The sequence below is a fragment of the Bordetella hinzii LMG 13501 genome, from assembly GCF_001548475.1.
GTDB classification, from domain to species: domain Bacteria; phylum Pseudomonadota; class Gammaproteobacteria; order Burkholderiales; family Burkholderiaceae_B; genus Bordetella; species Bordetella hinzii.
In genome coordinates this window covers 1-55877 of record NZ_LRUJ01000011.1, presented here as the reverse complement: position 1 = coordinate 55877, position 55877 = coordinate 1, and the positions used below count along the sequence as shown (strand labels likewise).

53 protein-coding genes are annotated in these 55877 nt (G+C 66.3%); 29 read left to right on the top strand and 24 right to left on the bottom strand.

The window, feature by feature from the left end:
• Positions 1-197: 197 nt before the first annotated feature.
• From AXA74_RS09725 to AXA74_RS09715, 3 genes are read left to right on the top strand one after another with little or no spacing between them, the layout of a single operon-like run.
• Positions 198-791, top strand: coding sequence for a Maf-like protein (locus tag AXA74_RS09725; protein ID WP_029578710.1), 594 nt, complete (start codon positions 198-200; stop codon positions 789-791).
• Positions 788-1498 (top strand): SAM-dependent methyltransferase, encoded by a 711-nt coding sequence (locus AXA74_RS09720; protein ID WP_032978302.1) that lies wholly within the window; start codon positions 788-790, stop codon positions 1496-1498. The genes AXA74_RS09725 and AXA74_RS09720 overlap by 4 nt, the downstream gene beginning before the upstream one ends.
• Positions 1499-1501: 3 nt before the next feature.
• Entirely contained in the window at positions 1502-2281 is a 780-nt protein-coding gene (locus tag AXA74_RS09715) for an N-acetylmuramoyl-L-alanine amidase (protein ID WP_029578712.1), read from the top strand.
• Here AXA74_RS09715 and msrQ read toward each other — a convergent pair.
• The 4 genes from msrQ to AXA74_RS09695 form a co-directional block, all read right to left on the bottom strand.
• Positions 2253-2888, bottom strand: a complete 636-nt coding sequence (gene msrQ, locus AXA74_RS09710) for a protein-methionine-sulfoxide reductase heme-binding subunit MsrQ (RefSeq protein ID WP_032978305.1) — start codon at positions 2886-2888, stop codon at positions 2253-2255. The two genes, AXA74_RS09715 and msrQ, sit on opposite strands and share 29 nt — an antisense overlap.
• 10 nt (positions 2889-2898) lie before the next feature.
• Positions 2899-3858 (bottom strand): protein-methionine-sulfoxide reductase catalytic subunit MsrP, encoded by a 960-nt coding sequence (msrP, locus tag AXA74_RS09705; protein ID WP_029578714.1) that lies wholly within the window; start codon positions 3856-3858, stop codon positions 2899-2901.
• Positions 3859-3976: 118 nt separating this feature from the next.
• Positions 3977-4633 (bottom strand): HAD family hydrolase, encoded by a 657-nt coding sequence (locus AXA74_RS09700; RefSeq protein ID WP_029578715.1) that lies wholly within the window; start codon positions 4631-4633, stop codon positions 3977-3979.
• 1 nt (position 4634) lies between these two features.
• Positions 4635-5594 (bottom strand): RluA family pseudouridine synthase, encoded by a 960-nt coding sequence (locus AXA74_RS09695; protein ID WP_126623595.1) that lies wholly within the window; start codon positions 5592-5594, stop codon positions 4635-4637.
• 524 nt (positions 5595-6118) lie between these two features.
• Between AXA74_RS09695 and AXA74_RS09690 the strand changes: the two genes are divergently transcribed.
• Positions 6119-9178 carry an Rne/Rng family ribonuclease gene (locus AXA74_RS09690; protein ID WP_032978308.1) on the top strand — a complete coding sequence of 1020 codons (3060 nt, stop codon included), beginning with the start codon at positions 6119-6121 and terminating at the stop codon, positions 9176-9178.
• A gap of 92 nt (positions 9179-9270) precedes the next feature.
• Here the strand turns inward: AXA74_RS09690 and AXA74_RS09685 are convergent, their stop codons facing one another.
• The 5 genes from AXA74_RS09685 to argE form a co-directional block, all read right to left on the bottom strand.
• Positions 9271-9816, bottom strand: a complete 546-nt coding sequence (locus AXA74_RS09685) for an acyloxyacyl hydrolase (RefSeq protein WP_029578718.1) — start codon at positions 9814-9816, stop codon at positions 9271-9273.
• A 213-nt stretch (positions 9817-10029) separates the two neighbouring features.
• Complete coding sequence (gene accD / locus AXA74_RS09680) at positions 10030-10908, bottom strand: acetyl-CoA carboxylase, carboxyltransferase subunit beta (protein ID WP_032957272.1); 879 nt, start codon at positions 10906-10908, stop codon at positions 10030-10032.
• A gap of 29 nt (positions 10909-10937) precedes the next feature.
• Positions 10938-11792 (bottom strand): tryptophan synthase subunit alpha, encoded by an 855-nt coding sequence (gene trpA, locus AXA74_RS09675; RefSeq protein WP_029578720.1) that lies wholly within the window; start codon positions 11790-11792, stop codon positions 10938-10940.
• 5 nt (positions 11793-11797) lie between these two features.
• The gene (gene trpB / locus AXA74_RS09670; RefSeq protein WP_029578721.1) at positions 11798-12997 is read right to left on the bottom strand and encodes a tryptophan synthase subunit beta; all 1200 of its coding nucleotides are present in this window, start codon (positions 12995-12997) and stop codon (positions 11798-11800) included.
• Positions 12998-13134: 137 nt separating this feature from the next.
• Positions 13135-14286: an acetylornithine deacetylase gene (argE, locus tag AXA74_RS09665; protein WP_032963969.1), complete on the bottom strand. Its 1152-nt coding sequence runs from the start codon at positions 14284-14286 to the stop codon at positions 13135-13137.
• Between the two features lie 150 nt (positions 14287-14436).
• On the opposite strand from argE, the gene AXA74_RS09660 reads away from it, so the two are divergent.
• Positions 14437-15750, top strand: a complete 1314-nt coding sequence (locus tag AXA74_RS09660) for an MFS transporter (protein ID WP_029578723.1) — start codon at positions 14437-14439, stop codon at positions 15748-15750.
• A gap of 16 nt (positions 15751-15766) precedes the next feature.
• On the opposite strand, the gene AXA74_RS09655 is transcribed toward AXA74_RS09660, so the two are convergent.
• On the bottom strand, positions 15767-18004 hold the full coding sequence (locus AXA74_RS09655; protein WP_029578724.1) for a RelA/SpoT family protein: 2238 nt from the start codon (positions 18002-18004) through the stop codon (positions 15767-15769).
• 203 nt (positions 18005-18207) lie between these two features.
• Here AXA74_RS09655 and AXA74_RS09650 point away from each other — a divergent pair, with 203 nt between their 5' ends.
• Both AXA74_RS09650 and AXA74_RS09645 read left to right on the top strand, forming a co-directional pair.
• Positions 18208-19041, top strand: coding sequence for a M90 family metallopeptidase (locus AXA74_RS09650; RefSeq protein WP_029578725.1), 834 nt, complete (start codon positions 18208-18210; stop codon positions 19039-19041).
• Positions 19038-19553 (top strand): flavodoxin family protein, encoded by a 516-nt coding sequence (locus tag AXA74_RS09645; protein ID WP_029578726.1) that lies wholly within the window; start codon positions 19038-19040, stop codon positions 19551-19553. The genes AXA74_RS09650 and AXA74_RS09645 overlap by 4 nt, the downstream gene beginning before the upstream one ends.
• Positions 19554-19584: 31 nt before the next feature.
• On the opposite strand, the gene AXA74_RS09640 is transcribed toward AXA74_RS09645, so the two are convergent.
• The gene (locus tag AXA74_RS09640) at positions 19585-19938 is read right to left on the bottom strand and encodes a RidA family protein (RefSeq protein ID WP_029578727.1); all 354 of its coding nucleotides are present in this window, start codon (positions 19936-19938) and stop codon (positions 19585-19587) included.
• A gap of 36 nt (positions 19939-19974) precedes the next feature.
• Complete coding sequence (gene pncB, locus AXA74_RS09635; protein ID WP_032957276.1) at positions 19975-21150, bottom strand: nicotinate phosphoribosyltransferase; 1176 nt, start codon at positions 21148-21150, stop codon at positions 19975-19977.
• 158 nt (positions 21151-21308) lie between these two features.
• Between pncB and fdxA the strand changes: the two genes are divergently transcribed.
• The 13 genes from fdxA (at position 21309) to AXA74_RS09570 (ending at position 33544) form a co-directional block, all read left to right on the top strand.
• Entirely contained in the window at positions 21309-21632 is a 324-nt protein-coding gene (gene fdxA / locus AXA74_RS09630; RefSeq protein WP_029578729.1) for a ferredoxin FdxA, read from the top strand.
• 35 nt (positions 21633-21667) lie between these two features.
• Positions 21668-22465 (top strand): ferredoxin--NADP reductase, encoded by a 798-nt coding sequence (locus AXA74_RS09625; RefSeq protein ID WP_029578730.1) that lies wholly within the window; start codon positions 21668-21670, stop codon positions 22463-22465.
• 136 nt (positions 22466-22601) lie between these two features.
• Complete coding sequence (locus tag AXA74_RS09620) at positions 22602-23828, top strand: polyhydroxyalkanoate depolymerase (protein ID WP_029578731.1); 1227 nt, start codon at positions 22602-22604, stop codon at positions 23826-23828.
• A gap of 51 nt (positions 23829-23879) precedes the next feature.
• Positions 23880-24509: an electron transport complex subunit RsxB gene (gene rsxB, locus AXA74_RS09615; protein WP_029578732.1), complete on the top strand. Its 630-nt coding sequence runs from the start codon at positions 23880-23882 to the stop codon at positions 24507-24509.
• A gap of 30 nt (positions 24510-24539) precedes the next feature.
• Positions 24540-25175, top strand: a complete 636-nt coding sequence (gene nth, locus AXA74_RS09610; protein WP_029578733.1) for an endonuclease III — start codon at positions 24540-24542, stop codon at positions 25173-25175.
• A 211-nt stretch (positions 25176-25386) separates the two neighbouring features.
• Complete coding sequence (locus AXA74_RS09605; protein ID WP_029578734.1) at positions 25387-26160, top strand: ABC transporter ATP-binding protein; 774 nt, start codon at positions 25387-25389, stop codon at positions 26158-26160.
• Positions 26157-26867, top strand: a complete 711-nt coding sequence (locus AXA74_RS09600; protein WP_029578735.1) for an ABC transporter ATP-binding protein — start codon at positions 26157-26159, stop codon at positions 26865-26867. Before AXA74_RS09605 ends, AXA74_RS09600 begins: the two co-directional genes overlap by 4 nt.
• 56 nt (positions 26868-26923) lie before the next feature.
• Positions 26924-28138: an ABC transporter substrate-binding protein gene (locus AXA74_RS09595; protein ID WP_029578736.1), complete on the top strand. Its 1215-nt coding sequence runs from the start codon at positions 26924-26926 to the stop codon at positions 28136-28138.
• Positions 28139-28228: 90 nt separating this feature from the next.
• Positions 28229-29116, top strand: a complete 888-nt coding sequence (locus AXA74_RS09590; RefSeq protein WP_029578737.1) for a branched-chain amino acid ABC transporter permease — start codon at positions 28229-28231, stop codon at positions 29114-29116.
• Positions 29113-30096, top strand: coding sequence for a branched-chain amino acid ABC transporter permease (locus AXA74_RS09585; RefSeq protein WP_029578738.1), 984 nt, complete (start codon positions 29113-29115; stop codon positions 30094-30096). The genes AXA74_RS09590 and AXA74_RS09585 overlap by 4 nt, the downstream gene beginning before the upstream one ends.
• A gap of 105 nt (positions 30097-30201) precedes the next feature.
• Positions 30202-30474, top strand: a complete 273-nt coding sequence (locus tag AXA74_RS09580; RefSeq protein ID WP_370736556.1) for a helix-turn-helix domain-containing transcriptional regulator — start codon at positions 30202-30204, stop codon at positions 30472-30474.
• A gap of 47 nt (positions 30475-30521) precedes the next feature.
• A complete protein-coding gene (locus AXA74_RS09575) occupies positions 30522-31361 on the top strand; it encodes a branched-chain amino acid aminotransferase (protein ID WP_029578739.1) in 840 nt (279 codons plus the stop codon).
• An 83-nt stretch (positions 31362-31444) separates the two neighbouring features.
• Complete coding sequence (locus AXA74_RS09570) at positions 31445-33544, top strand: phosphocholine-specific phospholipase C (RefSeq protein WP_032978311.1); 2100 nt, start codon at positions 31445-31447, stop codon at positions 33542-33544.
• A gap of 6 nt (positions 33545-33550) precedes the next feature.
• On the opposite strand, the gene AXA74_RS09565 is transcribed toward AXA74_RS09570, so the two are convergent.
• The 7 genes from AXA74_RS09565 to AXA74_RS09535 all read right to left on the bottom strand — a co-directional run bounded on the left by AXA74_RS09565 (position 33551) and on the right by AXA74_RS09535 (position 40574).
• Positions 33551-34291 (bottom strand): ABC transporter ATP-binding protein, encoded by a 741-nt coding sequence (locus AXA74_RS09565; protein ID WP_029578741.1) that lies wholly within the window; start codon positions 34289-34291, stop codon positions 33551-33553.
• Positions 34288-36123: a branched-chain amino acid ABC transporter ATP-binding protein/permease gene (locus AXA74_RS09560; RefSeq protein ID WP_048940247.1), complete on the bottom strand. Its 1836-nt coding sequence runs from the start codon at positions 36121-36123 to the stop codon at positions 34288-34290. The genes AXA74_RS09565 and AXA74_RS09560 overlap by 4 nt, the downstream gene beginning before the upstream one ends.
• Before the next feature lie 3 nt (positions 36124-36126).
• Positions 36127-37164: a branched-chain amino acid ABC transporter permease gene (locus AXA74_RS09555; protein ID WP_029578743.1), complete on the bottom strand. Its 1038-nt coding sequence runs from the start codon at positions 37162-37164 to the stop codon at positions 36127-36129.
• Between the two features lie 163 nt (positions 37165-37327).
• Positions 37328-38491, bottom strand: a complete 1164-nt coding sequence (locus AXA74_RS09550) for an ABC transporter substrate-binding protein (RefSeq protein ID WP_029578744.1) — start codon at positions 38489-38491, stop codon at positions 37328-37330.
• A gap of 226 nt (positions 38492-38717) precedes the next feature.
• Positions 38718-39269 carry a biotin transporter BioY gene (locus AXA74_RS09545; RefSeq protein ID WP_029578745.1) on the bottom strand — a complete coding sequence of 184 codons (552 nt, stop codon included), beginning with the start codon at positions 39267-39269 and terminating at the stop codon, positions 38718-38720.
• Positions 39270-39312: 43 nt separating this feature from the next.
• Positions 39313-39900 (bottom strand): energy-coupling factor transporter transmembrane component T family protein, encoded by a 588-nt coding sequence (locus tag AXA74_RS09540; RefSeq protein WP_029578746.1) that lies wholly within the window; start codon positions 39898-39900, stop codon positions 39313-39315.
• The gene (locus AXA74_RS09535) at positions 39897-40574 is read right to left on the bottom strand and encodes an energy-coupling factor ABC transporter ATP-binding protein (protein ID WP_029578747.1); all 678 of its coding nucleotides are present in this window, start codon (positions 40572-40574) and stop codon (positions 39897-39899) included. The genes AXA74_RS09540 and AXA74_RS09535 overlap by 4 nt, the downstream gene beginning before the upstream one ends.
• A gap of 50 nt (positions 40575-40624) precedes the next feature.
• On the opposite strand from AXA74_RS09535, the gene msrB reads away from it, so the two are divergent.
• From msrB to AXA74_RS09520, 4 genes are read left to right on the top strand one after another with little or no spacing between them, the layout of a single operon-like run.
• Positions 40625-41026 (top strand): peptide-methionine (R)-S-oxide reductase MsrB, encoded by a 402-nt coding sequence (gene msrB, locus AXA74_RS09530; RefSeq protein ID WP_029578748.1) that lies wholly within the window; start codon positions 40625-40627, stop codon positions 41024-41026.
• Entirely contained in the window at positions 41023-41589 is a 567-nt protein-coding gene (locus tag AXA74_RS09525; protein ID WP_032978316.1) for a septation protein A, read from the top strand. The genes msrB and AXA74_RS09525 overlap by 4 nt, the downstream gene beginning before the upstream one ends.
• A 1-nt stretch (position 41590) precedes the next feature.
• A complete protein-coding gene (locus AXA74_RS23890) occupies positions 41591-41863 on the top strand; it encodes a BolA family protein (RefSeq protein ID WP_080666537.1) in 273 nt (90 codons plus the stop codon).
• A gap of 46 nt (positions 41864-41909) precedes the next feature.
• The gene (locus tag AXA74_RS09520) at positions 41910-42686 is read left to right on the top strand and encodes a peptidylprolyl isomerase (protein WP_029578750.1); all 777 of its coding nucleotides are present in this window, start codon (positions 41910-41912) and stop codon (positions 42684-42686) included.
• Between the two features lie 65 nt (positions 42687-42751).
• Here the strand turns inward: AXA74_RS09520 and AXA74_RS24370 are convergent, their stop codons facing one another.
• Positions 42752-43438 carry a glutathione binding-like protein gene (locus AXA74_RS24370; protein ID WP_162266984.1) on the bottom strand — a complete coding sequence of 229 codons (687 nt, stop codon included), beginning with the start codon at positions 43436-43438 and terminating at the stop codon, positions 42752-42754.
• A gap of 123 nt (positions 43439-43561) precedes the next feature.
• On the opposite strand from AXA74_RS24370, the gene AXA74_RS09510 reads away from it, so the two are divergent.
• The 4 genes from AXA74_RS09510 to AXA74_RS09495 all read left to right on the top strand — a co-directional run bounded on the left by AXA74_RS09510 (position 43562) and on the right by AXA74_RS09495 (position 46823).
• Positions 43562-44398: an AraC family transcriptional regulator gene (locus AXA74_RS09510; protein WP_080700929.1), complete on the top strand. Its 837-nt coding sequence runs from the start codon at positions 43562-43564 to the stop codon at positions 44396-44398.
• A gap of 183 nt (positions 44399-44581) precedes the next feature.
• Positions 44582-45343, top strand: a complete 762-nt coding sequence (locus AXA74_RS09505; RefSeq protein WP_370736557.1) for an amino acid ABC transporter substrate-binding protein — start codon at positions 44582-44584, stop codon at positions 45341-45343.
• A 29-nt stretch (positions 45344-45372) separates the two neighbouring features.
• Entirely contained in the window at positions 45373-46056 is a 684-nt protein-coding gene (locus AXA74_RS09500) for an amino acid ABC transporter permease (protein WP_029578754.1), read from the top strand.
• Complete coding sequence (locus AXA74_RS09495; protein ID WP_029578755.1) at positions 46053-46823, top strand: amino acid ABC transporter ATP-binding protein; 771 nt, start codon at positions 46053-46055, stop codon at positions 46821-46823. Before AXA74_RS09500 ends, AXA74_RS09495 begins: the two co-directional genes overlap by 4 nt.
• A gap of 9 nt (positions 46824-46832) precedes the next feature.
• Here the strand turns inward: AXA74_RS09495 and ligA are convergent, their stop codons facing one another.
• From ligA to smc, 3 genes are read right to left on the bottom strand one after another with little or no spacing between them, the layout of a single operon-like run.
• Positions 46833-48917 carry an NAD-dependent DNA ligase LigA gene (ligA, locus tag AXA74_RS09490; protein WP_032978319.1) on the bottom strand — a complete coding sequence of 695 codons (2085 nt, stop codon included), beginning with the start codon at positions 48915-48917 and terminating at the stop codon, positions 46833-46835.
• Positions 48917-49999, bottom strand: coding sequence for a cell division protein ZipA C-terminal FtsZ-binding domain-containing protein (locus tag AXA74_RS09485; RefSeq protein WP_032963981.1), 1083 nt, complete (start codon positions 49997-49999; stop codon positions 48917-48919). The genes ligA and AXA74_RS09485 overlap by 1 nt, the downstream gene beginning before the upstream one ends.
• 45 nt (positions 50000-50044) lie before the next feature.
• On the bottom strand, positions 50045-53575 hold the full coding sequence (smc, locus tag AXA74_RS09480; RefSeq protein WP_032978322.1) for a chromosome segregation protein SMC: 3531 nt from the start codon (positions 53573-53575) through the stop codon (positions 50045-50047).
• A 264-nt stretch (positions 53576-53839) separates the two neighbouring features.
• Here smc and lplT point away from each other — a divergent pair, with 264 nt between their 5' ends.
• Entirely contained in the window at positions 53840-55153 is a 1314-nt protein-coding gene (lplT, locus tag AXA74_RS09475; RefSeq protein WP_029578759.1) for a lysophospholipid transporter LplT, read from the top strand.
• 16 nt (positions 55154-55169) lie between these two features.
• Here lplT and AXA74_RS09470 read toward each other — a convergent pair.
• On the bottom strand, positions 55170-55877 hold a 708-nt coding region (locus AXA74_RS09470), incomplete at its 5' end, for a uracil-DNA glycosylase (RefSeq protein WP_060833156.1).

Sequence of the window (55877 nt, the reverse complement as noted above, 5' to 3'; positions counted from 1 at the left end):
GCCGCAAAATCCTTCAATACCCCCCCGGAAACGACCGGTGAAACTCCCTGAACCCTCAAGGTGTTCCCGACCGCCCCAGGGCATCCCCGGCACAAGATCCGGCAGGGTAATGCAGCTAGGCAATTCATCAATACGCAGCAAAATCGCCGCAAAACGTTAGATAATACCGTGGCTTAGAGATCACCGTCAAATATCGCATGCCCCAATCCCCACGTCTCATTCTTGCTTCCAGCTCGCGCTATCGGCGCGCCATGCTCGAACGCCTTCGCCTGCCCTTCGAGAGCATTTCGCCCGATGTGGACGAAACACCACACCCGGGCGAGGCGCCGGCCGCGCTGGCGCTGCGCCTGTCCGTCGCCAAGGCCATGGCCGTGGCCGCTCAACACCCCGGCTGCGTGGTCATCGGCTCCGACCAGGTTGCCACGGTCGATGGCCAGCCCATAGGCAAGCCGGGTGACTTCGCCCGGGCCCAGGCCCAGCTGCGGCAATTATCGGGACGGATGGTTGAGTTCCACAGCGCGCTCGCCGTCACGGACGGGCAGCGCACCGAACAGACTGACATCGTCACGTACTGCAAGTTCCGCAAACTGACGGACGCGGCCATCGATGCCTACCTGCGCGCCGAAGAACCCTACGATACCGCAGGCAGCGCCAAAGCCGAAAGCCTGGGCATCGCGCTCATGGAAAGCATGCAAAGCGATGACCCCACGGCCATCATCGGCTTGCCGCTGATCGCCCTGACGGGGCTGCTGACCCGCTTCGGCCTGCCTCCGCTGGGAGAGGCCGCATGAGCGGCGCACTGCACCTGATCCCCGTGAGCCTGGGCGAATCGCCGCTTGAGCGCTGGCTGCCGGCCGACGTCCGCGCGCTGGCCGGGCGGCTGGATTGCTACATCGCCGAAAACGCCAAGACGGCGCGCGCCTTCCTGAAGCAGGTCGGCACCGAGCGCCCGCTGCAGGAAATCACCATCCACACGCTCAACGAGCAGGCCGACGACCACCAGATCGAAGCCTGGTTGGCCCCCATCAAGACGGGCGGGGAGATCGGCCTCGTTTCCGAGGCGGGCTGCCCGGCCGTCGCCGATCCCGGCGCCAAGGTGGCCGCCGCGGCCCATCGGCTGGGGTATGCCGTCAAGCCCTGGGTGGGCCCCTCTTCCCTCCTGCTGGGCCTGATGGCCAGCGGCCTGGACGGCCAGCGCTTCGCCTTTCATGGCTACGCGCCCGTGGAGCCGGCCGAGCGCGCCAAGCAATTGCGCGCCTGGGAGCAGCATTCCGCCCGCCACGACCAGACCCAGATGCTGATCGAGACCCCCTATCGCAATATGGCGATGTTCGGCACGCTGCTGGCCGCGTTGCGCGGCGATACCCGTCTATGCGTGGCCCGGTCGCTGTCCACCGACCGCGAGTGGATCAAGACCCGCACGGTGGCCCAATGGAAGCAGGAGGCGCCGCCCGACCTGGACAAACAGCCCACCCTGTTTCTTTTCCTGGCGCGCTGAGCCATGCGCCGGGCCTGGCTCTTGCTCGCTTGTGCCGCGCTGGCCGGATGCGCGGCCGGGGTGGACCGCTCCATCACCGCCGCCAGCCAGGGCAGCCGGGTGCGCTACATCGTGGTCCACTACACCTCGGCCGATGACGCGGAATCGCTGCGCCTGCTCTCGCGCGGCGAGGTCAGCGCGCACTATCTCATCAGCGCCCGCGCCGACACCCGGGTATATCAGCTGGTGGATGAAAACCGCGCCGCCTGGCACGCCGGCACCAGCTGGTGGTTCGGACAGAGCTCGCTGAACTTCACCGCCATCGGCATCGAAATCGTCAACGCGGGTTGGCAGGACCAGCCGGATGGCAGCAAGCGCTACGCGCCCTACGCGCCGGCGCAGATCACGGCCCTGACGCATCTATTGCGCGACATCGCAGAGCGCCACGGCATCCGACCCGAGAATATCGTGGGCCACAGCGACATCGCCCCACAGCGCAAGCTCGACCCCGGCCCCGAATTCCCGTGGCGGACGCTGGCCCAGGCCGGCATCGGGCGCTGGTATGACGAGACCGCCGCGGCCGGCCGGATGCTGCGGCTGCAAACCGAGGGGTTGCCCGATGTGGCGTGGTTCCAGGCGGAACTGGCCCGCCTGGGCTACGAGACACCGCGCCACGGGCAGTTGGACCGCGCCACCCGCAATGTGCTGGCAGCCTTCCAGATGCACTACCGGCCGGCGCGCCACGATGGCGAGCCCGATGCGGAAACCGCGGCCATCATGCAATCGATGCAGGCCCGGCCTTGACCCCGCGGCGGCGGGACAGCCAAGCCGCCACACGCCATCCCAGCAGCAGGAGCAGCACGCCGCCATAGATCAGCGGCTCGCGCAGGCCGTTCTTGCCGGCCTTGTGCCACCAGAAATGCAGGATGGCGAGCAGGCCGATGAGGTAGACCGCCCGGTGCAGTTGCTGCCAGCGCCGTCCCAGCCGGCGCATGGCCCACTGGGTGGATGTCAGGGCCAGCGCCGTCATGAGCACAAAGGCAGTGAAGCCGGCAAGGATGAAGGGCCGCTCGCCGAGGTCGCGCAGCATGGAGGCCAGCTCCAGGCCCCTGTCCCACCATACCCAGGCCATGAAGTGCAACGTCCCATAGAAAAACGCGAACAGCCCGCACATGCGGCGCACGCGCAGCAGCGCCGGCAGCTGGAACAAGCGGCGCAAGGGAGTAATAGCGAGCGTGACCAACAGGCAGACCAGCGCCCAGGTCCCCGAGGAACGGGTCAGGAACTCCACGGGATTGGCCGTCAGGCCGTCATGCAGGCCCAGCCAGACCCAGCGGGCGGCCGGCGCCAGCCCCAGGAGGAACAGCAAGGGCTTGGCCCGTCCGACCCAGCGGATCGATGTCTGCCCCATGCGAGCCCCCTCAGTAGTTCTGCTTCAGGTCCAGGCCCTGGTAGAGCGAGGCCACCTGGTCGGCATAGCCATTGAACATCAGCGTCGGGCGCTTGGGACTGAAAATGCCGTCTTCGCCGATGCGGCGCTCGGTCGCCTGGCTCCAGCGCGGATGCGGCACCTGCGGATTGACGTTGGCGTAAAAACCGTACTCTTGAGGCGCGGCCTTCATCCAGCTGCTGCGCGGCGCCTGCTCCAGCAACCGGATGCGCACCAGGGATTTGGCCGACTTGAAGCCGTATTTCCAGGGCACGGCCAGCCGCAAGGGCGCGCCATTCTGGTTGGGCAGCAACTTGCCATAGAGGCCGAAGACCAGCATGGTCAAGGGGTGCATGGCCTCGTCCATGCGCAAGGCTTCGGTATAGGGCCAGTCCAGGACCGGGTAATTCAGGCCTGGCATGGTTTCGCGCTGCGCCACCGTGGTGAACTCGACATACTTGGCATTGCCGGTGGGGTCGACCTGCTTGAGCAGGTTGGACAGCGAATAGCCCACCCAGGGGATCACCATGGACCAGCCCTCGACGCAGCGCAGCCGATATACCCGTTCTTCCATGGGCGCAAGCTTGAGCAGCTCGTCGATATCGAAGCTGCGCGGCTTGCCCGCCTCGCCCTCGACGCTGACGGTCCAGGGCCGGGTCTTGAGGGCCCCGGCGGCGCGTTGCGGATCGCCCTTGTCCAGGCCGAACTCGTAGTAGTTGTTGTACGACGTGACGTCCTTGAACGCGGTCTGCTTGTCGGCGACTCCAAATTGGGGGACGGGCTTGCCGGGCAAAGCGCCCTCTTCGGCCCAGGCGCGGCGCTGCGCCCACCCGGCCATGCCCAGGGCCGCCGCCGCGGCAGCGCTGCGAACCATCCACTCACGGCGCGAACGCCAGACCGCCTCGGGCGTGATCTCGGAGGGCAGGATGGGCGAGGATTTGCGGATCAGCATGGAAATCTCCGGTGGGCGGGCCTGGCCCGCGATGCGCTATGTGATGTAGACGTACCGCGAGCCGTGGAAATTCCCCGCACTGGCCGATTGCCGGGTCCGATATTGCCCCGCCGCAGGCTCAGACGGCAATCCGCGGCGTGAGCCACTGCGCCATCTCGGGCACGCTGTCCACGACGGCCTGGGCGCTGCAAGCCCGCAATTCGTCCAGGCTGTGAGCACCATAGGACACGCCCAGGCCATGCACGCCGGCGTTCAGGGCCATCTGCAGATCGTGGGTGGTGTCACCGACCATGACAACGCGCGCCGGGTCCACATCGAGATCGCGCATCAGCTGGTGCAGCATCTCGGGGTGGGGCTTACTGAAGGTCTCGTCGGCGGTACGGGTGGCATCAAAGACCGGCCCCAGGCCGGTCGCCGCCAGCACGCGGTTCAGTCCGACCCGGCTTTTGCCGGTGGCGACCGCCAGGCGGACGTTCTGATTCGCCAGGCTTTCGAGCAGTTCGCGCACGCCCTCGAACAGGCGCAGTTCGGGATCGCGCAGCAGGTAATGGATACGGTAACGCTCCAGAAAGCGCGGCATGAGCGCCGGGGTCAGCTGGGGCACGGCGCGCCTAAGCGCGCTTTCCAGCGACAGGCCGATCACCCAGCTGGCCTCCGAAGCCGTCGGGACCGGCAGTTCGAGGTCACGGGCGGCCGCCTGGATGGCCGCCACGATGCTGTGGGTGGAATCCATGAGGGTGCCGTCCCAATCGAACACCACCATTGCATACGACATGTCAGGCTGTCTCCAGTTGCTGCAGCAGCTTGCGGCAGGCGGCGGGCAATTCCGCCACCAGGTCCAAGCGCTCACCCGTCAGCGGGTGGTCCAGCGTCAATTGATAGGCATGCAGAAACATGCGGTTGAAACCACGGCGGGCGAAAGCGGCCCGCACCTCATCTGTCCCGTATTTATCGTCACCGACGATGGGAAAACCGCTGGCGGCCAGGTGCACCCGGATCTGGTGGGTACGCCCGGTGCGCAGCTCGGCCTCGACCAGGCTGTAGCCTCCAAAGCGCTGCTTGAGCGTGACGATGGTGTGGGCGGCCTGCCCGTCGGGATCGACCTTGACCCGGCGCTCGCCGCTCTGGGTTGTCCATTTGCTGAGCGCCAGCCGGATATGCTGCCTGTCGTTGACCCAATCGCCCTCGACCAGGGCCAGATAGCGCTTGCCGCCCTTGCCTTCGCGCAGCATGGCGTGCAGGGCAAGCAGGGCGCTGCGCTTCTTGGCGACCATGAGCAGGCCGGAGGTCTCGCGGTCCAGCCGGTGCACCAGCTCCAGGAAGCGGGCCTCGGGCCGGGCGGCGCGAAGCTGCTCGATGACGCCGAAGGACACGCCGCTGCCGCCATGCACCGCCACGCCAGCCGGCTTGTCCACCACCAGCATGGCGTCGTCTTCGTAGACGATCGGAAACTCCGAAGCCGGCACGGGCCTGGGCACGCCGGGATCCGGCAGCCGCAAGGGCGGCACGCGGACCACGTCGCCCACCGCGAGGCGATAGTCGGCGCTAATCCGTCCCTTGTTAACGCGGACTTCACCGCCCCGGATGGCCTTATAGATATGGCTTTTGGGGACGCCCTTGCACAAGCGCAGCAGGAAATTGTCCAGGCGCTGGCCTTCCTGGCCGGCCTCGACCTCGACCATACGTACAGAGGGAGGCGCAGGGGAAGTCTGTTTGCGCATTGCGGAAAGCGGCATATAATCGGGACAGCCTTACGGGGCTGAACTACAGAGGCTCTTGCGGGTGTGAAACCGTTTTGCCTGGCGTTGAGATGCGGAGAGATTCGCGCGTCTCCGTCGGATGCGCGGGCCACCATTGTACTGTCTCCGTTCAGCTCCTGGGTTTACTTGGTCGCCGGCGCAACCGCGATCTGTCGGACGGTGGTGTGGCATGCAGTGCCCGCCTTCCTGGCAGAGATCCGTTGCCAGCCGCAAGCGGCCTGAAGCACAGCAAGAATCGTCGAATATTTATTACGCACCAGGTGCTTTGAAGCATCTGACGTTCACAGCAACCGTTCCGTCAAACCACATCAGTGAAGCTGACCCCCCTGCTGCCAGAACCCCGTGCCTCCTGGCACGACGTGCCCGCGTGACGCGCGGCGGATACGCCTGGGCGACGCCCGGGTACGGTCCGCATTCTTCTTGCCTGCTTCAGCCGCAGCCCGAGTGACCCGAGGTCACGCGCCGATATCGGCGCGTCCTGACAACGGAGAACCGCACTCATGAAGCGCATGCTGTTTAATGCGACGCACCAGGAAGAACTGCGCGTCGCAATTGTCGATGGGCAAAAGCTCATCGACCTTGATATCGAAACCGCCGGCCGCGAACAGCGCAAAGGCAACATCTATAAAGGCGTCATCACCCGCATCGAACCCGGCCTCGAGGCCTGCTTCGTCAATTACGGCGAAGACCGGCACGGCTTCCTGCCCTTCAAGGAAGTGGCCCGCAGCTATTTCAAGGATGGCGTCGACGTCCGCAGCGCCCGCATCCAGGACGCGCTGCGCGAAGGCCAGGAACTGATCGTCCAGGTCGAAAAGGAAGAACGCGGCAACAAGGGCGCCGCCCTGACCACCTTCATCTCGCTGGCCGGCCGCTACCTGGTGCTGATGCCCAACAACCCCCGTGGCGGCGGCGTCTCGCGCCGCGTCGAGGGTGAAGACCGCCAGGAACTGCGCGACACGATGGAGCAGCTCGATGTGCCGCAAGGCATGAGCATCATCGCCCGCACGGCCGGTATCGGCCGCAGCGTGGAAGAGCTGCAATGGGATCTGGCCTATCTCATGCAACTCTGGACGGCCATCGATGGCGCCGCGCGCGACAACGCCGCGCCCATCCTGATCTATCTGGAGTCCAGCCTGGTCATCCGGGCCATCCGCGACTATTTCTCGCCCGAAATCGGCGAAATCCTGATCGATACCGACGAGATCGCCGATCAGGCCACGGCCTTCATGAGCGTGGTGATGCCGGACAATGTCCAGCGCGTCAAACGCTATCGCGACGACATCCCCCTCTTTTCGCGCTTCCAGATCGAACACCAGATCGAGACGGCCTATTCGCGCACGGTGCAGCTGCCCTCGGGCGGCGCCGTGGTGATCGACCACACCGAAGCCCTGGTCGCCGTCGACGTGAACTCGGCCCGCTCCACGCGCGGCGCCGACATCGAGGAAACCGCCCTGCGCACCAACCTGGAGGCCGCCGACGAAGTGGCCCGCCAGCTGCGCCTGCGCGACCTCGGCGGTTTGATCGTGATCGATTTCATCGACATGGAAGACAGCAAGAACCAGCGTGCTGTCGAACAACGCCTGCGCGATGCGCTGCATTTTGACCGTGCCCGCGTGCAGATGGGCAAGATCTCGCGCTTTGGCCTGATGGAGCTGTCCCGCCAGCGCCTGCGCCCCGCCCTGAACGAAGGCTCGCACATCACCTGCCCGCGCTGCAATGGCACCGGCGTGATCCGCGACGCCGAGTCCAGCGCCCTGCATGTGCTGCGTCTGCTGCAAGAAGAAGCCATGAAGGAAAATACCGCCGCCGTGCACGCCCAGGTGCCGGTGGACGTGGCCACCTTCCTGCTGAACGAAAAGCGCGCCGACATCGCCAAGATGGAAGCCCGCCTGAAGGTCAACCTGGTGCTCATCCCGAACAAGCACCTGGAGACGCCGCATCACCATATCGAGCGCCTGCGCCACGACGATCCGCGCCTGGAAGAGACCAAGACCAGCTTCGAACTGGCCGAGGCTCCCGCCACCGACGTCACCTGGAGCCCCCGCGAGCACGAGGTCAAGGCGCGCCCCGAGGCCCTGGTAAAGGGCATCACGCCGGCCCAGCCCGCGCCGGTGTCCGCCCCCGCGCCCGCCGCCCCGGCCAAGACCGCCGAAGGCGCCGGTTTTGGCGGCCTGTTCAAGCGTTTGATCAATTGGCTGTCCGGCGGCGGCGAGCAGGCCAAGCCGGCCGACAAGCCGGCCGAGCAGGCCAAGCGCAGCACCGGCGGCAACCGCAACAAGCGCGCCCACGACGGCCAGGAACGCCGCGGCGAGCGCCACGGCTCCGACCGTAACCGCAATCGCCGTAGCGCCGATGGCGAAGGCCTGGAGCAGCGCCACGTGCGCGGCGGCCGACGCCAGGACGAGGCGCGTGGCGAGACGGGCCGCGGCGAAACACCGCGCGGCGAACCCCGCGCGGAAGCCCGCAATGAAGCGCGCGCCGAGCCGCGCCAGGCCCGCAATACCGACGCCCAGGCCCCTGCCGCGCGTCCCGCCGTCCCGGAAACCGGTGATGAGGCCACGCCGCGCAGCGGCCGCAATCGCCGCGGCCGTGGCCGCCGACGCGAGGAAGGCGCCGCCGAGACACCGATGAGCGAACAGGAAACCATGGTGGCCGCGCTGGCTGAAACCGTGGCGTCGGCCCTGCCGCCGGCGGCCCCCGAGGCGCCCGCCGCCGAGGTGGAAACCCCCGAGACCGAAAGCGAAGCCCCCGCGAGCGCCGAAGGCCAGGCTGATCCGGAGCGCAAGCGCCGCCGCCGCCGCAGCCGCCGTGGCCGCCGCAGCCAGGAAGAAGGCGTGACCCTGGACGCCGATGGCCAGCCCATCGAAACCGGTGACGACGCGGAAGAAGGCGATACCGCCCATGGCGCGCTGATCCCGGCGCCGGCCTACGGCGTCACCGCCACCTCCGAACCGGTCAAGGTGGAAGCCCCCGAGGCTGGACAAGCAGCGGCCGACGCCGTGGCCAACGAGCCCGTGGCGCCCGCTGTGGCAGCCGCCGAGCCGCAAGCTCCCGTGGCCGAGCCCCAGGCTCCCGTGGCCGTTGCTGCCGAGCCCGTTACGGCAGCGCCTGCCGTGGCCGAACCCGTTGCCGCAGAACCCGCCGCCGAACCCGTCGCGGCCGAGCCGGTGCAGACCGAGCCGGCGCAGACCGCCGCTGTTGTCGCGGAACCGGCAGCCGCTGTGGAACCGGCCGTCGCCGCGGAACCTGCCGTGACCGAGCCGGCCGCGCCGCTTGCCCCGGCCGCCGAGCCCGTGCGAGCCGAGCCCGTGCAGACCGCGCCGGTGCCGCCCGCAGCCGTCGTCCGCCCCGCCGCCGCGCCCATCGTGGTCGGCGATGCGGCCTTGAATGCCGTGGTGCAGGCTGCCGGCCTGACCTGGGTGCAGACGGACCCGGTGCGCCATGCACAATCCCAGGCGCGCAGCGCGGCTGATCAGGCGCCGGTGCGCCTGGGCCGCGAACGCAAGCCCGTGGCCCCGGTGTCGTCGGCTCCCCTGGTGCAGGTGGAAACGCGCCACTAAGCGGCGAACGCCCAAGAAAAAACCGCCAGGCTTGGGCCTGGCGGTTTTTTTTTTCGTCCGAGGATGCTTTTATTCTTGGGGCAAAGCCCCGCTCAGAACTGATACGTGTAGGTCAACTGGACGACATCCAGGCCCGGATTGGGCTTCTTGATGTTGGCATTGGAGAAATGCGAGTAGCGCAGGCCGACGCGGCTGCTCGGGGTCAACAGAAAGCCCATGCCGACGTGGTCCCCGAACTGGAATGCCGACCCTATGCTCTTGTCCGCGAAGTGAGTGCTGGAGAAGACCGTGGCGCCGATCCCGGCCTCCAGATAGAAACGGTCGGTCGCCCACCAGCGGAACATCGGAATGGCGCTGGCCTGCCAGACGTGGCCCGGATCGCGGGAACCATCGGCCCACCAGTACGATCCGCCGAACTCGCCATTCAGGTCCAGGCGGCCCCAGTTGCTGCCGAACTGATAGCTCCACCAAGTGGGTGTTTCGTAATTGAGAGTGATGCGCTGGTAGTGTTCGCCGATGCCGTAATGGACACTGACGCCGCCTTCGCTGCCTTGTTGCGCCCGGGCAGTGCCGGCAGCCAAAGTCAACAACAGCGCGGCGATGCCAGTCAACGCGATTTTCTTGTTCAGGCCGTGCATAAGAACTCCAAAGTGCAGTCAATCTGTGCAGACAGACAAGTGCAACCTTAGCAGAAAGCAGGGACGAACCGGATGCGGATGTATCACCCAGGCAACATGATGGCAGGAAAACCCGACATGCCATAGCGCAATAACGCGCGATTACCTCGGCTGGTGGAAAAGTCAACGGGCGGCAGCCCCCAAGGGGTTGCCGCCCGCCGGTCCAGCTGTCATTCAGGCCGCGGTGACGATATCGGCGGGCTGGTTGGTCAAGAGGGCCAGCAGCCGCGCCAGCTCTTCGCGCAGCTGGCGGCGGTCCACCACCATGTCGATGGCGCCCTTTTGCAGCAGGAATTCGGCGCGCTGGAAACCTTCCGGCAGTTTCTCGCGCACGGTCTGCTCGATCACGCGCGGACCGGCGAAGCCGATCAAGGCCTTGGGCTCGGCAATGACGACATCACCCATGAAGGCAAAGCTGGCCGATACGCCGCCCATGGTGGGATCAGTGAGCACACTGATGAAAGGCAGGTCGTCGCGGGCCAGCTGCGTCAGCATGGCGTTGGTCTTGGCCATCTGCATGAGCGACAGCAGGCTTTCTTGCATGCGGGCGCCGCCCGAGGCCGCCACGCAGATGAAAGGCGTCTTGTGCTCGATGGCGGCTTTCACGCCGCGCACGAAGCGCTCGCCGACCACCGAACCCATGGAGCCGCCCATGAATTCGAACTCGAAGCAAGCCAGCGTGGCCGGCACGCCCCGGATGGAACCGCTCATGACGACCAGCGCATCGGTCTCGCCGGTCTGTTTCATGGCTTCCTGGATGCGCTCGGGATACTTGCGCGTGTCCTTGAACTTGAGCGAATCGACCGAGCGCGTCGTCTGGCCGATTTCGACGCGGCCCTCGACATCCAGCAGGGAGTCGATGCGGGCGCGGGCGCCGATGCGCATGTGATGGCTGCACTTGGGGCAGACGTGCAGATTGGCCGCCAGGTCTTCGCTATAGAGCACGGACTCGCAGGACGGGCACTTGACCCAAAGGCCTTCGGGCACGCGGCGCACGCCGCTGTCGCTGGTCTTGTTGATGCGGGGCGGCAGGAGTTTTTCGATCCAGCTCATGTTTTTTCCTGTAGACGGCTTGCGCGGGCTCAGGCCGGCGCGCGCTCTCGTTTGACTTGGTCCATCGCCGCGCGGATGCCGCCCAGCCAAAGGCTGGCGGCACGTATCGCGGCGTCGGTCTGCTGGGCAGGCGGCACGTCGGCCACGGCCTGCTCCATGGTTTCGATGAGTTTGCTGCCAATGACCACGGCATCGGCATGGCGGGCGATACGGCTGGCGCTGTCGGCATCGCGGATACCGAAACCGACCCCAACCGGCAGCGCGCCGATATGGCGGCGGATGAGGGCCAGGCGCCGGGCGACGTCGTCGGTGTCCAGGCTGCCTGAACCGGTGACGCCCTTGAGCGAAACATAGTAGGCATAGCCGCGGGCGACGCGGCCGATGGCCTGCATGCGCGCCTCGGTCGTGGTGGGCGCCAGCAGGAAGATCGGGGCGATGCCGGCGGCGTCCAGCGCGGCGCTGAAGTCGTCCATTTCTTCGGGCGGATAATCGACCACCAGCACGCCGTCCACGCCGGCCTGGCGGGCGGCCTGCACAAAAGCCTGCTGGCCCATGCGCTCGATCGGATTGCCATAGCCCATCAGCACGACCGGCGTGCTGTCATCCTGGCGACGGAACTCAGCCACGGCCTGCAGCACGCGCGCCAGGCCCATGCCCTGGGCGATGGCCCGCTCGGCGGCCCGCTGGATCACGGGGCCGTCGGCCATGGGATCCGAGAAGGGCACGCCCAGCTCGAGAATGTCGGCACCCGCCTTGACCAAGGCGTGCATCAGCGGCACGGTGGCCGCTGGCGAAGGATCCCCCGCCGCGATATACGGAATGAGGGCCGATGCGCGGCCGGACTCGGTCACGCGGGAAAAAGCGGCGGCGATACGTTGGCTCATGGTGTCTACAGCTGAATGCCGCCGCGCTCGGCGACGGTGTGCATGTCCTTGTCGCCACGGCCCGACAGGTTGACCAGGATGATCTTGTCGCGCGGCAGCGTGGGGGCCATCTTGACCGCCTGCGCAATCGCGTGCGAAGACTCCAGCGCGGGCATGATGCCCTCGATGCGGCAGCAATCATGGAAGGCCGCCAGCGCCTCGTCGTCGGTGATGCCGACATAGCTGGCGCGGCCGCTGTCCTTGAGCCAGGCATGTTCGGGGCCCACACCGGGGTAGTCCAGGCCCGCCGACACCGAATGCGTCTCCTGGACCTGGCCATCGGCGTCCTGCATGACATAGGTGCGGTTGCCGTGCAGCACCCCTACCTGGCCGGCGGCCAGGGAGGCGGCATGGCGGCCGGTCTCCATGCCCTCTCCGGCGGCCTCGACGCCGATGAGCTGCACGTCCTCGTAGGGAATATAGGGATGGAAGATGCCCAGGGCATTGGAGCCACCGCCCACGGCCGCGACCACGTAGTCGGGCTGGCGGCCGGCCGCCTCGGGCATCTGCTCGAGGCACTCCTTGCCGATCACGGTCTGGAAGTCGCGCACCATGCGCGGATAGGGATCGGGGCCGGCCACCGTGCCGATGATGTAGAAAGTGTTTTCGATATTGGTGACCCAGTCGCGCATGGCTTCGTTCAGGGCGTCCTTGAGCGTGCGCGAGCCGGACTCGACGGGCACGACCCGCGCGCCCAGCAGCTTCATGCGGTACACATTGGAGGCCTGCCGGCGAACGTCTTCGCTGCCCATGTAGACCACGCACTCCATGCCGTAGCGGGCCGCCACGGTGGCCGAAGCCACGCCATGCTGGCCCGCGCCGGTCTCGGCAATGACGCGCGGCTTGCCCATGCGCTTGGCCAGCAAGGCCTGGCCGATACAGTTGTTGACCTTGTGTGCGCCGGTGTGGTTGAGGTCCTCGCGCTTGAACCAGATCTGGGCGCCGCCCAGTTTCTGCGACCATCGGGCAGCGTGGTAGACGGGGCTGGGCCGGCCGACGAAGTGCTTGAGTTCGTAGTTGAACTCTTCGATGAAGGTCGGGTCCACGCGATACTTGTCGTAGGCAGCGCGCAGCTCGTCCAAGGCATGCATCAGCGTCTCGGCAACGAAAACGCCGCCATAGGGGCCGAAATGGCCCTTCGCATCCGGAAGGTCGTAAGGTTTCACCTGGTCTACCTGATATCTACCCGGCGCCTGGCACGGCGGCAGGCCCTATGCCTGCCGTCAACCGGCGCCGGTTTAGCAACCTGACATTTTACCCGAGCATGACAGCCCCGGGGCGGGGCGCCGGCCCGGGGCGGCGCTCAGAGCGCCTGGCCCAGCTTGCGCAGGAAGGTTTCGCAATCGGCGAGCTGATCCAGCGCCACATACTCATCGGGCTTGTGCGCCTGTTCGATGTGGCCCGGGCCGCACACCACGGTCGGGATGCCTATGCCCTGGAACAGGCCAGCCTCGGTGCCGTAGGCCACTTTGCGCGTGGCGCGGTCAGCCGTGAGCGCGCGCACCAGCTGGGTGATGGCCGCCTCCTCGGAGGCCTCCAGGCCGGGCGCCGAGGCGCCTCGCTCGATCTCGATGGCGGCATCGCCGAACTCCGCGCGCATGCGCGGCAGCAGAGTCTCGGCGACATAGCGCTCGACCTGGGCCTGGATCTCCGCGGCCGGCATCCCCGGCAGGTTGCGGAACTCGTACGAGAACTCGCAGAACTCCGGAATGGTATTGACCGCGATACCCCCCTGGATCTGGTTGGTGGTCATGGTCGAGAAAGGCACGTCGTAGAACTGGTCGTAGGGGCCATTGGCCTTGAAGCTGTCGGCCAGGTCACGGATATGGCAGATCAGGCGGGCCGCGTATTCGATGGCATTGCAGCCGCGCGGCGTCAACGATGAGTGGGCCGCCTTGCCATGGACCCGGCAGCGGAACAGGTTGATGCCTTTGTGCGCCACCACGACCTGCATGCCAGTCGGTTCGCCCACGACACAGCCCTCGGGACGGATGCCACGGTCGTGCAGGTCCGCGATCATATAGGGCGCGCCGGCGCAGCCGACTTCCTCGTCATAGGAGAAAGCGAGGTGGATGGGCTTGGCGCGCCGCATGGACAGGAACTCGGGCACCATGGCCAGCGACGCGGCGATGAAGCCCTTCATGTCGCAGGCGCCGCGTCCATAAAGACGGCCGTCGGCCTCGGCGAGCTTGAAAGGATCGGTCGACCACTCCTGGCCGTCGACGGGGACCACATCGGTATGCCCGGACAGCACGATGCCGCCCTGGGTATTGCCGTCGGCCGCCGGCAGCGTGGCAAACAGATTGGCCTTGGTCTGTTCGGGGTTGTGCACCAGCCAGGCCTGGACACCCTGCTGCTTGAGCCAGTCGCGGGTGGTCTCGATGAGGGCCAGATTCGAGTTCCGGCTGGTGGTATCGAAGCCGACCAGAGTCTGCAACCAAGTGCGCGCGTTCATATCGCCTAACCTTGAGAAAAACCCCAAGTTTAGGCCAGCCGCCCGAAGTGTGCGCGCCCCGCGGATCCGGCGGCGCCCGCCCGGGCGCCGGGCGTTCGGCCGTTTTCCCCTAAAATCGCCTCCTTCTGGCCCCTCCCGTAAGGATTTACCGTGCAGCAGCATGCAGTTCCCACCCGCAATATCGTGGCCGCCGTCATCGGCAACGCGCTGGAGTGGTATGACTTTCTCGTCTTCGCCTTCATGACACCCATCATCGCGAAGCTGTTCTTCCCTGTCGATCCCAGCGTGCCCGGCAGCGAATTGAACTCCATCCTGATGACCACGGCCATTTTCGGCGTGGGCTTTTTCATGCGTCCCGTGGGCGGCATCCTGCTGGGCCTGTATGGCGACCGCAAGGGCCGCAAGGCCGCCATGGTGATGGTGACCTCGCTGATGGCGGTGTCCATCGCCCTGATCACCGTCGCCCCGACCTATCACGCCGCGGGCATTCTGGCCCCTATTTTCATCCTGATGGCGCGCCTGCTGCAGGGCTTTTCGGCCGGGGGCGAGTTCGGCACGTCCACCGCCCTGCTGATCGAAATGGCGCCGGACCAGCGCCGCGGCTTCTACGGTTCCTGGCAGATGGCCGGCCAGATGCTGGCCCTGCTCATCGGCGCGGCGTTCGGCACCCTGATCACCGAAATCTTCACGCCCGAGCAGATCGAGGCCTGGGCCTGGCGCCTGCCCTTTGCCTTCGGCCTGGTCATCGTGCCCATCGCCATCTACATCCGCCGCAATGTCGACGAGACCGCCGCGTTCAAGCGCATCCAGGCCGAAGAAGCCCATGCCGGCCGCGGTCCGGTCCAGCGCCTGAGCCTGGGCCAGATGCTGGCCCGCCATACGCGCGAAACGCTGATCGGCGTGGGCCTGGTCGTGACCGCCACGGTGTCGATCTACATCACCTTCACCTACCTGGTCACCTTCTCGACCAAGATCCTCAACCTGCCCATGAGCGAGACCTTCCTGGTGCAGATGGCCGGCGCGGCCGTGATGGTGGTGCTGACGCCTTTCATGGGCGCCTGGTCCGACCGCGTCGGCCGTCGCCCCCTGGTGATCGGCTCGCTGGTCGGCTACCTGATCGTGCTCTACCCGCTCTATGCCTGGCTGACCGCCGCCCCCTCGATCGAACGGCTGCTGGTGGTCCAGCTGGTGGTCTGCCTCTTCGTCTCGGCTTTCTTCGGCGTGTTCAGCACCGTGATGGCGGAACTCTTCCCGGCCCGGGTGCGCTCGGTCGGCCTGTCGCTGGCCTACAACGTGGCGGTGATGATCTTTGGCGGCTTCGCGCAGTTCATCGTGACCTGGCTCATCAAGACCACGGGCTCGCCCATGGCGCCGGCCTATTACGTAATGTTCGGCGTGGCCCTGGGGCTGGTGGCGGCTTTCTTCATCGAAGACAAGACCCGGCGCCGCCTGGACGAGCACTGAGCCGCCGCCAGGCCGCCTAGCGGCGCACGGCTGACGAGACGCCGGTCACCTCGCGCAGGGCGTCCAAGGCCTTTTGCAGGCTGTCGCCGCCGCGCACTTCGACCGTGAACACCATATGGGCAAGCGATTGCTTGCTCTGGGTGTTCACGCCCACCACATTGAGCCTGAGGCGGGCGAAGACTTCGGAGAGGTCGCGCAGCAGGCCGGAACGGTCGTGGGCTCGCACGCTGATATCCACCGGATAGAAGCTATCCGAGGTATTGCCCCACTCGACGTCGATGACACGCTCGGGCTCGCGCTCGGCCAGCACCTTGAAGCTGTGGCAGTCGGCGCGATGGATGGACACGCCGCGCCCACGGGTCACAAACCCCCGGATGACATCGGGCGGCGCCGGCCGGCAGCAGCGCGCCAGCTGGGTCAGCAGCGACCCGACACCGACCACCAGCACCCCGCTCTTGCCGGTCTTCTCGGCGCTGTCGGCGCTGCGGGCATGGGTCAGCACCGGCGGCGGATCGGCCGCCGGCGCCGGCTGCTGGAACACGCTGTCGATCTGGCGCAGGCTGAACTCTTCCTTGGCCGCGGCCACGTAGAGATCGTCCGCCCTGGCAAAGCCCAGGCTCTGCGCGAGCTGCTCCTGGTTGACGGCGGTCTTGCCCAGGCGCTGCAGTTCCTTCTCGACCAGGGCCTGGCCCTGGGTGATCCGCTGCTGCAGTTCGATGGCATTGAACCAGAGCCGCACCTTGGCCCGGGCCCTGGGGCTGGCCAGGTAGCCCAGCTGGGGATTGAGCCAGTCGCGCGAGGGCCCGCCGGATTTCGCGGCGATGATCTCGACGGTCTGCCCGGTGGACAGGCGTGTCTGCAAAGGCACCATCTGTCCATCCACCCGGGCGCCCCGGCAGCGGTGGCCCAGGTCGGTATGCAGGTGATAGGCGAAGTCCACCGGGGTGGCGCCCGCCGGCAGCTCGATCACGCGCGCCTGGGGCGTGAGCACATAGATGCGGTCGTCGCGGGCGGCGGCGCGCGCCGCGCCCTTGGCGGCGGGCGGGTCTTCCTTGGCCGCCTCGACATCGCTGTTCCAGGCCAAGAGTTGCCGCATCCAGGCCAGCTGGCGGTCATAGTCGCTGGAGGCCGCCACCTGGCCGCCTCGCGCGCCGGCCTCCTTGTAGCGCCAATGCGCCGCCATCCCATACTCGGCGAACTGGTGCATTTCATGGGTGCGTATCTGCACTTCGAACGCCCGGCCATCGTGATCGGCCACCACGGTATGCAGGGAGCGGTAGCCATTGGGCTTGGGACGCGAGATATAGTCGTCGAACTCTTCCGGCAGCGGCGTCCAGAGCTCATGGACCAGGGCCAGCGCCGCGTAGCAGTCCCGCACATCGTCGACGATGACGCGCAGCGCCCGCAGGTCATACATCTGGGAAAAATCCAGCCCTTTGAGCCGCATCTTGTTCCAGATGCTGTAGATATGCTTGGGCCGGCCGCTGACCTCGCCCTTGATGCCGGCACGCGCCAGCGCGGCCTGCATGCGCCCGATCGCATCGGCGATGAAAGCTTCGCGCTCGGCGCGCTTTTCTTCGAGCAGCTTGGCGATCTCCTTGTAGCGGACGGGATCCAGGAAGCGGAAGGACAGGTCTTCCATTTCCCATTTGAGCTGCCAGATGCCCAGCCGGTTGGCCAGCGGGGTGTAGAGATCCAGCGTCTCCTGCGCGAAAGCGGCGCTGCAGGGCGTCTTGGTTTCGGCATGCCAGCGCAGGCTCTGCAGGCGCGACGCCAGGCGCATCAGCACGATGCGCAGGTCGGCTGCCATGGCCAGCAACATCTTGCGCTGCATTTCTTTCTGGGAGCCGGTATCGGCCGCGCTGTCGCTGGCCTGGCGGGCCACGATGCCCAGGCGCAGCAAGGCGCGCGCGCCCTGCACCAGCCGGGCCACTTCGGCGCCGAACTCCGTGGCCACCGGATCATTGCGCAGGGCGGGAGCCGGCGCGCTCAGGTCGGTCGGCAGCGAGGCAAGCAAGGCGGCCGCGCGGGTCGCCGCGTCGGTGTGCAGGTCGGCCAGGATGCGGGCCGCCCCCGCGGCGTGGCGGGCCAGGCTTTCGCCCGTGACCGCCACCTGATCGCCGAAGCGCGGCAGCGCCCAGGCGGCGGCGCGCGCCAGCAAGGCCGCGCCGGCCTCGTCCAGGCCGGCGCTGGCCGCCCGGCGCCAGGCCAGGTCAAAGGGCTCGGGCAGCGAAGACTCTACGGTGGCGGACATGATCGGCGCGGCGGTGACTCGAGAAAGACAATGAAACGACTATTGAGCCGGGCCCCCGGAGCCGGTCTTGAAGACCATGACGGGAGCGGACTACAACAAGCAATGAAAGCCCGTCTGTGCCCGACATTTTAGAAATATTTCGCACACTCTACACTAGCGTTGGCCAAGCCCGCCTGCCAGGTGGGATCGAAGGGAATATGGATATGCTGAGATGGTTGGGAGGGCGCGGCGCCAGCGCCGATGAAGTCAGTGCGATGCAGGCACGCATCCCCGAGCCGCTGTGGCAGGACGTGCTGGCGGCACATCCTTTTTTCGCGGCGCTGGACGAGGCCGAGCTGGGGGAACTGCGCGCGCGCGCGGCCTGGCTGCTGGCCAGCAAACAGATCAACGGCGCGGCGGGCCTGGCGCTGACCGACTTCATGCGCCTGTCGATCTGCGCCCAAGCCGCGCTGCCCATCCTCAAGCTGGACCCGCGGCTCTACGAGGGATGGGAGGAGATCATCGTCTATCCCTCGGGCTTCGCCATCCCGCAAAGCGTGCAGGACGAAGACGGCGTGGTGCATGAATACCTCGAAGAAGCCGCCGGGCAGGCCTGGGATGGCGGTCCGGTGGTGCTGTCCTGGGATGACGCGGCCAATGCCGAGGGCGCCTTCAACGTGGTGATCCACGAGTTCGCCCACAAGCTGGATCTCCAGGCCGGCATCGCCGACGGCATGCCCGACCTGGGCGCCCATCCCGATCTGCGCCCGCGCCAATGGCGCCAGATACTGGAGGATTGCCTGGCGCGCTTCTGCCAGGCCCTGGACGAGATCGAGGCAGCCATCCCCGCGGACGTGGATCCCGAGAGCCCCGAGGCCGATGCCTGGTACGGGCAGCTGCCGCTGGATCCCTATGCGGCCAGCGACGAGGCGGAGTTCTTCGCGGTCAGTTCCGAGCATTTTTTCGCCGATCCCTGGGCCCTGGCCGAGACCATGCCGCAATGGTATGCGCTGCTGCGCAGCTACTACCGGCAAGACCCGGTGGCGAGGCTGTCATGAAAGAACTGCTCATCGTCTGGCACTCGCGCACGGGCGCGGCCCGCCAGCTATCCGAAGCAAGCGAAATCGGCGCGCTGAACACCGCCGCGGAACTCGGCCATGACGATGATTTCCGCGTGCGGCGCCTGCAGGCCCATGAGGCGCAGGGACCAGACCTGATCGCCGCCGATGGGTTTCTTTTCTGCGCGCCCGAAAACCTGGCCAGCCTGAGCGGCGAAATGAAGGCCTTCTTCGATCGCAGCTATTACGCGGTCCTGGACCGCCTGGCCGGACGGCCCTACGGCATCGCGGTGAGCGCCGGCAGCGACGGCGAAGGCGCGGTGCGCCAGCTCGAGCGCATCTGCACCGGCTGGCGGCTGGCGCTGATCGCCCCGGCGCTCATCGCGCGCAACGGCGCGCAGACGCCCGAGGCCATTCTGGCTCCGAAGAATCTGGACCAGGACGCCAGGGCACGCGCCGAAGAATTGGGGGGATTGCTTGCGGCCACCCTCTTGCTGGGGGCCACCGCCTGATGCCAGGACGGCACCAGGCGGGCTGCGCACATCAGGCGATGGCGGCGGTCACGACGATCTCGACCTTGTAGTCGGGATTGGCCAGGCGGGCCTCGACGGTGGCGCGCGGGGGCGAGTTGCCGGCCGGCACCCAAGCGTCCCAGGCCTTGTTCATGCCGTCGAATTCCTTCATGTTGGCCACGAAGATCTGGGCCATCAGGATCTTGGTCTTGTCGGTGCCGGCTTCGGCCAACAGGCGGTCGATGGTCGCCAGGACCTGCTCGGTCTGGCCGGTGATGTCCAGAGAGGCGTCGTCGGGCACCTGGCCGGCCAGATAGGCCACGCCGTTGTAGACGGCCATGTCGGACAGGCGCTTTTCAACGTTGAAGCGCTTGATGCTGCTCATAAACTTCCCCTTAGAGGATGGAGATGGAAAAAGATGTCAGGCCGGCGGCAGCTGGAAGACCTGTCGCAGATAGGCCAGATAGGCCGGATCATCGCTCATGGTCTTCTCGGGCGCATCCGAGACCTTGGCAACCGGCTGACCATTGCAGCGGACCATCTTCATCACGATCTGCAAGGGCTGGTGCCCCAGGTCATTGGTGAGATTGGTGCCGATCCCGAACGATACCTTGCAGCGGCCCGCGAACTGGCGGGCGAGCTCGATAGCGCGCGGGAAGGTCAGCGAATCGGAGAATACCAGGGTCTTGGTGCGCGGATCGACGCGATTCTTGCGGTAATGCTCGAGCAAGCGCTCGCCCCAGACGAAGGGGTCGCCGGAATCGTGGCGCGCGCCGTCGAAAAGCTTGCAGAAATACATGTCGAAGTCGCGCAGGAAAGCATCCATGCCATAGACGTCCGACAGCGCGATGCCGAGGTCGCCACGGTACTCCTTGGCCCAGACCTCGAGCGCGAAGACCTGCGAGTCGCGCAGCCGCGGGCCTAGGGCCTGGCAGGCCTGCAGGTATTCGTGCCCCATGGTGCCCAACGGCAGCACGTTGTGCTGCATGGCGAACAGCACATTGCTGGTGCCGGCAAAATGCGGCCCCATCTGGGCCTTCATGGTGGTGACCACTTCTTCGTGCCAGCGCTTGGAGAAGCGGCGCCGCGTGCCGTACTCGGCCACGCGGAAATCGGCCAGCGCCGGGTCGTCCAGCACGAGGTGCATCTTGGACTGCAGGCGCTTGCGGCCCTCCTCCCAGTCGGGGTCGGGCTGCATATTGCGGAAATAGACCTCGTTGACGATAGCCAGCACCGGGATCTCGAACAAGATGGTATGCAGCCAGGGGCCTTTCACGGTGATGGAGATCTCACCCGGCTCCTTGCCCTCGCCGATGGCAATACAGCGCTCCGGCAGATGGAACAAGCCCAGGAAATCGACAAAATCGCTCTTGATGAAGCGCAGGCCGCGAAGATAATCCAGCTCTTCATCGGTGAAACGCAATTGGCACAGCTGGTGCACTTCCTGGCGGATTTCGTCCAGGTAGGGGCGCAGATTCACGCCCGGATTCCGGCATTTGTAGCGGTATTCGACCTGGGCGGCCGGAAAATGGTGCAACACCACCTGCATCATGGAAAACTTATACAGGTCGGTGTCGAGCAGCGAAGTGATAATCATGATGCTTGGGGGCCTATTTGCGGCAACCATAGCATATCGGGCGTTTCCGCCGCCCCGGACACCCTGCCCGCTTCCCGGGTTATCGTGCCCCGCGGCCCCGCTCGGGTAAAATCGAGCAATACAAAGCACCAGCCCCGCCCGATCCGGAGTTATCCAGAATGACCCACGTTGTTACCGAAAACTGTATCAAGTGCAAGTACACCGACTGCGTCGATGTTTGTCCGGTGGACTGTTTTCGGGAAGGTCCGAACTTCCTGGTGATCGACCCGGACGAGTGCATCGACTGCGCGGTCTGCATTCCCGAGTGCCCGGCCAACGCCATCTACGCCGAGGAAGACGTCCCGCAGGATCAGATGAAGTTCATCGCCCTGAACGCCGAGCTTTCCAGCGAATTCGCCAGCATCAGCCGCGCCAAGAAGCCCCTGCCCGATGCCGATCAATGGAACGGCGTGCAGGACAAGCTGCAGCATCTCGAACGTTGAGCCCGCGCGCGACCGCGCCGCGGCCGCGCCCTGCCATGACCGATAGCAAATACACACGCCAGACCGTTACCGATGTCCGCATCTGGGTCCCCGGAAAGCTGCTTTCGCTGCGGCTGACACGGGACCCGCAGTTTGAATTCCTGCCGGGACAGTTTGCCCGCCTCGGCCTGCCGGCCCAGGCCACGCCGGATGCCGAGCCCACGCTCTGGCGCGCCTACTCCATGGTCAGCGCTCCGGGCGAAGATGCGCTGGAGTTCTATTCCATCGTGGTTCCCGAGGGCGAGTTCAGTCCGCGCATGGCCGCGCTGCGTCCGGGCGACGCGCTCTATGTCGAGAAAAAGCCCTTCGGCTTCCTGACCCTGGACCGCTTCGAGCCCGGCGGCTCGCTCTGGCTGCTGGCCTCGGGCACGGGCTTGTCGGCCTATCTGTCCATGCTGCGCGACCCGGCCACCTGGCAGCGTTTCGAGCGCATCGCGCTCGTGCATGGGGTGCGCCAGGCCGATGAGCTCGCCTACCGCGAAGAAATCGAGAACCTGCACCGGCGGCCCGACCTGGCACCGTATTTCGCGCAGCGGCCGGACAAGCTGCGCTATCTGCCCGTGGCCACGCGCCAGGCGCTGCCCGGGGTGCCCCAGGAGCGGCTCACCACGCTATTGGCCGACGGCCGGCTGGAAGCCCTGCTCGACGAGCCGCTGGATCCGTCCCGCGTGAAGATCATGCTTTGCGGCAATCCCGGCCTGCTGGCCGATGCGCGCAAATTGCTCGCCGAACGCGGTTTTGCCCCGGGGCGGCGGGGGATTCCGGGCAATCTGGCGGTCGAAAACTACTGGTAATCGGGGCCAGAACGCTGGCAGCCGGTGCTTTTTCACAACAAACCCCGCTGCCGCCCGCCTTCAAATCAGACATTCGCGAAATACCGTTATAGTCGACGGCAATAATAAGTCACCGGTTCTCTAGGATTCCTGCCAGATGCTGTACGAATTGCACGAAATGCAGCGGGCCTTCCTGCGGCCCCTGGCCGCTTTCACGGACGCGAGCTCGCAACTCTTCTCCAGCCCCTACAGCCCCCTGGCCTACACGCCGCTGTCGCGCCAATTGGCCGCCAGCTGCGAACTGCTGCACCGCATCGGCAAGGAGTACCAGAAACCCGCCTGGGGCCTGGAAAGCACGGCCATCGACGGGCGCGCGGTCAAAGTGGTGGAAGCGGTGGCGCTGGACAAGCCTTTCTGCCGCCTGGTGCATTTCCAGCGCGACCTGCGCCGCACGGCCGCCCGCAAGGACCCCCGCGTGCTCGTGGTCGCCCCGCTGTCAGGCCATCACGCCACGCTGCTGCGCGACACCGTGCGGGCCCTGCTGCCGGCGCACGACGTCTACGTGACGGACTGGGTGGATGCCCGCATGGTCCCGACCTCGGCCGGCCCCTTCCACCTGGACGACTACGTGCGGTATATCCAGGAGTTCATCCGCCATTTGGGCCCCGACCTGCACGTCATCTCGGTCTGCCAGCCCACGGTGCCGGTGCTGGCGGCGATCTCGCTGATGGCCGCCGCCGATGAACCGGTACAACCGCGCAGCATGGTCATGATGGGCGGGCCCATCGATCCGCGCGAATCGCCCACCCAGGTCAACAACCTGGCCACCACCAAGCCCTATTCCTGGTTTGAAACCCAGCTGATCCATGCCGTGCCGCTGAACTACCCCGGCGCCGGCCGCAAGGTCTACCCCGGTTTCCTGCAGCATGCGGGCTTCATGGCCATGAACCCGGACCGCCACCTGAAATCGCACTACGATTTCTACCTGCATCTGCTGCGCGGCGATGACAGCGACGCCGCCGCGCACCGCCGCTTCTATGATGAGTACAACGCGGTGCTCGACATGCCCGCGGAGTTTTATCTCGACACCATACGCACGGTCTTCCAGGAGTTCCAGCTGCCCGAAGGCAGCTGGCAGATCGACGGCGAGCGGGTGCGCCCGCAGGCCATCAAGAAAACCACCCTGCTTACCGTGGAAGGCGAACTGGACGACATCTCCGGCCAAGGCCAGACCCGCGCGGCCATCAAGCTCTGCAGCGGCATTCCCGCGGCGCGCAAGGCGCATTACACGGTCCAAGGCGCGGGGCACTACGGCATCTTCTCGGGCCGGCGCTGGCGCGAACTGGTCTGCCCTAAAATCGCCGAATTCATCCGCCAGTCCTGACGGGTCCCGCAACGCGCTGCCAACGGGCCCGCAGGGCCCGTTTCTCTTTGTATGCCGCTCTCACTCACCGACCGCATCGACGCCGTACTACCGCAGACGCAATGCACGAAATGCGGCTACGACGGCTGCCGACCCTACGCCCAGGCCATGGCCGAGCAGGCCGCGCCGATCAACCGCTGCCCGCCCGGCGGCCAGGAGGGCGTCAAGACGCTCGCCGCCCTGCTGGCCACGGCTGAATTGCCGCTGGACCTCACGCGCGGCGAGCCCGGCCCGCTGCAGGTGGCGCGCATCGACGAGACGCACTGCATAGGCTGTACGCTTTGCATACGCGCCTGTCCGGTGGACGCCATCGTGGGCGCCAACAAGCGCATGCACACCGTGCTGCCGGCGCTGTGCAGCGGCTGCGACCTGTGCGTGGCGCCCTGCCCGGTCGATTGCATCGAGATGGTGCCCGCCGGCCGCGCCTGGACCGAACAGGACGCCCAGGCCGCGCGCCAGCGCCATGCCGACCGCGCGGCCCGGCTGGCGCGCGAAACCGCCGACAATGCCCGCCTCATGGCCCAGGCCCCGGTCCAAGCGCCGGCCGAGCCCCAGCCCTCGGCCCAGGCTGAAGCCCAGAAGCGCTCCGCCATCGAGGCCGCGCTGGCGCGCGCCCGCGCGCGCCGCGGCCAACGTCCTTAATGCAGGGCCCGCCGGCCCGTCGAACCCACCATGAACGCCGCCAAACGACGCGAAATCTTCGAGCGCCTGCGAGCCGCCAACCCGAAGCCGACCACCGAACTGGAATACGAAACGCCGTTCCAGTTACTGATCGCGGTCTTGCTGTCCGCCCAGGCCACGGACAAGTCCGTCAACATCGCCACGCGCAAGTTCTTTCCCCGGCACGGCACGCCGCAGGGCATGGTGGAGTTGGGCGAAGCCGGCCTGACGGCGTTCATCAAGACCATAGGTCTGTTTCGCACCAAGGCCAAGAACGCCATCGCCACCAGCCGCATCATCCTGGAGCAATATGGCGGCCAGGTGCCGCAAAGCCGCGAGGCGCTGCAAGCGCTGCCTGGCGTGGGCCGCAAGACGGCCAATGTGGTCCTCAACACCGCTTTCGGCATGCCTACGATGGCGGTGGACACGCATATTTTCCGTGTCTCGAACCGCACCGGGCTGGCGCCGGGCAAGAATGTGCTGGACGTTGAACTGAAGCTGGAGAAAGTCGTTCCGGCGGAGTTCAAGCAGGACGCCCACCACTGGCTGATCCTGCACGGCCGCTATATCTGCGTGGCGCGCAAACCCAAGTGCCCGCAATGCGGCATCTCGGATCTGTGCGAATTCAAGTCCAAGACGCCTGCCTGATCCTGCCGCCCGGCAACGGAAATCGTTCCGATTGCTGCGTTGCGATGACAGCATGTAACTTCCATTGCCCCTCGCGCCAAGGGCCAATGTCGCCTGGCTGACAATCGCGCATTGCGCAGCGCAAAACCTATGAAAAACCCTCATGGAATTTGAGGGATCAGGTATCGCATACTCGCCGCAACTTCTAGAAAAGCCACGCGGGTACAGCGTAATGGACGATACGATCCTGGAGACAAAAGGGTTGACCAAGGAGTTCCGCGGCTTTGTCGCGGTCAACAACGTCAACCTGCGCGTCAAGCGTGGACAGATCCATGCTCTCATCGGCCCCAACGGCGCCGGCAAGACGACCTGCTTCAATCTGCTGACGAAATTCCTGTCGCCGACCTCCGGCAGCATCCGTTTCAATGGGCAGGACATCACGCGCGAACGGCCGGCCCAGATCGCGCGGCGCGGCGTGATACGCTCGTTTCAGATCTCGGCCGTATTCCCGCATCTCACGGTGCTCGAAAACGTGCGCCTGGGCCTGCAGCGCAAGACCGGGCTGTCTTATCACTTCTGGCGCAGCGAACGCGGTCTGCACTACCTCAATGAACCGGCGCGCGCGCTGCTCGAAGAGGTCGACCTCGGCGGCTTCGCCGATGAGGTCACGGTCAATCTTCCCTACGGCCGCAAGCGCGCGCTGGAGATCGCCACCACGCTGGCCATGGAGCCGGAACTCATGCTGCTGGACGAACCCACGCAGGGCATGGGCCACGAGGATGTGGACCGCGTCACCCAGCTCATCAAGCGCGTGAGCGCGGGCCGCACCATTCTCATGGTGGAGCACAACATGAACGTGGTGTCGTCCATCGCCGACACCATCACCGTGCTGGCCCGCGGAGCCGTCCTGGCCGAAGGCCCCTATGCGGAGGTATCGCGGCATCCGGCCGTCATGCAGGCCTACATGGGCACGACGGAAGGCGAACTGCAAGGAGCCCATGCATGAGCTCGCCCGCGCTGGAAATCAACAATCTGCAGGCCTGGTATGGCGAATCGCACATCCTGCACGGCGTCAACCTGAGCGTCTCGCAGGGCGAGGTCGTCACGCTGCTGGGGCGCAATGGCGCCGGCCGCACGACCACGCTGCGGGCCATCCTGGGGCTGACCGGATCGCGCAGCGGCTCGGTGCGCATCCATGGCACCGAGGCCATCGACCTGCCCACCTACCGGATCGCGCATCTGGGCGTGGGCTATTGCCCCGAAGAGCGGGGCATCTTCGCCAGCCTGTCGTGCGAAGAAAACCTGCTCCTGCCTCCGCCGGTGGGCGCGCTGGGCGGTGGCATGTCGCTGGCCGAGATCTACGAAATGTTCCCCAACCTGCATGAGCGCCGTCACTCTCCCGGCACGCGCCTGTCGGGCGGGGAGCAGCAGATGCTGGCCGTGGCCCGCATCCTGCGCACCGGCGCCAACCTGCTGCTGCTCGATGAAATCTCCGAGGGCCTGGCCCCGGTCATCGTGCAGGCGCTCGCGCGCATGATCACCGCCCTCAAGGCGCGCGGCTACACCATTGTCATGGTCGAACAGAATTTCCGCTTTGCCGCCCCGCTGGCCGATCGTTTCTACGTCATGGAACACGGCCAGATCGTCGAACACTTCGGCGCGGCCGAACTGCCTGAGAAACAGGACACGCTCAACGAATTGTTGGGCGTCTGAGAACACCTGTCCCCCACCGGCCCGCCCGGTTCCACCACAGGAAGAGGAGTCATCCCATGAAGTTGCACACCATCACTGCTGCACTGGCCTTCGCCGGCCTGGGAATCACCGGGCTACCCGCCCAGGCTCAAGGCATTTCCGATGACGTCATACGCATCGGCTTCATCACCGACATGTCGGGGGTGTACTCGGACATTGACGGCAAGGCTGGCGTCGAAGCCATCCGCATGGCCATCGAGGACGCGGGCGGCAACATCAATGGCAAGAAGATCGAGCTGCTGTCGGCCGACCACCAGAACAAGGCGGACGTCGCTTCGGCACGCGCGCGCGAGTGGTTCGACCAGCAGAAGGTGGACGTGCTGATCGGCGGCACCAACTCGGCCACCAGCCTGGCCATGGCGCAGGTCGCCGCCGAGAAGAAAAAACCCTTCATCGCCATCGGCGCCGGGGCCTCGGACCTGACCAACGCCCAGTGCTCGCCCTATACGGTGCACTACGCCTACGACACGGTGGCGCTGGCGCGCGGCACGGGCTCGGCGGTGGTGAAGGATGGCGGCAAGACCTGGTTCTTCCTGACGGCCGACTATGCCTTCGGCCATGCGCTGGAGCGCGACACCGCCAACGTGGTCAAGGCCTCGGGCGGCGAGGTCAAGGGCCAGGTCCGCGCCCCGCTGGGCGCCTCGGACTTCTCGTCCTTCCTGTTGCAGGCGCAGAGCTCCAAGGCCCAGATCCTGGGCCTTGCCAACGCCGGCGGCGACACCATCAACTCGATCAAGGCCGCCAACGAATTCGGCATCACCAGCACCATGAAGATGGCCGGCCTGCTCGTCTTCATCAACGACATCCATTCGCTGGGCCTGGAAGCCACCAAGGGCATGTACCTGACCGACGGCTGGTACTGGGATCAATCCGACGCCTCGCGCGCCTGGTCCAAGAAGTTCGAAGCCAAGATCAACCGCAAGCCCTCCATGCTGCAGGCGGCCGATTACTCGGCCGTGAGCTTCTACCTCAACGGCGTGAAGGCCACCGGCACCGACGATGCCGACACCCTCATGAAATGGATGAAGTCGAACAAGATCAACGACTTCTTCGCCCAGGGCGGCTTTGTGCGCGAAGACGGCCGCATGATCCACGACATGTATCTCATGCAGGTCAAGACGCCCGCCGAGTCCAAGGCCCCCTGGGACTATTACAAGGTGGTGGCCACGCTGCCCGGCAACGAGGTCTACACCAAGCTGTCCGAATCGACCTGCAAGCTGGTCAAGAAGTAAACCGTCCCTCCCAAGCGCGGCCTTGCCTGACCGGCAGGGCCGCGCCGCTCATCGCAACGATTACCATCGCTCGCGCAGGACTCTTACAAGATGACTGATATTTTCGGCATCCCCATACAGGCATTGCTAGGGCAACTGCTGCTCGGTCTGGTCAACGGTTCCTTCTATGCCATGCTCTCGCTGGGGCTGGCGGTCATTTTCGGCCTGCTCAACGTCATCAATTTCGCCCATGGCGCGCTCTATATGCTGGGCGCCTTCCTGGCCTGGATGGGCCTGAGCTATCTGGGCCTGAACTACTGGGTCATGCTGGTCGTCGCGCCGCTGGTGGTGGGCTTGTTCGGCATCGTCATCGAGCGCCTGCTGCTGCGCCACCTCTACAAGCTGGATCATCTCTACGGCCTGCTGCTGACCTTCGGGCTGACACTGCTGATCGAAGGGCTATTCCGCAGCGTCTATGGCGTCTCGGGACAGCCCTACCCGACGCCGGAGCTGCTGCGCGGCGCCACGAATCTCGGTTTCATGATCCTGCCCATCTACCGGGGCTGGGTGGTGGTCGCCTCCATCGTGGTCTGCCTGGCCACCTGGTTCGTCATCGAACGCACGCGCCTGGGCGCCCTGCTGCGCGCCGGCACCGAGAATCCCCGCCTGGTCGAAGCCTTTGGCGTGAACGTCCCGCGCATGGTCATGCTGACCTATGGATTCGGCGTGGCGCTGGCCGGGTTCGCGGGCGTGCTGGCCGCGCCGGTGCTGCAAATCTCTCCGCTGATGGGCTCCAACCTCATCATCGTGGTGTTCGCCGTGGTCGTGATCGGCGGCATGGGCTCGATCATGGGCGCCATCGTCACCGGCCTGGGGCTGGGCGTGATAGAGGGCCTGACCAAGGTGTTCTGGCCCGAAGCCTCGAGCACCGTCGTTTTCATCATCATGGCCATCGTGCTCCTGCTGCGCCCGGCCGGGCTGTTTGGAAAAGAGAAATGAACCGTCAACTTCTGGGCTATCTCGCCGCCGCGATCATCGTGGGCGCCTTGCCGTTCCTGGGCGTCTATCCGATCTTCGCCATGAAGGTGATGTGCTATGCGCTGTTTGCCTGCGCCTTCAACCTGCTGCTGGGCTACACGGGGCTGCTGTCCTTCGGCCATGCGGCCTTCCTGGGCAGCGCGGCCTATGCCGCCGGCCAGGCCCTGAAGGTCTGGGGCTGGCCCACCGAGCTCGGGCTGCTTTTCGGGGTATTGACCGCCGCCTTGCTGGGCCTGGTGATCGGCGCCCTGGCCATCCGCCGCAGCGGCATCTATTTCGCCATGATCACGCTGGCCCTGGCGCAGATGGTGTTCTTCTTCTTTCTGCAGGCCAAGTTCACCGGCGGCGAAGACGGCCTGCAAGGCGTGCCGCGCGGCAAGCTGCTGGGCATGATAGACCTGTCGCAGGATATCAACCTCTACTACCTGGTGATGGCTATCTTCGCCATCGGCTATTTCATCATCTGGCGCGCGGTGCATTCGCCCTTCGGCCAGGTGCTCAAGGGCCTGCGCGAGAATGAGCCGCGCGCCATTTCCCTGGGCTATGACACCGACCGCTTCAAGCTGCTGGCCTTCGTGCTGTCGGCCGCCATCGCCGGGCTGGCCGGCGCCACCAAGACCCTGGTCTTCGTGTCGGCCACGCTTTCGGACGCCACATGGCAGATGTCCGGCCTGGTCATCCTCATGACCCTGATCGGCGGCCTGGGGACACTCACCGGCCCCATTATCGGTGCCTTCGTGGTGGTGTTGCTGGAAAACAAAGTCGGAGACTTTGGCCAGTTCATGGCCAATCTGACAGGAGTAGACTGGTTCCTGCGCCTGGGCGAATCGGTCACCATCGTCATCGGCCTGATCTTCGTGATCTGCGTCATGGCCTTCCGACGCGGCCTGGTGGGCGAATTCAGCGCCTGGCTGGAGCGGCGCCGCGCCGCGCGCGCCTGATACACAGCACCCGAGCGCCGCGCCCGCCTGACCGCGGGCGGGGCGCCTTGCACAAGACTGGCGGAGGAAGGGGCAATGAGCACCCTGTCGCATGACGACGAAGCGATGGCCGAGCTGTACCGCCGCGATCCGGGGCTGGCGCTGGAGCATCTCAATGCCCTGCTGGAAAACGGCGACCAGGCCCGGCTGCTGACCGTGCTGCGCCATCTGACGCACGCTTTCGGGGGCATGCAGGCGGTCGCCCAGCAAGCCCAGCTCAACACCACCCAGCTCTATCGCACGCTCTCGCCCAAGGGCAATCCAGCCCTCAGCAGCCTGCTGGCCATCCTGCGCGCCATGGGACTGAGGCTGGCGCTGAAATCCCCGCCCGACGCCTGAAGCCCCCGTCCCTGGGCAACCGCCCGCGACTGAAGGACCGACTCAAGATGGACGCCCTATTCTGGTATCACGGCCAGTGGTTGACCGAAAACCCCAAGCTGCTCGGCCCGGCCGATCATGCCTTCTGGATGGCAAGCATGGTGTTCGACGGCGCGCGCGCCTTTCGCGGACTGACGCCCGACCTCGACCTGCACTGCCAGCGCGTCGTGCGCTCGGCTGAGCGCATGCTCATGAAGCCGGCGCTCAGCGCCACCGAGATCGAAACCCTGTGCCGCGAAGCCATCGCGCGTTTTCCGGCAGGCACCGAGCTCTATATCAAGCCCATGTTCTACTGCGCCGACGGTTTCCTGCTGCCGGACGCGCAAAAGACGCAGTTCGTGCTGCACGTCTTCCAGGCGGCGATGCCCGGCACGCAGGGCTTCTCGGCCTGCTTCTCTCCTTACGCGCGCTGCTGGCCCAACATGGCGCCGACCGACGCCAAGGCCTCCTGCCTCTATCCCAACGGGCAGCGCGCCATCGCCGACGCGGCGGCGCGCGGTTTCGACAATGCCATCATGTGCGATGGCGACGGCCATGTGGCGGAGTTCGCCTCCAGCAATCTCTGGATCGCCAAGGACGGCGTGGTGTCCACGCCCGTGCCCAATGGCACCTTCCTGAACGGCATCACCCGCCAGCGCGTGCTCGCCTTGCTGCGCGCCGACGGCGTGGACGTCCAGGAGCGCAGCCTGAACCGGGCCGATATCGAGCAGGCCGATGAAGTCTTCTCCACCGGCAATTACGGCAAGGTGGTGCACGCCAACCGCGTGGAGGCGCGCGAACTGCCGTATGGCCCCATGGCCCGGCGCGCCCATCAGCTGTATATGTCTTACGCCGAAGGCAGCGCCTGAGCGCCTCACCTGTTTGTCAGGCGGGGCGCGGTATGCTGGCCGTCGCGCGCCGGGCCTGGTGGCGCGCCTGACGGAGACCGGCCATGAAGACCCGACGTGATTTCCTGCGCAGTACGGCCATGGCAGGCACTGCCCTGGGCCTGTTTCCCGGCGTCATTCGGCGGGCGTTGGCCATCGAGCCGCGCCGCCGCAGCGGCACCATCGAGGACGTCGAGCATATCGTCGTCTTCATGCAGGAGAATCGCTCCTTCGACCATTATTTCGGCACCCTGGCCGGCGTGCGCGGCTTTGGCGACCGCTTTCCCATCCCCGTGCCCGACCACGAGGGCCGCCGCAATGCCACGGTCTGGAATCAGCTCAACGATGAAGGCGCACCGCGCGTCCTGAGGCCTTTCCGCCTGGACACCGAGCGCACCTTCGAGCTGATGCGCGTCAAGGGCACTCCCCATACCTGGTCCAATGCCCAGGATGCCTGGGACATGGGGCGCATGCACCGCTGGCCGGTATTCAAGCGCGACCATTCGATGGCTTATTTCGCCCAGGCCGACCTGCCCTTCCAGTTCGCCCTGGCCCAGGCCTTCACCGTCTGCGATGCCTATCACTGTTCGTTCATGGGCGGCACCAACACCAACCGGCTGTTCGCCTGGAGCGGCAGCAACGATGGCCTGGGCCGCGGACATGGCCCGGCGTTGGGCAATACCTATAACAAGCTATCGGGCGGAGATCCGGCAGGCGCCTATACCTGGACGACCTATCCGGAACGCCTGGAGCGCGCCGGCATCAGCTGGCGCATCTACCAGGACATGAAAGACAACTATTCGCTCAATCCGACCGCGGGCTTCAAGGCCTATCGCGATGCCTATCAGGGCCTGCCCGGCGCCCTGGCCGCCCTCAAGCGCGAAGCCCTGACCACCCATAGCCTGGAAAGCCTGGAGGCGGACGTGCGCGCCGGCCGGCTGCCGCAGGTCTCCTGGATCTGCGCGACCAAGGCGGGCTCCGAGCACCCCAGCCCGTCGAGCCCGGCCCAGGGCGCCGACTACACCGCGCGCGTGCTGCACGCGCTGACCGCAGACCCCGACGTCTGGAGCAAGACGGTGCTGCTGCTCATGTTCGACGAGAACGACGGTTTCTTTGATCACATGCCGCCGCCCGCGCCGCCCTCGCGGGACCCGGGACAAGCGCATGCGCAGCTGGCGGGCGCTTCCACGGTGGACACCACGGGCGAATATCACGAGATCGTCACTGGCGTGGAGCAGGATGATTTTCCGCGATTGCGCGGCAGCCCCTATGGCCTGGGACCGCGCGTGCCCATGTACGTCATCTCGCCCTGGACCCGGGGAGGCTGGGTCAACTCGGAGGTCTTCGACCACACGTCCATCCTGCGCTTCATCGAGCGGCGCTTCGGCGTGGCCGAGACGAATATCTCGGCCTGGCGCCGCGCGGTCTGCGGCGACCTGACTTCCATCTTCGATTTCCGCGTCGAACCGGCTACCCCGCCATCCGGCCTGCCGCCCACCGAAGCCCCGGCCCGGCGCGCTGCCGGCCTGGCCGGGACGACCTTGCCGCTGCCGCCGCCCGAGGCGCCGCCGGCAAGCCAGCAGGCCGGCACGCGGCCCTCCCGCCCCCTACCCTACGCCTTGCATGTGCGCGAGCGCCTGAGCACGCGCGGCATCGAGCTGGAATTCATCAATGACGGCCGCGCCGGGGCTGTCTTTCACGTCTACGACCGCTTGCATTTGGAGGGCCCGCCGCGCCGCTACACCGTCGAGCCGGGCAAGCGCTTGCGCGACGTCTGGGCGCAGGGCCGCCACGATCTCTGGATATTGGGGCCCAATGGCTATCACTGGCGCTACGCCGGCCGCATGGCCGTCCATGTCCGGCTGGCCTATCTGCCCGAGGCTGGGATGCTGCGGCTTAGCGCCATCAACGGTGATACCCGGCCCCGCCGCCTGCGGCTGGCCGGCAGCACCTACGGGGACCTGGCGCAGCAGACGCTGCGCCTGGCCCCGGGCGAAGAAGCCTCCCTGCAATGGAGCGTGGCGGCAGCGGGCCGCTGGTACGACGTGGAGATCGACAGCCCGGACGACGCGGACTTCTATCGCCGGCTGGCCGGCCGCATGGAGAACGGCCAGCCGTCCGTGTCGGACCCCGCCATGGGCGGGCCGCTGCGCCTGACGATATGAGCCGCCTCAGTGCTGCTTGCCCAGGCCTAGATAGCTCTCGATGACGCGCGGATTGCCCGCCAGCTCATGCGCCGGGCCGTGCAGGACGATCTCGCCGGTTTCGAGCACATAGCCATAGTCGGCCACCTGGAGAGCGGCGCGGGCGTTCTGTTCGACCAACAGGATGGCCACACCGGTCTCGCGCAGCCGCGCGATGATATGGAAGATCTCGCGCACGATGCGCGGCGCCAGGCCCAGGCTGGGCTCGTCCAGCATGAGCAGCTGCGGCTTGGCCATCAGCGCGCGGCCCACGGCCAGCATCTGGCGTTCTCCGCCGGACAGCGTGCCCGCCTGCTGGGCACGCCGCTCGCGCAAGCGCGGAAAGAGCTCGAAGACCTCCTGCAGCGTGTCGCGCCAGCCCGCCTCGCGGGCCCGATAGCGGCGGAAGCCGCCCAGCAGCAGATTGTCCTCCACGGACATGCTGCCGAACAGCTCGCGGCGCTCGGGCACCAGCGACATGCCCGCGGCTACCCGGCGCTCGACCTGCCAGCCCGAGACTTCATTGCCGGCATACTGCACCGCGCCGGCCGCGTGACCGGTCTGAGGCAGCGAACCCATGATGGCATTGAGCATGGTGGATTTGCCGGCACCGTTGGCGCCGATCACGGTCACGATGCTGCCGGCCTGCACCTGCAGCGCAGCGTCGGTCAGCGCCCCCACCTTGCCATAGCGCGCCGACAGGCCGCGCACTTCGAGGACGGCGTTCATTGCACACCTCCGGCGGCGGCGGGCGCGCGGTCGGCCTCGGGCAGATCGTCGTCGATGCCTCCCAGGTAGGCCTCCAGCACGGCGGGGTTCTGCTGTACGTCGGCCGGCACGCCCTCGGCCAGTTTGGTGCCGAAATCCATGACGACCAGGTGATTGGTCAGGCGCATCACAAAATCCATATCATGTTCAACCAGCAGGATGCTCAGGCCTTCGGCGCGCAACTGCTCCAGCACCTGGGCCAGCTCCTGTTTTTCCTTGTAGCGCAGGCCGGCAGCGGGCTCGTCCAGCAGCAGCAGCACCGGATCGCAGGCCAGGGCGCGCGCGATCTCCAGGATGCGCTGCTGGCCCAGCGCCAGATTGCCCGCCTGCTCGTAGAGATAGTCGCCCAGGCCGACCCGGCGCAGCTGCGTGGCGGCCTCATGCAGCAATTGGGCTTCGCGGCCGCGCTCGCTATGCAGCGCGCCGGCCAGCACCCCGACGTCCGAGCGCATGTGCGCGCCCAGCGCCACGTTCTCCAGGACGGTCATGGTCGGCAGCAGCTGCACATGCTGGAAGGTGCGGCCGACGCCCAGCTGGGCGATGGCGCGGGCGGACAGCCCATCGGTACGCTGGCCCAGGAAACGCACCTGTCCGCGCGTGACCGGCAGCACGCCGCTGATGAGATTGAAGGTCGTGCTCTTGCCCGCGCCGTTGGGGCCGATCAGGCCCATGATCTCGCCGGCGCGCACCTTGAAGCTGATGTCATTGACGGCGACCAGACCGCCGAACTCCTTGCGGATGGCGTCGACTTCGAGCACCAGCTCGCCCGCGGTCGGGCGCTGGCGCTGCGGCAGCGCCGCGGCCTCGGGCGGTGGCGCCAGGCTGCGGCGCGAGGCCGCCCCGCCGGTGAGACGAGCCCACCAGCCCGCGAAAATCGGCCACAGCCCTTGGCTGGCGTACTGCAGCACCAGGATCATCAGCACGCCGAAGGCGATAAGCTCGAAATTGGCGTCGGTGTTCAGCAGCTTGGGCAGCCAGTTCTGCAGCTGGTCCTTCAGGCCCAGGATCACGGCCGATCCCAGGACCGCGCCCCAGACATGGGCGGCACCGCCGATCACGGCCATGAAGAGATACTCGATGCCGTAGTTCAGGCCAAAGGGGCTGGGGCTGACCGCGCGCTGCATATGCGCATAGAGCCAGCCCGACAGGCAAGCCAGCAAGGCGGCCCAGACGAAGATGATGATCTTGTAGCTGGCCGTGTTGACGCCCATGGACTCCGCCATGCCCGCGCCGCTCTTCAAGGCGCGGATGGCGCGTCCGGGCCGGGAGTCCAGCAGGTTGCGCGTCGCCCAGAGGGCCAGCAGCACCAGCACCCAGATGAGGTAATAGATATGGCGCCCGCTGGCCAGCGACATGCCGAACAGCGACACGGGCTCGATGCCCGCGATGCCGTCATGCTTGCCCAGGAAGTCGAGATTGCCGAACAGGTAGAACAGCGACAGGCCCCAGGCGATGGTGCCCAGCGGCAGATAGTGGCCCGACAGGCGCAGGGTGATCAGGCCCAGGAAGAAAGCCACGGCCGCGGTGATGAGCAGGCCGGCCGCCAGGGCCAGCCACGGCGAGGTCCCGTATTGCGTGGTCAGGTAGGCGGTGGTGTAGGCGCCCAGGCCGACGAAGGCCGCCTGGCCGAAACTCGTCAGGCCGCCCACGCCGGTCAACAGCACCAGGCCCAGGGCCACGAGGCTGGCCAGGCCAATGTAGTTGAGCTGGGTGATCCAGAACTCGGGGGTGGCGGACAGGACTGGCAGCGCGGCCAGGACGACAATGAACAAGGCGAGCAGGATGCGGTTCATGGCTTATTCCTCTTCGTCCACATGACGGCTGCTGAACGAACGCCAGACCAGAACCGGAATGATCAGGGTAAAGACGATGACTTCCTTGTAGGCGCTGGCCCAGAAGGAAGAGAAGGCTTCCAGCACGCCCACCAGCAGCGAGCCGGCGGCGGCCACCGGATAGCTGGCCAGGCCGCCGATGATGGCGCCGACGAAGCCCTTCAGGCCGATGAGAAAGCCCGTGTCGTAATAGACGGTGGTGATGGGCGCGATCAGCATGCCCGACATGGCGCCGATGGCCACGGCCAGGGTAAAGGTCAGGCTGCCCGACATGGTGGTGCTGATGCCCATCAGGCGCGCGCCTCGGCGGTTGACCGCCGTGGCGCGCAGGGCGCGGCCATACAGCGTCTTGCCGAAAAACAGCCACAGGGCCACGATGAGAATGGCGCAGGTCGCGACCACGAAGAGGCTTTGCGCCGACCAGGTGGTGAAGCCCAGGTCGACCTGCCCGCTCACGAAGGCGGGCGTGCGCCAGCCTTCGGCGCCGAAGAACACCAGGGCCAGGCCCATGAGGGCGAAGTGCACGGCCACGGAGGTGATGAGCAGGACCAGCACGCTGGCCTCGGCCAGGGGCTGGTAGACGATGCGGTACACCATGGGGCCCATGGGGATGACCAGCACCAGGGTCAGCAGCATGTTCAGCCAGAGCGAATTGCCGGGGGCCGCGTACGACGTCGCGATCCAGAGCAGCAGCAGGGGCAGGACGATATAGCCGGCAAGGCTCTTGGGCAGCGAGGACCACACGCCGGTGCGCGCCGCGCGCAGCAGTTCGAACAGGAAGGCCAGTCCGCCCAGCAGGGCCAGCAGGTAGACCGTGCCCGGTATCCGGCCGTCGACCAGCATGGCAAGCGTCAAGGCGCCGAACGCGACGAATTCGCCTTGAGGAATGAAGATGACGCGCGTGACGGCGAACACCAGCACCAGTGCCATGCCCAATAGGGCATAGATGGCGCCGTTGACGATACCGTCTTGCAGCAAGATGAGCGCAATTGAGGAATCCATCGAACTACGACCTTATGTACGACTTGTGGTTCTTCGTGTCCCGGCCCCACCTGGGACACTGCGAATACAACACACCGGCCCGTAAGGCCGGTGCGTGGTGATGCAGCCGCGATACTACGTCAGCCGGGCGGACGCTGCCGCGAACAGCGCCGCCTTGCACGGTTTACAGATCGGGCTGGTAGGTCCACTTGCCGTCTTTGACCTTGACCATGACGCGCGAACGCTCGTCAAAGCCGGCATGGTCGGTCGGGCTCATGTTGAACACGCCCTGCGAAACGGCCAGGTTCTTGACGTTTTCCAGCGCATCGCGCAGCGCGGCGCGGAACTCCGGCGTGCCGGGCTTGGCGCCGCCCTTGATGGCTTCGGGAATGGCCGCGACGATCAGCTGGCCGGCATCCCACATATGACCGCCAAAGGTGTTGACCGAGCCGTCGCCATGGGCTTTTTCATAGGCATGGACATACTCCAGCGCCGACTTCTTGACCGGGTTGCTGTCGGGCAGCTGGGCGGCCACCAGCAGCGGGCCGGCCGGCAGCAGCATGCCTTCGCAGTCCTTGCCGCAGACGCGCAGCACGTCATTGTTGGCCGCGCCGTGGGTCTGGAAAATCAGGCCGCCGTAGTTGCGCGCCTTCAGTTCCTTCTGCGGCAGCGCCGAGGGCGTGCCGGCGCCGGCGATCAGGATGGCGTCGGGCTTGGCGCTCACCAGCTTGAGCACCTGGCCGGTGACGCTGGTGTCGGTGCGGCTGTACTTCTCGATGCTGGTGATCTGGATGCCCTTGGCCTTGGCGGCCGCTTCCATCACGGCCAGCCAGCCGTCGCCGTAGGCGTCGGCAAAGCCGATGAAGCCCAGCGTCTTGACCTTGGACTTGACCATGGCGTCGGCCAGGGCGCTGGCCATCAGGGCGTCATTCTGGGGGGTCTTGAACACCCAGCGGCGCTTGTCATCCACCGGCTCGACGATCTTGGCGCTGGCGGCCACGCTGATCATGGGGACCTTGGTTTCGGCGGCGACGTCGACCATGGCCAGCGACCCCGGCGTCACCGAGGTGCCCACCAGCACGTCGACCTTGTCTTCGGAGGCCAGCTTGCGCGAGTTCTTGACGGCCTGCGTGGTGTCGGTGGCGTCGTCCAGCACAATCCACTCGATCTTCTGGCCGGCGACTTCCTTGGGCAGCAGCGCAACGGTGTTGCGCTCGGGAATGCCCAGCGAGGCGGCCGGACCGGTCGAGGAAACCGTGACGCCGACCTTGACCTGCGCGCTCGCGAGGAGCGGCAGACCCAGGGCGAGGGCGGCGGCAACCGCCGACAAGCCAAAGTGCTTGCGCATGATTTTTGTCTCCTGTGGTGGCCGAGATGCCCAGGGAGCGGGCGAAAGGCCTGTTTAAAGTTATACAGAAAAAAATATTATAGGGTTAAAAGAGTATCAGGACACGTCCTCGAATGTCCCGGTATCTACCCTAGGATGGCGTCCATCCGTCCAAACAAATGCATTTGATAATGGCGAATTGTCTCCGGAAGACCGCCAAACGTCTTTCCGGGAAATCCCGGGGAGCTCAACGCCGCAGCAAGGGCCACACGCGCTCGACGCGCCAGGCGACCCAGGAGGCCACGGCGGCCTTGGCCAGGTCGCCGGGCAGGAAGACCACCACCGCCATGGCCGCCTTGGCCAAGCCCATCTGGGTCACCGCGGCCAGCCAGGGCACGCCAATGGCGTACACCGCCACGATGCCGCCCAGCAAGCAAGCCAGCACATAAGCGCCCAAGGCGCGCCACATGCCGCCGCGGGCCAGCGCGCGGGCCAGCAGGCCCGCCACGATGACGCCGAGCAACATGCCAACCAGGAACCCGCCCGTGGGTCCGGCGAACACGCCCAGGCCTCCCCGTCCTCCAGGAAGCACGGGCAGGCCGATGGCGGCCAGCGCCAGGTACAGCAGGCAGGCCGCCGCGCCGCGCCAGGGGCCCAGCATGACGCCGGCCAGCATCACGCCCAGGGTCTGGAGCGTGACGGGCACGGGAATGCCCGGCAGAGGAATGGGCGGCATCAGGCTCAGGACTACGATCAGCGCGGCAAACAGGGCCGCCAGCACCAGGTTCTTGCTTGTCATGCGTCTTCCCCTCGATTGGTATATGGGCGATGCCCGCCCCGGGTCAGGAGCGGGCATCGATGGCCTGGGCCACTTCCTCGGCGCGCTTGAGCGTGCGGACGATGAGCGGCACCAGCAAGGCCAGCGGATGATGGCCCAGGCCCCGCGCGGCCTGGGCCTCGCGGATCTCCTGGTAGTTGCGCCAGATCTCCGGCACAAAACGCAGGCAGAGCGCGAAAGCCAGGCTGACGCGGCCCGGGTCCATCCAGCGCGACAGCGGGGACAAGCCCCGCTCTATGGCCGCCAACATGGCCGGCACCGGCGTGCTCAGGGTCACGGCCATGGCCAGGCCGATGAGCGCCGCCGAACGGGCCAACACGGCCAAGGCCGCCTGCGGGCCCTGCGTCCAGCCGGTGAACAGGCCGACGGCGGCCAGGATCAGCACCAGCCCACGTACCTGGCGCCAAAGCTTGGCCGGCCGGGGACGGCAGGCCGCCACCAGCCCCGCCGCCGCCAGGCAGGCCAGGCTCAGCCAATGCGCGTCATCCAGGGCAAACAGGCCCGCGCCGGCGGCCATCAGCAATGCCAGCTTCAGGCCGGCCGGCAGCCGATGCAGCAGCGTATGGCCGGGGGTATAGAGCGGCTCCATCATGCGCAGTGCTCCCGATACCAGCGCAGCGCGGCGGCCGGCCGGTCATCGGCGGCGATACGCCCCTCGCTGATCACCAGCACGCGGTCGAAATCGGCCAGCAGCTCCAAGTCGTGGCTGACCACGCAGGCCGACGGCGCCAGCGCCGCGATCGCATCGCGCACGCGGTTGCGGTTGCGCAGGTCCAGCTGGGTGGTGGGCTCATCGAACACGACCAGGCCCGGCTCGCGCACCAGCACGGCCGCCAGCGCCACCAATTGCCGCTCGCCGCCGGACAGGCTGAAGCTGCTGCGCTCGGCCAGATGAGCGATGCCCAGGAGCTCCAGCTGGGCCGCCACCCGGGCGGCGCGCTCGGCGGCCGGCAACCCCAGGGGCTTGAGCCCGAAATCCAGGTCTTCGCGCACGATGGGAAAAACGATCTGGTTGTCGGGATTCTGGAAAACGAAGCCGACCTGGCGCCGGATGGCCCGGGCCTCGCGGCGCGTATCCAGGCCATTGACCCGGACCTGGCCCTGGTCGGGCAGCAACAAGCCGTTGATCAGGCGCGAAAACGTGCTCTTGCCCGCCCCGTTGGGTCCGACGATGCCCACGCGACGTTCGGACAGGGTCAGGCCGGGCACCTGCAAAAGCGGCCTGCCCTCCACGATCACGACCGCCTGATCAAACTCGATTAACATGGAGCGGGATTATGCCCGAACCATTTCGCACTGCGCCGATCCAATCTGCCATGGAAAAAGTCCGTAAGTCCGACGCCGAATGGCGTGCCCAGCTCAGCCCCCAGGAATTCCACGTCACCCGAGAAAAAGGGACCGAACGCGCCTTCACGGGCCGCTATTGGGATACTTTCACCGAAGGCATTTACCGCTGCGTGGGCTGCGGCACGCCGCTGTTCGCCTCCGATACCAAGTTTGACGCCGGCTGCGGCTGGCCCAGCTATTTCGAGCCCATCGACCCGGCGCGCGTGCGCGAGGAAACCGACACCAGCCACGGCATGGTGCGCACCGAGGTCCTGTGCAATATCTGCGACTCGCACCTGGGCCATGTCTTTCCCGACGGTCCCGAGCCGACCGGCCTGCGCTATTGCATCAACTCGCTGTCCCTGAAGTTCGAGCCGCTGGATCCCGCATGAAGAAGTTCCTCTTCGATCTTTTCCCGCTCATCCTCTTTTTCGCCGCCTACCGCTTTGCCGACATCTATGCCGCCACGGCCGTAGCGATCACCGCCTCGGTGGCGCAGATCTTCTGGCTCAAGCTGACGGGCAAGGCGATCGAGGGCATGCACTGGATCAACCTGTCGGTGATCGTCATCTTCGGCGGCGCCACGCTCTGGCTGCACAGCGACGTCTTCATCAAATGGAAACCCACGGTGTTGTACTGGCTGTTCGGCGGCGCCCTGCTGGCCAGCCGCTACCTGTTCGGCCGCAACCTGATCCGCCGCCTGCTCGAAAAACAGATCAGCCTGGCCGACGCGCTCTGGAATAAGCTCAACCTGAGCTGGGCGCTGTTTTTCCTGGCCGCCGGCGCGGTCAACCTGTATGTGGCCTTCTCGGGCCATTTCAGCGAATCGCAATGGGTCAACTTCAAGGTCTTCGGCCTGATGGGACTCCTGATCGCCTTCGTCATCGTGCAATCTCTCTGGCTGGGCCGCCACATGCAAGAGCCCGGCGCCGACAAGGACGGCCGCCCCGACTGATATGAACCCGACCTCCTCACAAGACCGTGCCGCCCTCATCCGGGAACGCCTGGCGCCGCTGGCGCCTTCGCAGCTGGAGATATCGGATGAGTCCCATTTGCACGCCGGCCATGCAGGCGCACAGGGCGGCGCGGGGCATTATCGCGTCCTGATTGTGTCAGAAGCCTTTGCGGGATTAACGCCTGTTGCCCGGCATCGCCTGGTGTATCATCATTTGCACGATCTGATTCCGTTCCCGATACACGCGCTTGCACTGGATACGCGAGCTCCGTAGTACATTCCTGCCAAATTCACCCATACACTCCCCAGGAAGGACATTCATGAAACGCATCCTCATGCTGGCTGCAGCTTGCGCCATTGCCATGCCGGTCTACGCGCAAAACGTCGCCACCGTCAACGGCAAGGCCATCACCCAGAAGAGCCTGGACGACTTCGTCAAGCTGCTGGTCACCCAGGGCGCCACGGACTCGCCGCAACTGCGTGAACAGGTCAAGCAGGAAATGATCAATCGCCAGGTCTTCGTGCAGGCCGCCGAAAAGCAAGGCATTGGCAAGCAGGCCGATATCCAGACTGAAATCGAGCTGGCCCGCCAAGGCATCCTGGTGCGCGCCCTGATGGCCGACTACCTGCAAAAGAACCCGGTCACCGACGATGCCGTCAAGGCCGAGTACGAAAAAATCAAGAAGGAACAGGCCGGCAAGCAGGAGTACCAGGTCCGCCACATCCTGGTCGAGGACGAAAAGACGGCCAACGACCTGCTGGCCCAGATCAAGAGCGGCAAGCTGAAGTTCGAAGACGCCGCCAAGAAGAACTCCAAGGATCCCGGCAGCGCCGAGCGCGGCGGCGACCTGGGCTGGGCGCCCCCGACCAACTACGTGCCGCCCTTCGCCGACGCGGTCACCAAGCTGAAGAAGGGCCAGACGGTCGACAAGCCGGTCCAGACGCAATTCGGCTGGCACATCATCCAGGTGCAGGACACCCGCCCGGTGGAATTCCCGCCGCTGGACCAGGTCCGTCCGCAACTGGAAGAAATGATGCGCCAGCAAAAGCTGAACGCCTTCCAGAAGGATCTGCGCGAAAAGGCCAAGGTGCAATAAACCCGCCTGCCCCGCCAAAACCCGCCGCCCGGCGGGTTTTTTCATGGCGGCCGGCGGCAGGGGCCTCAGCGGGACTTTGCATCGGGAAATGCCGGAAGGTTTATTTTCGCAAGCATGGGTTCAATGATGCGTAGGACCTGGGCGAATGACGGTCTTGAAACGACCCGCTCATGGAAGCTCATGATGCCCGGATACGGCGTGATGTCGAATTTGAAATAAGGCCGCCAGCCGATCATGACAAACAGGTAGGCATCGGCCACCGTAAAGGTTTCGCCCGTCAAATAGGCGTGCTGCGCCAACTGCCTTTCGATATAGGACAGCCTGCGATGGAGGTTCTGCCTGTGTATTTCCTTCGCGGCCTCGGGCATATGCGGGTGGAACAGCGGCCCGATGGTCTTATGCACCTCGGAGCCGACATAGCTCAACCACTCCATCACGCGAAGGCGCGCCATGCTGCCCGCTTCAGGCAACAGGCCGGAATCGGGCTTGAGGCCGGCGATGTATTGCAGGATGACTCCAATTTCGGTCAGCAGCTCGCCGGAGTCCAGCCTGAGCGCGGGCACCGAATCCTTCGGGCTCACCTCGCTGAATGACATGCCATTGCCGACCAGCACATGCGGCTGCACATAGATGTCGACAAACTCGACTGCATGCGGCAGGCCGAGTTCCAGCAGGACCATGTGGGCCGCGCACGAACAGGCCAGCGGCGAAGAGTACAAAATCATTGCGGCGTCTCCGTCTTCATCGTTCAAATGCGGGAGTCCAGAATAGACGCGGACTGCTCCGCCTGCTGTGCCGGTACAATCACTTGATGTGCTGATCCGATCAATGTTGTCCGCTCGGATCGATCTTCCCCGCTCACGCCAAGGCCGCACATGCGCACTGAACCGCGAATCCAACGAGTGGTCTGGTCGAGACAGGGCATAGGCCTGGCCGCATCCGTCCTGCAGCGGAACGATCTGCGCGTTCACACCTTCGTCACCGACCATCCGTCGCTCATTCTGCTGAGGCGAGGCAGAAAAACCGTCCAGGCCAATGGCAAGAAGATCGTCCTGTCGCCAGGCGACGCGGTGGCGATTGCGGCGGGTTCGATATGCGATGTGCAAAACGCAACCGAACGGGGCCAGTTCGAGTCCACGTGGATCGTCTGCGCCGATCCGATACTGTCCAAGCTCGAACGGGCATATCCGAATCATCCCAAACTGGCGACCATCGCCGCCCTGCAGGGTCTGGGCGGCGAGTTCGTGCAGTCATTCGAGCGGACGGTCCAGGCCATTGTGTCGCCCGGCCATGTCCCTGATGTCGTCGCCGAACACCGCATGCAGGAACTCCTGGCCTGGCTGGCGCATGTGAAGCTGGTTTTCAATCCGGCGGCGCCCGCCGATCTGCAACGAAAGGTGCGCCTGATGATCGGAGCCGCTCCTGGAAAAAAATGGCTCGCAAAAGATCTGGCTCAATCCCTGGCAATGAGCGAAGCGACTTTCAGGCGCCGGCTCGCGGAATCCGGACAGTCGTTCAACGACATCCTGATCGACGTGCGCATGACGACGGCACTGACACTGCTGCAGGTCACCGACCGTCCGATTGCAAGCATCGCCTGCCAAGTCGGCTATGAATCGGCCTCACGCTTCTCGGTTCGATTCAAGAAGCGTTTTGGCTTCTCGCCAGTGGCTGTCAGGGGGCTTCCATCGCAGCGGCAGGCGCCGGCATGACGGCTGCCGCGGCCGGGCCGCCGCGGCCCTCGGCAGGTCAGTGCCCGGGCGGGCATTGAATATAACTTTTTCTCATGTTTTCACGTTTTTATATTCTTTGTGGAAAAATAGACCTGCCTTTAGAGTGCTTTATCAACCTCTTTTCCGGAGTGAAGCACGATGAACATCCTGAGCCGCACATTGATGTCTTTCCTGGCCGCCGGACTGCTGCCCCTGGCCGCCGCGCATGCCGATGACCTCGCGCAGATCAAGTCCGCCGGCGTCATCAAGATAGGCACCGAGGGCACCTACGCCCCGTTTTCCTTCCACGACGCCAAGAACGAACTGACCGGCTTCGATGTCGAGATCGGCCGCGCCATCGCGGACAAGCTGGGCGTGAAAGCCCAGTTCGTCGAAGGCAAGTGGGACGGGCTCATCGCCGGCCTGGACGTCAGGCGCTACGACGCGGTGATCAACCAGGTGGGCATCACCGATGCGCGCAAGCAGAAATATGACTTCTCCGATCCCTATATCTCGTCCGAGGCGGTGCTCATCGTGCGCGACGACGAAAAGGACATCAAGGCCTTCGCCGACATCAAGGGCAAACGCTCGGCCAACACGCTGACCAGCAACTTCGGCAAGCTGGCCCAGAGCTATGGCGCCGAAGTGGTGCCGGTGCAGGGCTTTAACGAGGCCATCGACCTGCTGCTGTCCGGGCGGGTGCGCGCCACGGTCAACGACAAGCTGTCTTTCCTGGACTTCAAGAAGCAAAAGCCCAACGCGCCGGTACACATCGCGGCCTATGACAAGAGCAAGGAGTTCAGCGAATCGGGCGTGCTGCTGCGCAAGGGCAACCCGGAGCTGCAGGCGGCCATCAACAAAGCCCTGTCCGACATCAAGGCCGATGGCACCTACAAACGCCTGAGCGAAAAATACTTTGGCGCCGACCTGTCCGCCACGCCCTGATTCCATAGCGGCCCGACCTGGAGATGCCTATGGCGCCTGCCTGGCTCCAATTGATGCTCGATTCCTTCTGGCCGCTGCTTATCGCAGGTCTGAAGTTCACCGTGCCGCTGACGTTGATATCGTTTGCGGCCGGTTTGCTTTTGGCCTTTGCCGTGGCCATGCTGCGCCTGTTCGGCCCCCGGCCCATCGCCCTGCTGATGCGCTTCTATGTCTGGCTGATACGGGGCACGCCGCTGCTGGTGCAGCTCTTTGTCATTTTCTATGGCCTGCCCAGCGTGGGCATCGTGCTGGACCCGCTGCCAGCGGCGCTCATCGGCTTCACGCTGAATGTGGGGGCCTACAACTCCGAGGTGATACGCGGCGCCATCGAGGCCGTGCCCAAAGGCCAATGGGAAGCCGCTTATTCGCTGAGCATGACGCGCGCCCAGGCCCTGGGCCGCACCGTGCTGCCGCAGGCCGCCCGGGTGGCCGTGCCGCCCCTGTCCAATGCCTTCATCGCGCTGGTCAAGGATACCTCGCTGGCCGCCGTGCTGACGGTGCCCGAGATTTTCCAGGCGGCGCAGCGCATCGCGGCCGTGACCTATGAACCCCTGATTCTCTACACGGAAGCCGCCTTGATCTACCTGGTCTTCAGCTCAGTGCTGTCGGCCCTGCAGGTGCGCCTGGAGAAACGCTTCGGCCAGCATGCCGTTTTTGCGGAGCAGCAGCGATGATAGCCCTGAGCGACATCGACAAGCATTTTGCCGACAACCATGTCTTGCGCGGGGTCAGTGTGCGGGTGGCGCAAGGCAGCGTGACAGCCCTGATCGGCCCCTCGGGCAGCGGCAAGAGCACCCTGCTGCGCTGCGTGAACCTGCTGGAAATCCCCGAGCGCGGCAGCCTGCGGATCGGCGAAGAGAACCTGGTCTTCGCCGGCCAGCGGCCGCCGCGCGACGCCATACAGCGCGTGCGGCGCCAGACGGGCATGGTGTTCCAGAATTTCCAGCTGTTTCCGCACCAGACCGTCATCGACAACGTCATGGAGGGCCTGGTGACCGTGCTCAGGTGGCCCAAGCCACGGGCGCGCGAACGCGCCATGGCCTTGCTGGAAAAAGTCGATATGGCGGCCAAGGCCCAAGCCTGGCCGGCCACGCTGTCGGGTGGCCAGCAACAGCGGGTGGCCATCGCCCGCGCCCTGGCGCCCTCGCCCAGCGTGCTGCTCTGCGATGAACCGACCTCGGCGCTCGACCCTTCCCTGGCCGGTGAAGTCGTGGACGTGCTCAAGCGGCTGGCCGAAGAAGGCATGACCATGATCATGGCCACGCACGATCTGCGCCTGGCCGCCAGCATCGCCGACCAGGTGGTGTTTCTGCAGGCGGGCCAGGTAGTGGAGGCCGGCACGCCGCGGGAAGTGTTCACTCAAGCGCGGGATCCGCGCACCCAGGCCTTCGCCACCACCTTGACCGAGGGTCTGCCCCAGGAGTGGGGGCAGCCCGTCTAGACGCGCGGGCTATTGCCCCAGCAAGGCCTTCAGGCCGTCTTCGTCGAGGATGGCCAGGCCCAGTTCCTGCGCCTTGACGAGCTTGCTGCCGGCCTCTTCGCCGGCCACCACATAGGAGGTCTTCTTGGATACCGAACCACTGACCTTGCCGCCGGCGGCCAGGATGTGGCGCGTGGCCTCGTCGCGGCTCCAATTGGGCATGGTGCCGGTCAGCACGAAGGTCTTGCCCGCCAGGCTGCCACCTTGCGGCTGGGCTTCGGCCTGCGGCGCCACGCCCTGCTTTTCCAGCTGGTGCACGACGTCACGATTGTGCGCCTCGCGGAAAAAACGGTGGATGGAGCCGGCGACCACCGGGCCGACATCCGGCACGGCCAGCAGGGCCTGCTCGTCGGCATCCATGATCTTGTCGATGCTGCCGAAATGACGCGCCACGTCGCGGGCCGTGGTCTCGCCCACATGGCGTATGCCCAAGGCAAAGAGCAGGCGTCCCAGGGAGGGCTGGCGCGCCCGGTCGATGGCGGCCACCAGGTTTTCGGCCGACTTCTTGCCCATGCGGTCCAGCGCGGCAAGCTCGAAGGCATCCAGCGTGAAAACATCGGCCAGGGTCTTGAGGCGGCCGTTGTCCACCAGCTGCTCGACCAGCCTCTCGCCCAGGCCTTCGATGTCGAGCGCCTTGCGGCCGGCGGCGTGCAGGAGCGTCTGCTTGCGCTGCGCCGGACAGAACAGGCCGCCGGTGCAACGCGCGATGGCCTCGTCTTCCAGGCGCTCGATGGCCGAGCCGCAGATCGGGCAATGCGTGGGCATGACGAATAAAGGCAGCTCGCCGCCGCGCTTCTCGAGCACGGGGCCGACCACTTCGGGGATCACGTCGCCGGCGCGGCGCACCACGACCACATCGCCCACGCGCACGTCCTTGCGGCGGATCTCGTCTTCGTTGTGCAGCGTGGCGTTGGTGACGGTGACGCCGCCGACAAAGACGGGCTTGAGCCGCGCCACCGGCGTGATGGCGCCCGTGCGCCCCACCTGGACTTCGATATCCAGCAAATCGGTGGTGGCTTCCTCGGCCGGGAATTTATGGGCCAGCGCCCAGCGCGGGGCGCGGGCCACGAAACCCAGCACGCGCTGCGCGGCCAGCGAATCGACCTTGTAGACCACGCCGTCGATGTCATAAGGCAGGCCGGCGCGCTCGGCGCCGATGCGGCGGTAGAAGGCCAGCAGGCCCTCGGCGCCCTGCGCCTTGTGGTTGAAGCGCACATTGACCGGCAGGCCGAGCTCGGACAGCCACTGCAGCATGCCGCCATGGGTGTCGCGCGGCAGCGTGGAGGCCGCGCCCATGCCGGGCGCGGTTTCGTCGAAGGCCTCGGTCAGGCCGGAGGGCAGGCCCTGGACCTCGCCCCAGCTATAGGCGAAAAAGCGCAGCGGCCGCTGCGCCGTGATGCGCGGGTCCAGCTGGCGCAGGCTGCCGGCGGCCGCGTTGCGCGGATTGACGAAGACCTTTTCGCCGCGCGCGGCCTGTTTCTGGTTGAGCTTTTCGAATTCGGCGCGGTTCATCAAGACCTCGCCGCGCACTTCGAGCACGGCCGGCGCCCGGCCCTTGAGCTTGAGCGGGATGGCCTTGATCGTACGGATATTGGCGGTGACGTCTTCGCCGGTCTGTCCATCGCCGCGGGTGGCCGCCTGGACCAGCTCGCCGTTTTCATAGCGCAGGCTGATCGCCAGGCCGTCGAGCTTGAGTTCACAGAAATAATGCGCCTGCTCGGCCGGGCCCAGCAGGCCGGCGCCACGCAGGGTATCGCTCACGCGCTTGTCGTAGGCATGGACGTCCTCGTCCTCGAAACCATTGCCCAGCGAGAGCATGGGCACGGCGTGCCGCACGCTGCCGAACTCGGCCAGGGGCGCGGCGCCCACGCGCTGCGTGGGCGAGTCCGGCGTGACCAATTCGGGATGCTCGGTTTCCAGCGCGGTCAGCTCGCGCATCAGCGCGTCGTATTCGGCATCGGAAACCGTGGGGTCGTCGTAGACGTAGTAGCGGACGTTGTGCTGCGCTATCTCGGCCCGCAGGCGGGCGGCACGTTCGGCGGCGTTGCTGGCCATCAGGCAAATACCCGCTGCGCGCGCTCGCTGCCGGCGCGCAGGCCGGCCTGCTCGAGCTGCTCGAAGAGCACCTGCAGGCGCTCATCGATGACTTTTTCCGCGCCTTCGGCAAGCGGGCGGCCCTGGTCATCGACCAGTTCGGCGCGCAGGCGGCCGGCCAGGTCGCGGCCCACCTCGACCATGCGGCCGAAGGCATGCGGATCAGCCGGGCTGCAAGGCACATCCAGCAGCAGGTGCAGGCGTTCGATGCCGCCCATGCCGGCATCAAACGCCGCGCCATCGCCGCGGGCCAGCGTGAAGCGCACGGCGCCGGTGTCGCTCAGCCAGGCCAGGCGCGCCCCGTCGGGCGCAAAGCCCATGCTGCGCGCCACGGTCAGCACCTCGGCGGCGGGTTGGGCCCCGCCCAGCATCAGCGTCAGCCCCACCTGGGTGTCCAGCGCGGCACAGACGTCATCCAGGCGGGCGGCCTGCTCCAGCACGGCTTGCTGGTCCGGCCCTTCGATGCTGCCTTCGAAACGATCGGCCAGGTCCTGGGCGCGGGCCCAGGCCTGCGACCATTCGATGGCGGTCAAAGGACCGCTGCGATTGGCCAGCAGCACGGCCAATTGCAGCGCGCTGTACGACTCCTCGGCGGCGATCCGGCTGCGGTGGCGCCCCCGGTCGGTACTGGCGAAAACGCGCAGCTGCTTCTTGCCGACCTGGCGCAGCGACTGCATATAGGGCAGCAGGTCGGCGCCGCGGGCAGGTTCGGCGAAATGGATTTCGATCACGACTTCGACGGCGGGATCGGGCTCCTCGCCGTCATCGGCCTCGGGCGCGGCGGGCGCCTCGACGAGGGCACTCGCCGGGGCGGCGGCCGCCGCCTGGCCAATGCCGGGCTCGCGGCGCTGCCTGGGCGTGTCGGCCGCGACGGGGGCCGGGCGCGGCGTCTCGCCCGCTCCCAGCAAGGGATCCTGTTCGCTGGCGGGGAAATGCTCCTGCATGCGGCGGCGCACCCGGCGGTCCTGCCACCAGTTGAAACCCAATACCAGCAGTATCAGCAGTACGCCGAGGACGATCAGCCCAATCTGCAAATCACTCATTTAAAAATCCCGCGCCGGCAAAGGCGCCCTTCAATATAGAGGTGGTTAAGCGGCTTCAGCGGCCATCTGCACGGCCGAATCAATATCTACGGCAACGATACGCGAAACCCCTTGCTCCTGCATGGTAACGCCGACCAGCTGCTTGGCCATCTGCATGGCGATCTTGTTGTGCGAGATGAACAGGAACTGGGTCTGCTCGCTCATGCTGCTCACAAGATTGGCATAGCGCTCGGTATTGGCGTCATCCAGCGGCGCGTCCACTTCGTCCAGCAGGCAGAAGGGGGCAGGGTTGAGCTTGAACAGGGCGAACACCAGGGCGGTCGCCGTCAGCGCCTTTTCGCCACCGGACAACAGGTGGATGGTGCTGTTGCGCTTGCCAGGCGGCTGGGCCATCACCTGCACCCCGGCATCCAGGATTTCGTCGCCCGTCATGGTGAGCTTGGCCTCCCCGCCGCCGAACAACTTAGGGAAAAGCTCGCCGAAATGGCCGTTGACCGTATTGAAGGTCTCCTGCAGCAACTCACGGGTTTCGCGGTCGATCTTGCGGATCGCGTCCTCGAGCGTCTCGATGGCGGTCATCAGGTCCGTCTGCTGCGAATCGAGGAAAGTCTTGCGCTCGCGCGAGGTGCTCAACTCGTCCAGGGCCGCCAGGTTGACCGGGCCCAGGGCATCGATCTGGCGTGAAATCTTCCCGACCTCGGATTGCAGCCAGCTGGCGCGGCGCCACTCTTCGGGCATGGCGGCCAATTCCTGGGCCAGGGCCTGGCGGTCCACCTCGCGGGCATTGAGCTGTTCGGTGAATTGCTCCTCGGCCAGCCGGGCGGCCTGCTCTTGCAGCTGAAGCTCGGTAATGCGGGCGCGCAAGGGCTCGAGCAGGCGCTCCTGCTGGAGACGGTCTTCGTCGGCGCCGCGCAGCAGCGCGGCCAGGTTGTCCATCTCCTGGCGCGCGCGCGTCAGCGCCTCTTCGCGCTCGGCGCGCTGTTCGAGCGCATCCTGCAGGCCGGCCTGGGTGGCCGAGGCGTCGAGCTCCGAAAGATCGACTTCGAGCTGCGCGAGCTCGGTGCCGGCGCGCTGGCTCTGGTCCATGGCCAGTTGGCGGTTGCGCTGCAAATCGGTGATGCGCGCCTGGATGCCGCGCTCGGCGAATTCGGCCTCCTGGGCGCCGCGCTCGAGCTCGCGCAGGCGCGCGCGCGCGGCTTCCGCCGACGCCGCCAGGCTTTCGCCGTCGATCTCGGCATCGGAAAAACGCCCTTGGTGCTCGGCCAGTTCGGCGTCCAGCGCCTCGAAGCGCGCCTCGGCTTCCTCACGGGTGGCGCGCAGGTCTTCTTCCTGGGCGGCCAACTCCTGGAGATCCTCGCGCAGGCGATTGGCGCGCTCGCCGGATTGCTCGGCCTGTTGCTGCAGCCGCGAATGCTCAAGCTGCACATCGTGCAGGCGCCGGGTCAATTCGCCCACGCGCTGGCGGGCCGGGCCCAAGGCCTGGGACACCTGCTGCCAGGCAGCCTCGGCACGCGCCACGGCGCTGCGCGCCTGGTCGGCGATCAGCTGCTGGGCTTTGATTTCGCGCTGCAGGTTTTCGATCTCCTGCTGGCGGGCCAGCATGCCGGCCTGCTCGGAGTCGGGCGCGTAAAAACGCACACTGTGGGCATCGACCAGATGCCCCGCCTTGACCACCAGCACGCCGCCGGCCGGCAGCGTCGCCCGCGCGGCCAGGGCCTGGGCGAAATCATCGGCGACATGGACGCCGCGCAGCCAGTCATTGAGCAGCGCGCGCAGATCCGGATCGGTGATGCGCAACAGGCTGGCCAGGGGCGTGAAGCCGGGCATGGCGGCCGGCGCCGGCGCGGCCGGCGGCGTCTGGTAGAACGCCAGGCGCGAGGGCGGCGCGTCGTCGGCGAAGGCGCGGGTCCAGTCCAGGTTGCGGACTTCCAGGGCGGCCATGCGTTCGCGCAGCACCGCCTCCAGCGCGGCCTCCCAGCCGGGTTCGATATGCAGTTTCTGCCACAAGCGGCCCAGGCCGGCCAGCTCGTGCTTGGCCAGCCAAGGCTCCAGCGCCCCCTGCTTCTGCACGTCTTCCTGGAGCTTGACCAGGGCGGTCAGGCGCGCATCCAGGCGCGCCAGGTTCTGCGCTTCCTGCTGGGCGGCGGCCTGGACGCGGCTACGCTCGGCGTCGGCCTCGGGCACACGCCCCTCCAGGGCCGCCAGCTCCGCCTGCGCGGCCTCCAGTTGCTCTTCGCCGGCATAGCGGTCGCCCGCCAGTTGTTCCAGGCGCGCCGGATCGGGCGTATGCAATTCGCGCAGCTCTTGCTGCAGGCGCTCGCGGCGCTGCTCCAGCGCCTGCAGCTGACGGTCGGCATCGCGCTGGGTCTGCGCCGCCAGGGCGAGATTCTGTTCGACACGCGCCAGGGCCACGCGCATTTCGTCGCGGCCGGCGGCCGCCTCGCGCACACGAGCCTCGATGGCCGGCAGCCCAGCATGGGCATCCTCGGCCGCCGCGCGGGCTTCCTCGCTGCGGGCGGCGGCGCTGGCCAGGTCATCCTCGGCGGCGGCGATCTGCTCGGTGCAGTGCTCCTGCTGGGCGTTCCATTCCTCGATCTGGGCCAACAGCTGGTCGCGCCGCGCCTGCAGCCGGTTGCGGGAGTCCACCACATGGCGGATCTCGGCCTCCAGGCGGCTGACCTGGGCATTGGCTTCGTAGAGCTGGCCCTGAGCATGGTGCACGGCGTCGCTGGCGGCGTAATGCGCCTGGCGGCGCGACTCCAGGGCCGCCTCGCCGGCGCGCAGCTGGGCAATCGCGGCTTCCAGCTGGTTCTGGGCCTCGGCCATTTCCTGGTTCTTGCGGTCGCGCTCGTCGCGCGCCCCGGTTTCCTTCAGGAACCACAGCGCGAACTGTTTCTTCTCGCCATCGGCCTGCAGATCGCGGTATTGCTTGGCGACCTCGGCCTGGGCCTCCAGCTTTTCGAGCTGGCTGCCCAGTTCGCGCAGGATGTCTTCGACGCGGGTCAGGTTTTCGCGGGTGTCGGACAGCCGGTTCTCGGTTTCGCGCCGGCGCTCTTTATAGCGCGACACGCCGGCGGCCTCTTCGAGGAACACGCGCAGCTCCTCGGGGCGGGCCTCGATCAGGCGGTTGATCATGCCCTGCCCGATGATGGCGTAGCCACGCGCGCCCAGGCCGGTGCCCAGGAAGATGTCGTGGATGTCGCGGCGCCGCACCTGCTGGTTGTTGACGTAGTAGCTGCTGGTGCCGTCGCGGGTCAGCACGCGCCGCACCGCGATCTCGGAGTAGGCGCTCCATTGGCCGGCCGCGCGCCCCTCGCTGTTGTCGAACACCATCTCCACCGAGGCGCGGGCCGCGGGCTTGCGGTTGCCGGAGCCATTGAAAATGACGTCCTGCATGGACTCGCCGCGCAGTTCGGAGGCCTTGGCCTCGCCCAGCACCCAGCGGACCGCGTCGATGATATTGGATTTGCCGCAGCCGTTCGGACCCACCACGCCGACCAGCTGGCTGGGCACGGGAATCACGGTGGGGTCGACAAAAGACTTGAAGCCGGCGAGTTTGAGTTGGGTAAGGCGCACTGGAGATGACGGACCGGGTAGGTTGAACGAGGGGCGTTGAACGGACCTGCCGCACAGATTGGCAAACCGGCCTCGAAGGCCGGTCTGGTAACGGTCGTATGATACCCCAGGAGCCTGCGCGGCAAAGGCCGGCGCCCGCCCCGGGACACGGGGAAACGCCGACGCACGCTCCTGGGGCGTGGACGCTATACTCGCTGACACTCTCAATCTGACACTGAATTCAACAATTCGGCCGCGTTCGGGCCGGGCGCAGCGGGGACATTCTTGAAACGCGGGTTTTATCTGGTCATGGCCGCCCAGGCCTTCTCTTCGATGGCGGACAATGCCTTATTCATTGCCGCGATCGCCCTGATATTGGAGCTCAGTGGCCCGGACTGGATGGCCCCCCTGATGAAATGGTCGTTCGCCCTCGCCTACGTGGTGCTGGCGGCCTTCGTGGGGGCTTTCGCCGACTCCTACCCCAAGGGGCGCGTCATGTTCGTGACCAATGCGCTCAAGGTCGCCGGCTGCCTGCTGATGTTCTCCTATGCCAGCCTGGGCGTGCCGGTGGCCTATCAAACCTACCTGGTCTGCTGCGCCTACGGCCTGGTCGGCATCGGCGCGGCCGCCTATTCCCCGGCCAAGTACGGCATCGTCACCGAGATGCTGCCGCCCGACATGCTGGTCAAGGGCAACAGCTGGATCGAAGGCCTGACCGTGCTGTCCATCATCATCGGCACCGTGCTGGGCGGCGCCCTGATCTCGCCCACTGTCTCCGATGTGCTGCTGCACCATCCGGGGCTGGGCAAGCTGGTGCGCACCCCCGCCGAGGCGGCCATCCTGGTCATCGCCGTGGTCTACCTGCTGGCCGCGCTGTGCAACCTGCTGATTCCCAACACCCATGTGCGCTATCCGCCGCAGCAGAAAAACCCGGTAAAGCTGGTCCGCACCTTCGCCGGCTATGTCCGCGTGCTGTGGCGCGACAAACTGGGCCAGATCTCCCTGGCTGTCACCACGCTGTTCTGGGGCGCCGGCGCCACTCTGCAGCTCATCGTCATCGAATGGGGCCGCAGCCATCTGGGCTACCGCCTGGACCAGGCCTCCATCCTCATGGGCGTGGCCGCCCTGGGCACGGTCATCGGCTCGGTGGCCGCCGGCCGCATCCCGTTGCGGCGCGCCCTGTGCGTGCTGCCCGTGGGCGCGGCCATGGGCCTGGTGGTCCTGCTCATGCCCCTGGTCTACTCGCCCTGGAGCGTCTACCTGCTGTTGCTGGTCACCGGCGGCCTGGCCGGCTTTTTCGTCGTGCCCATGAACGCCCTGCTGCAGCATCGCGGCCACGTGCTGCTGTCGGCGGGCCACTCCATCGCGGTGCAGAACTTCAATGAGCAACTCAACATCCTGCTCATGGTGGCCGCCTATACCTTGATGCTGTGGCTGGACATGTCCATCAACACCGTGATCGTGATCTTCGGCCTGATCGTGACGGTGCTGATGCTGATCTTCATGCGCTGGAGCAAGCGCAATCTCGCCCTGCATCCCGAACTGCACGAGCAGATCGGCCAGGAGGGCCACGGCAAGGCCCTGGACTCCGTGCACTGAGGCTGGGCCGCCCGCCTCAAGCGGCCCGCAGGGCCAGCTGCAGGTCCTGCCAGGCCCGTGCCTTCTCGGAAGGGCTGCGCAGCAGATAGGCGGGGTGGTAGCTCACCACCACAGGGATCTCCCGCCCCGCGTCGGTCTTCAGGACATGTCTGCGCCCGCGCAGACTGCCTATGGTGGCATCCGTGCCCAGCAGCGTCTGGGCGGCGAAACGCCCCAGCACCAGGATGCGCTCGGGTGCCAGCAAGGCGATCTGGCGCATGAGGTAAGGACTGCAGGCCGCGATTTCTTCCGGCTTGGGATTACGGTTGCCGGGCGGACGGCACTTGATCACATTGGCGATGAAGACATCGCGCTCCCGGCTCATGCCCACCGAGGCCAGCATGGCGTCGAGCAGCTGGCCGGAACGGCCCACGAAGGGCAGCCCGCGCCGGTCTTCCTGCTCGCCGGGCGCCTCGCCCACCACGAGCCAGCGCGCCGGCCGGGCCCCGTCGCCGAACACCGCGTGCTTGCGCCCCTGGCACAGGCCGCAAGCCGTGCAGGCGAGCACTTCCTGCTGCAATTGCCCCAGATCGAAGCCGGCCACGCGACGGGCCACCTCGATGCCGGCGCTGGCGGGGGCCACCGCCTCGGCCACCGTGGCCGCCGGTTCCGGCTTGAGTACCGGCCTGGGCGCCGGCTTGGGTGCGGGCCGCGGCGCCTCGGGCGCGGCCGCCTCGGGCCGCGC

Bases quoted from the DNA above. Each gene is read 5' to 3' on its own strand.
- AXA74_RS09485 (WP_032963981.1), bottom strand. From the start codon at position 49,999: ATGAGTGATTTGCAGATTGGGCTGATCGTCCTCGGCGTACTGCTGATA.
- AXA74_RS09595 (WP_029578736.1), top strand. From the start codon at position 26,924: ATGAAGTTGCACACCATCACTGCTGCACTGGCCTTCGCCGGCCTGGGA.
- AXA74_RS09625 (WP_029578730.1), top strand. From the start codon at position 21,668: ATGACCGATAGCAAATACACACGCCAGACCGTTACCGATGTCCGCATC.
- AXA74_RS09570 (WP_032978311.1), top strand. From the start codon at position 31,445: ATGAAGACCCGACGTGATTTCCTGCGCAGTACGGCCATGGCAGGCACT.
- AXA74_RS09565 (WP_029578741.1), bottom strand. From the start codon at position 34,291: ATGAACGCCGTCCTCGAAGTGCGCGGCCTGTCGGCGCGCTATGGCAAG.
- accD (WP_032957272.1), bottom strand. From the start codon at position 10,908: ATGAGCTGGATCGAAAAACTCCTGCCGCCCCGCATCAACAAGACCAGC.
- AXA74_RS09495 (WP_029578755.1), top strand. From the start codon at position 46,053: ATGATAGCCCTGAGCGACATCGACAAGCATTTTGCCGACAACCATGTC.
- AXA74_RS09605 (WP_029578734.1), top strand. From the start codon at position 25,387: ATGGACGATACGATCCTGGAGACAAAAGGGTTGACCAAGGAGTTCCGC.
- AXA74_RS09560 (WP_048940247.1), bottom strand. From the start codon at position 36,123: ATGAACCGCATCCTGCTCGCCTTGTTCATTGTCGTCCTGGCCGCGCTG.
- trpA (WP_029578720.1), bottom strand. From the start codon at position 11,792: ATGAGCCAACGTATCGCCGCCGCTTTTTCCCGCGTGACCGAGTCCGGC.
- AXA74_RS09575 (WP_029578739.1), top strand. From the start codon at position 30,522: ATGGACGCCCTATTCTGGTATCACGGCCAGTGGTTGACCGAAAACCCC.
- AXA74_RS09500 (WP_029578754.1), top strand. From the start codon at position 45,373: ATGGCGCCTGCCTGGCTCCAATTGATGCTCGATTCCTTCTGGCCGCTG.
- AXA74_RS09715 (WP_029578712.1), top strand. From the start codon at position 1,502: ATGCGCCGGGCCTGGCTCTTGCTCGCTTGTGCCGCGCTGGCCGGATGC.
- AXA74_RS09555 (WP_029578743.1), bottom strand. From the start codon at position 37,164: ATGGATTCCTCAATTGCGCTCATCTTGCTGCAAGACGGTATCGTCAAC.
- AXA74_RS09520 (WP_029578750.1), top strand. From the start codon at position 41,910: ATGAAACGCATCCTCATGCTGGCTGCAGCTTGCGCCATTGCCATGCCG.
- AXA74_RS09585 (WP_029578738.1), top strand. From the start codon at position 29,113: ATGAACCGTCAACTTCTGGGCTATCTCGCCGCCGCGATCATCGTGGGC.
- argE (WP_032963969.1), bottom strand. From the start codon at position 14,286: ATGAACGCGCGCACTTGGTTGCAGACTCTGGTCGGCTTCGATACCACC.
- AXA74_RS23890 (WP_080666537.1), top strand. From the start codon at position 41,591: ATGAACCCGACCTCCTCACAAGACCGTGCCGCCCTCATCCGGGAACGC.
- AXA74_RS09720 (WP_032978302.1), top strand. From the start codon at position 788: ATGAGCGGCGCACTGCACCTGATCCCCGTGAGCCTGGGCGAATCGCCG.
- AXA74_RS09695 (WP_126623595.1), bottom strand. From the start codon at position 5,594: ATGCCGCTTTCCGCAATGCGCAAACAGACTTCCCCTGCGCCTCCCTCT.
- AXA74_RS09650 (WP_029578725.1), top strand. From the start codon at position 18,208: ATGCTGAGATGGTTGGGAGGGCGCGGCGCCAGCGCCGATGAAGTCAGT.
- AXA74_RS09640 (WP_029578727.1), bottom strand. From the start codon at position 19,938: ATGAGCAGCATCAAGCGCTTCAACGTTGAAAAGCGCCTGTCCGACATG.
- AXA74_RS09550 (WP_029578744.1), bottom strand. From the start codon at position 38,491: ATGCGCAAGCACTTTGGCTTGTCGGCGGTTGCCGCCGCCCTCGCCCTG.
- AXA74_RS09535 (WP_029578747.1), bottom strand. From the start codon at position 40,574: ATGTTAATCGAGTTTGATCAGGCGGTCGTGATCGTGGAGGGCAGGCCG.
- msrP (WP_029578714.1), bottom strand. From the start codon at position 3,858: ATGCTGATCCGCAAATCCTCGCCCATCCTGCCCTCCGAGATCACGCCC.
- fdxA (WP_029578729.1), top strand. From the start codon at position 21,309: ATGACCCACGTTGTTACCGAAAACTGTATCAAGTGCAAGTACACCGAC.
- AXA74_RS09655 (WP_029578724.1), bottom strand. From the start codon at position 18,004: ATGTCCGCCACCGTAGAGTCTTCGCTGCCCGAGCCCTTTGACCTGGCC.
- AXA74_RS09590 (WP_029578737.1), top strand. From the start codon at position 28,229: ATGACTGATATTTTCGGCATCCCCATACAGGCATTGCTAGGGCAACTG.
- AXA74_RS09645 (WP_029578726.1), top strand. From the start codon at position 19,038: ATGAAAGAACTGCTCATCGTCTGGCACTCGCGCACGGGCGCGGCCCGC.
- AXA74_RS09725 (WP_029578710.1), top strand. From the start codon at position 198: ATGCCCCAATCCCCACGTCTCATTCTTGCTTCCAGCTCGCGCTATCGG.
- AXA74_RS09505 (WP_370736557.1), top strand. From the start codon at position 44,582: ATGTCTTTCCTGGCCGCCGGACTGCTGCCCCTGGCCGCCGCGCATGCC.
- AXA74_RS09540 (WP_029578746.1), bottom strand. From the start codon at position 39,900: ATGATGGAGCCGCTCTATACCCCCGGCCATACGCTGCTGCATCGGCTG.
- AXA74_RS09685 (WP_029578718.1), bottom strand. From the start codon at position 9,816: ATGCACGGCCTGAACAAGAAAATCGCGTTGACTGGCATCGCCGCGCTG.
- AXA74_RS09620 (WP_029578731.1), top strand. From the start codon at position 22,602: ATGCTGTACGAATTGCACGAAATGCAGCGGGCCTTCCTGCGGCCCCTG.
- AXA74_RS09525 (WP_032978316.1), top strand. From the start codon at position 41,023: ATGAAGAAGTTCCTCTTCGATCTTTTCCCGCTCATCCTCTTTTTCGCC.
- AXA74_RS09690 (WP_032978308.1), top strand. From the start codon at position 6,119: ATGAAGCGCATGCTGTTTAATGCGACGCACCAGGAAGAACTGCGCGTC.
- AXA74_RS09510 (WP_080700929.1), top strand. From the start codon at position 43,562: ATGCGCACTGAACCGCGAATCCAACGAGTGGTCTGGTCGAGACAGGGC.
- AXA74_RS09600 (WP_029578735.1), top strand. From the start codon at position 26,157: ATGAGCTCGCCCGCGCTGGAAATCAACAATCTGCAGGCCTGGTATGGC.
- AXA74_RS09545 (WP_029578745.1), bottom strand. From the start codon at position 39,269: ATGACAAGCAAGAACCTGGTGCTGGCGGCCCTGTTTGCCGCGCTGATC.
- pncB (WP_032957276.1), bottom strand. From the start codon at position 21,150: ATGATTATCACTTCGCTGCTCGACACCGACCTGTATAAGTTTTCCATG.
- msrB (WP_029578748.1), top strand. From the start codon at position 40,625: ATGGAAAAAGTCCGTAAGTCCGACGCCGAATGGCGTGCCCAGCTCAGC.
- AXA74_RS09580 (WP_370736556.1), top strand. From the start codon at position 30,202: ATGGCCGAGCTGTACCGCCGCGATCCGGGGCTGGCGCTGGAGCATCTC.
- nth (WP_029578733.1), top strand. From the start codon at position 24,540: ATGAACGCCGCCAAACGACGCGAAATCTTCGAGCGCCTGCGAGCCGCC.
- AXA74_RS09700 (WP_029578715.1), bottom strand. From the start codon at position 4,633: ATGTCGTATGCAATGGTGGTGTTCGATTGGGACGGCACCCTCATGGAT.
- rsxB (WP_029578732.1), top strand. From the start codon at position 23,880: ATGCCGCTCTCACTCACCGACCGCATCGACGCCGTACTACCGCAGACG.
- msrQ (WP_032978305.1), bottom strand. From the start codon at position 2,888: ATGGGGCAGACATCGATCCGCTGGGTCGGACGGGCCAAGCCCTTGCTG.
- ligA (WP_032978319.1), bottom strand. From the start codon at position 48,917: ATGGCCAGCAACGCCGCCGAACGTGCCGCCCGCCTGCGGGCCGAGATA.